The organism is Azospirillum sp. TSH64 (genome assembly GCF_003116035.1).
Taxonomy (GTDB): Bacteria; Pseudomonadota; Alphaproteobacteria; order Azospirillales; family Azospirillaceae; genus Azospirillum.
Map to the genome: position 1 here is coordinate 3,874,768 of NZ_LGQW01000015.1, position 56,369 is coordinate 3,931,136.

At 66.9% G+C, this 56,369-nt stretch carries 50 protein-coding genes (1 of these 50 running past the window's edge); 19 read left to right on the forward strand and 31 right to left on the reverse strand.

The genetic code is table 11. From position 1 onward, the window contains the following. Together TSH64_RS19005 and TSH64_RS19010 are read left to right on the forward strand one after the other, a co-directional pair. A partial coding sequence (locus tag TSH64_RS19005) for a 4Fe-4S dicluster domain-containing protein (RefSeq protein WP_199237603.1) occupies positions 1-569 on the forward strand: 569 nt, incomplete at its 5' end. Between the two features lie 168 nt (positions 570-737). Continuing rightward, entirely contained in the window at positions 738-1,541 is an 804-nt protein-coding gene (locus TSH64_RS19010; RefSeq protein WP_109447317.1) for a zinc-ribbon domain-containing protein, read from the forward strand. 21 nt (positions 1,542-1,562) lie between these two features. On the opposite strand, the gene TSH64_RS19015 is transcribed toward TSH64_RS19010, so the two are convergent. Then, a complete protein-coding gene (locus TSH64_RS19015; RefSeq protein ID WP_109452821.1) occupies positions 1,563-3,092 on the reverse strand; it encodes a sigma 54-interacting transcriptional regulator in 1,530 nt (509 codons plus the stop codon). Between the two features lie 260 nt (positions 3,093-3,352). Between TSH64_RS19015 and TSH64_RS19020 the strand changes: the two genes are divergently transcribed. After that, positions 3,353-4,654 carry a D-amino acid dehydrogenase gene (locus tag TSH64_RS19020; protein ID WP_109447319.1) on the forward strand — a complete coding sequence of 434 codons (1,302 nt, stop codon included), beginning with the start codon at positions 3,353-3,355 and terminating at the stop codon, positions 4,652-4,654. Positions 4,655-4,880: 226 nt separating this feature from the next. Here TSH64_RS19020 and TSH64_RS19025 read toward each other — a convergent pair whose 3' ends face one another. From TSH64_RS19025 to TSH64_RS19045, 5 genes are all read right to left on the reverse strand, one after another. After that, a complete protein-coding gene (locus TSH64_RS19025; RefSeq protein WP_109447321.1) occupies positions 4,881-5,543 on the reverse strand; it encodes a lactate utilization protein in 663 nt (220 codons plus the stop codon). Beyond that, positions 5,536-6,960 carry a LutB/LldF family L-lactate oxidation iron-sulfur protein gene (locus TSH64_RS19030; protein WP_109447323.1) on the reverse strand — a complete coding sequence of 475 codons (1,425 nt, stop codon included), beginning with the start codon at positions 6,958-6,960 and terminating at the stop codon, positions 5,536-5,538. Before TSH64_RS19030 ends, TSH64_RS19025 begins: the two co-directional genes overlap by 8 nt. Beyond that, entirely contained in the window at positions 6,950-7,699 is a 750-nt protein-coding gene (locus TSH64_RS19035) for a (Fe-S)-binding protein (RefSeq protein ID WP_109447325.1), read from the reverse strand. The genes TSH64_RS19030 and TSH64_RS19035 overlap by 11 nt, the downstream gene beginning before the upstream one ends. A gap of 40 nt (positions 7,700-7,739) precedes the next feature. Next, the gene (locus TSH64_RS19040; RefSeq protein WP_109447327.1) at positions 7,740-10,598 is read right to left on the reverse strand and encodes an FAD-binding and (Fe-S)-binding domain-containing protein; all 2,859 of its coding nucleotides are present in this window, start codon (positions 10,596-10,598) and stop codon (positions 7,740-7,742) included. Positions 10,599-10,677: 79 nt separating this feature from the next. Continuing rightward, positions 10,678-12,354: an L-lactate permease gene (locus TSH64_RS19045; protein ID WP_109447329.1), complete on the reverse strand. Its 1,677-nt coding sequence runs from the start codon at positions 12,352-12,354 to the stop codon at positions 10,678-10,680. Positions 12,355-12,834: 480 nt separating this feature from the next. On the opposite strand from TSH64_RS19045, the gene TSH64_RS19050 reads away from it, so the two are divergent. The 3 genes from TSH64_RS19050 to TSH64_RS19060 all read left to right on the forward strand — a co-directional run bounded on the left by TSH64_RS19050 (position 12,835) and on the right by TSH64_RS19060 (position 19,030). Further along, positions 12,835-13,605, forward strand: coding sequence for an FCD domain-containing protein (locus TSH64_RS19050; RefSeq protein WP_109447331.1), 771 nt, complete (start codon positions 12,835-12,837; stop codon positions 13,603-13,605). A gap of 182 nt (positions 13,606-13,787) precedes the next feature. After that, positions 13,788-15,221 (forward strand): sigma-54 dependent transcriptional regulator, encoded by a 1,434-nt coding sequence (locus TSH64_RS19055; RefSeq protein WP_109452822.1) that lies wholly within the window; start codon positions 13,788-13,790, stop codon positions 15,219-15,221. Next, positions 15,218-19,030, forward strand: coding sequence for a response regulator (locus TSH64_RS19060; RefSeq protein ID WP_247873035.1), 3,813 nt, complete (start codon positions 15,218-15,220; stop codon positions 19,028-19,030). The genes TSH64_RS19055 and TSH64_RS19060 overlap by 4 nt, the downstream gene beginning before the upstream one ends. A 46-nt stretch (positions 19,031-19,076) precedes the next feature. Here TSH64_RS19060 and TSH64_RS19065 read toward each other — a convergent pair whose 3' ends face one another. Then, the gene (locus TSH64_RS19065; protein ID WP_109447340.1) at positions 19,077-19,322 is read right to left on the reverse strand and encodes a hypothetical protein; all 246 of its coding nucleotides are present in this window, start codon (positions 19,320-19,322) and stop codon (positions 19,077-19,079) included. A gap of 264 nt (positions 19,323-19,586) precedes the next feature. Here TSH64_RS19065 and gltA point away from each other — a divergent pair, with 264 nt between their 5' ends. Then, on the forward strand, positions 19,587-20,921 hold the full coding sequence (gene gltA, locus TSH64_RS19070; RefSeq protein ID WP_109447342.1) for a citrate synthase: 1,335 nt from the start codon (positions 19,587-19,589) through the stop codon (positions 20,919-20,921). Positions 20,922-20,943: 22 nt separating this feature from the next. Next, complete coding sequence (locus TSH64_RS35670) at positions 20,944-21,117, forward strand: hypothetical protein (protein ID WP_158285394.1); 174 nt, start codon at positions 20,944-20,946, stop codon at positions 21,115-21,117. A gap of 9 nt (positions 21,118-21,126) precedes the next feature. Here TSH64_RS35670 and TSH64_RS19075 read toward each other — a convergent pair whose 3' ends face one another. After that, complete coding sequence (locus tag TSH64_RS19075) at positions 21,127-21,525, reverse strand: rhodanese-like domain-containing protein (protein ID WP_109447344.1); 399 nt, start codon at positions 21,523-21,525, stop codon at positions 21,127-21,129. A 100-nt stretch (positions 21,526-21,625) separates the two neighbouring features. On the opposite strand from TSH64_RS19075, the gene ftrA reads away from it, so the two are divergent. Further along, positions 21,626-22,660 carry a transcriptional regulator FtrA gene (gene ftrA, locus TSH64_RS19080; RefSeq protein WP_109447346.1) on the forward strand — a complete coding sequence of 345 codons (1,035 nt, stop codon included), beginning with the start codon at positions 21,626-21,628 and terminating at the stop codon, positions 22,658-22,660. Between the two features lie 12 nt (positions 22,661-22,672). Here the strand turns inward: ftrA and gloA are convergent, their stop codons facing one another. The 15 genes from gloA to rpsB form a co-directional block, all read right to left on the reverse strand. Then, entirely contained in the window at positions 22,673-23,068 is a 396-nt protein-coding gene (gene gloA / locus TSH64_RS19085) for a lactoylglutathione lyase (protein WP_098739969.1), read from the reverse strand. After that, complete coding sequence (gene lpxB, locus TSH64_RS19090; protein WP_109447348.1) at positions 23,065-24,294, reverse strand: lipid-A-disaccharide synthase; 1,230 nt, start codon at positions 24,292-24,294, stop codon at positions 23,065-23,067. Before lpxB ends, gloA begins: the two co-directional genes overlap by 4 nt. Positions 24,295-24,305: 11 nt before the next feature. Then, a complete protein-coding gene (gene lpxI / locus TSH64_RS19095) occupies positions 24,306-25,163 on the reverse strand; it encodes a UDP-2,3-diacylglucosamine diphosphatase LpxI (protein WP_109447350.1) in 858 nt (285 codons plus the stop codon). A gap of 12 nt (positions 25,164-25,175) precedes the next feature. Next, on the reverse strand, positions 25,176-25,970 hold the full coding sequence (lpxA, locus tag TSH64_RS19100; RefSeq protein ID WP_109447352.1) for an acyl-ACP--UDP-N-acetylglucosamine O-acyltransferase: 795 nt from the start codon (positions 25,968-25,970) through the stop codon (positions 25,176-25,178). After that, entirely contained in the window at positions 25,967-26,449 is a 483-nt protein-coding gene (gene fabZ, locus TSH64_RS19105; protein WP_109447354.1) for a 3-hydroxyacyl-ACP dehydratase FabZ, read from the reverse strand. The genes lpxA and fabZ overlap by 4 nt, the downstream gene beginning before the upstream one ends. 229 nt (positions 26,450-26,678) lie before the next feature. Then, on the reverse strand, positions 26,679-27,323 hold the full coding sequence (locus tag TSH64_RS19110; RefSeq protein WP_109447356.1) for an OmpH family outer membrane protein: 645 nt from the start codon (positions 27,321-27,323) through the stop codon (positions 26,679-26,681). Position 27,324: 1 nt separating this feature from the next. Then, positions 27,325-29,664 (reverse strand): outer membrane protein assembly factor BamA, encoded by a 2,340-nt coding sequence (gene bamA, locus TSH64_RS19115; RefSeq protein ID WP_109447359.1) that lies wholly within the window; start codon positions 29,662-29,664, stop codon positions 27,325-27,327. Positions 29,665-29,691: 27 nt separating this feature from the next. Then, positions 29,692-30,825, reverse strand: coding sequence for an RIP metalloprotease RseP (gene rseP, locus TSH64_RS19120; protein ID WP_109049994.1), 1,134 nt, complete (start codon positions 30,823-30,825; stop codon positions 29,692-29,694). Positions 30,826-30,861: 36 nt separating this feature from the next. After that, positions 30,862-32,058: a 1-deoxy-D-xylulose-5-phosphate reductoisomerase gene (locus tag TSH64_RS19125; protein WP_109447361.1), complete on the reverse strand. Its 1,197-nt coding sequence runs from the start codon at positions 32,056-32,058 to the stop codon at positions 30,862-30,864. Further along, positions 32,049-32,942, reverse strand: coding sequence for a phosphatidate cytidylyltransferase (locus TSH64_RS19130; protein WP_109447363.1), 894 nt, complete (start codon positions 32,940-32,942; stop codon positions 32,049-32,051). The genes TSH64_RS19125 and TSH64_RS19130 overlap by 10 nt, the downstream gene beginning before the upstream one ends. Beyond that, entirely contained in the window at positions 32,884-33,624 is a 741-nt protein-coding gene (locus TSH64_RS19135; protein ID WP_109447365.1) for an isoprenyl transferase, read from the reverse strand. Before TSH64_RS19135 ends, TSH64_RS19130 begins: the two co-directional genes overlap by 59 nt. Before the next feature lie 6 nt (positions 33,625-33,630). Then, on the reverse strand, positions 33,631-34,152 hold the full coding sequence (gene frr, locus TSH64_RS19140) for a ribosome recycling factor (RefSeq protein ID WP_211099175.1): 522 nt from the start codon (positions 34,150-34,152) through the stop codon (positions 33,631-33,633). A gap of 40 nt (positions 34,153-34,192) precedes the next feature. Continuing rightward, complete coding sequence (gene pyrH / locus TSH64_RS19145) at positions 34,193-34,948, reverse strand: UMP kinase (RefSeq protein ID WP_109447368.1); 756 nt, start codon at positions 34,946-34,948, stop codon at positions 34,193-34,195. A gap of 66 nt (positions 34,949-35,014) precedes the next feature. Further along, on the reverse strand, positions 35,015-35,947 hold the full coding sequence (gene tsf / locus TSH64_RS19150; protein ID WP_109447370.1) for a translation elongation factor Ts: 933 nt from the start codon (positions 35,945-35,947) through the stop codon (positions 35,015-35,017). Positions 35,948-36,096: 149 nt separating this feature from the next. Then, positions 36,097-36,879 (reverse strand): 30S ribosomal protein S2, encoded by a 783-nt coding sequence (gene rpsB, locus TSH64_RS19155; RefSeq protein ID WP_098739982.1) that lies wholly within the window; start codon positions 36,877-36,879, stop codon positions 36,097-36,099. A 245-nt stretch (positions 36,880-37,124) separates the two neighbouring features. Here rpsB and TSH64_RS19160 point away from each other — a divergent pair, with 245 nt between their 5' ends. After that, positions 37,125-37,979 (forward strand): EcsC family protein, encoded by an 855-nt coding sequence (locus TSH64_RS19160; protein ID WP_109447372.1) that lies wholly within the window; start codon positions 37,125-37,127, stop codon positions 37,977-37,979. Between the two features lie 58 nt (positions 37,980-38,037). On the opposite strand, the gene aspS is transcribed toward TSH64_RS19160, so the two are convergent. Further along, positions 38,038-39,864, reverse strand: coding sequence for an aspartate--tRNA ligase (aspS, locus tag TSH64_RS19165; RefSeq protein ID WP_109447374.1), 1,827 nt, complete (start codon positions 39,862-39,864; stop codon positions 38,038-38,040). A 356-nt stretch (positions 39,865-40,220) separates the two neighbouring features. Here aspS and rnd point away from each other — a divergent pair, with 356 nt between their 5' ends. Beyond that, positions 40,221-41,411, forward strand: a complete 1,191-nt coding sequence (rnd, locus tag TSH64_RS19170; protein WP_109447376.1) for a ribonuclease D — start codon at positions 40,221-40,223, stop codon at positions 41,409-41,411. A 299-nt stretch (positions 41,412-41,710) separates the two neighbouring features. Further along, entirely contained in the window at positions 41,711-42,997 is a 1,287-nt protein-coding gene (locus tag TSH64_RS19175) for a hypothetical protein (protein WP_109447378.1), read from the forward strand. Between the two features lie 8 nt (positions 42,998-43,005). On the opposite strand, the gene TSH64_RS19180 is transcribed toward TSH64_RS19175, so the two are convergent. Continuing rightward, positions 43,006-43,767, reverse strand: a complete 762-nt coding sequence (locus TSH64_RS19180; protein ID WP_109447380.1) for an SDR family NAD(P)-dependent oxidoreductase — start codon at positions 43,765-43,767, stop codon at positions 43,006-43,008. A 142-nt stretch (positions 43,768-43,909) separates the two neighbouring features. Between TSH64_RS19180 and TSH64_RS19185 the strand changes: the two genes are divergently transcribed. Then, positions 43,910-44,776 carry a YicC/YloC family endoribonuclease gene (locus TSH64_RS19185; RefSeq protein WP_109447382.1) on the forward strand — a complete coding sequence of 289 codons (867 nt, stop codon included), beginning with the start codon at positions 43,910-43,912 and terminating at the stop codon, positions 44,774-44,776. Between the two features lie 39 nt (positions 44,777-44,815). Then, positions 44,816-45,463 carry a guanylate kinase gene (gmk, locus tag TSH64_RS19190; protein ID WP_109447384.1) on the forward strand — a complete coding sequence of 216 codons (648 nt, stop codon included), beginning with the start codon at positions 44,816-44,818 and terminating at the stop codon, positions 45,461-45,463. 15 nt (positions 45,464-45,478) lie between these two features. Here gmk and TSH64_RS19195 read toward each other — a convergent pair whose 3' ends face one another. Continuing rightward, positions 45,479-46,210 carry a DUF6065 family protein gene (locus TSH64_RS19195; RefSeq protein ID WP_109447385.1) on the reverse strand — a complete coding sequence of 244 codons (732 nt, stop codon included), beginning with the start codon at positions 46,208-46,210 and terminating at the stop codon, positions 45,479-45,481. 233 nt (positions 46,211-46,443) lie between these two features. Here TSH64_RS19195 and TSH64_RS19200 point away from each other — a divergent pair, with 233 nt between their 5' ends. The 3 genes from TSH64_RS19200 (at position 46,444) to TSH64_RS19210 (ending at position 49,789) form a co-directional block, all read left to right on the forward strand. Beyond that, positions 46,444-48,132 carry a cache domain-containing protein gene (locus TSH64_RS19200; RefSeq protein ID WP_158285395.1) on the forward strand — a complete coding sequence of 563 codons (1,689 nt, stop codon included), beginning with the start codon at positions 46,444-46,446 and terminating at the stop codon, positions 48,130-48,132. A gap of 92 nt (positions 48,133-48,224) precedes the next feature. Continuing rightward, positions 48,225-49,352: a PLP-dependent cysteine synthase family protein gene (locus tag TSH64_RS19205; RefSeq protein WP_109447387.1), complete on the forward strand. Its 1,128-nt coding sequence runs from the start codon at positions 48,225-48,227 to the stop codon at positions 49,350-49,352. A gap of 17 nt (positions 49,353-49,369) precedes the next feature. Then, the gene (locus TSH64_RS19210; protein WP_109447388.1) at positions 49,370-49,789 is read left to right on the forward strand and encodes a winged helix-turn-helix domain-containing protein; all 420 of its coding nucleotides are present in this window, start codon (positions 49,370-49,372) and stop codon (positions 49,787-49,789) included. Positions 49,790-49,872: 83 nt separating this feature from the next. On the opposite strand, the gene TSH64_RS19215 is transcribed toward TSH64_RS19210, so the two are convergent. Together TSH64_RS19215 and TSH64_RS19220 are read right to left on the reverse strand one after the other, a co-directional pair. Next, positions 49,873-50,115 carry an Lrp/AsnC ligand binding domain-containing protein gene (locus tag TSH64_RS19215; RefSeq protein ID WP_109447389.1) on the reverse strand — a complete coding sequence of 81 codons (243 nt, stop codon included), beginning with the start codon at positions 50,113-50,115 and terminating at the stop codon, positions 49,873-49,875. Between the two features lie 4 nt (positions 50,116-50,119). After that, a complete protein-coding gene (locus tag TSH64_RS19220; RefSeq protein ID WP_109447390.1) occupies positions 50,120-51,688 on the reverse strand; it encodes a DEAD/DEAH box helicase in 1,569 nt (522 codons plus the stop codon). A gap of 257 nt (positions 51,689-51,945) precedes the next feature. Here TSH64_RS19220 and TSH64_RS19225 point away from each other — a divergent pair, with 257 nt between their 5' ends. Both TSH64_RS19225 and TSH64_RS19230 read left to right on the forward strand, forming a co-directional pair. Beyond that, entirely contained in the window at positions 51,946-52,491 is a 546-nt protein-coding gene (locus tag TSH64_RS19225) for a hydrolase (RefSeq protein WP_109447391.1), read from the forward strand. A gap of 16 nt (positions 52,492-52,507) precedes the next feature. Beyond that, positions 52,508-53,239 carry an alpha/beta fold hydrolase gene (locus tag TSH64_RS19230; protein ID WP_109447393.1) on the forward strand — a complete coding sequence of 244 codons (732 nt, stop codon included), beginning with the start codon at positions 52,508-52,510 and terminating at the stop codon, positions 53,237-53,239. Positions 53,240-53,272: 33 nt separating this feature from the next. Here TSH64_RS19230 and TSH64_RS19235 read toward each other — a convergent pair whose 3' ends face one another. The 3 genes from TSH64_RS19235 to parE form a co-directional block, all read right to left on the reverse strand. Beyond that, positions 53,273-53,827, reverse strand: a complete 555-nt coding sequence (locus tag TSH64_RS19235) for a hypothetical protein (protein ID WP_109447395.1) — start codon at positions 53,825-53,827, stop codon at positions 53,273-53,275. A 104-nt stretch (positions 53,828-53,931) separates the two neighbouring features. Beyond that, positions 53,932-54,792, reverse strand: coding sequence for a hypothetical protein (locus TSH64_RS19240; RefSeq protein ID WP_247873037.1), 861 nt, complete (start codon positions 54,790-54,792; stop codon positions 53,932-53,934). A gap of 138 nt (positions 54,793-54,930) precedes the next feature. Beyond that, positions 54,931-56,369, reverse strand: the 3' portion of a protein-coding gene (parE, locus tag TSH64_RS19245) for a DNA topoisomerase IV subunit B (protein ID WP_109447397.1). It continues 550 nt past the right edge of the window; 1,439 of the gene's 1,989 nt are visible here — the last part of the coding sequence; its start codon lies beyond the right edge, outside the window; it ends in the stop codon at positions 54,931-54,933.

Sequence of the window (56,369 nt, forward strand, 5' to 3'; positions counted from 1 at the left end):
CCGACAACGGCCCCGAGGTCATCGCCTATCCGGAGCGTCTGAAGCAGTCCTGGGTCTGGCCGGAGCTGTACGCCGTCCGCAACATCCGCCCGGGCTTCCAGAAGGGCCTGTGGGCCGGTCTGGCGAATGCCGCCTACGAGACGGGGCTGAAGGGCAAGTCGCCCTGGACGCTGAAGCACCACGCCGACCACACCACCCTGGTGAAGGCCAGCGAGGCGCCGAAGATCGCCTACCCCAAGCCGGACGGCAAGGTCAGCTTCGACCGGCTGTCCTCGGTCTACCTCTCCAACACCAACCATGAGGAAGACCAGCCGCCGCACCTGACGTTGAAGGACAAGTCGGTCCCGATCAGCGTCAATCTGGCGCTCTACGATGCGCCGGAGCAGCGCTACTGCCCGGCCGGCGTGTACGAGATCGTCCGCAACGACGACGGTAGCGATCCGCGTCTCCAGATCAACGCGCAGAACTGCGTCCACTGCAAGACCTGCGACATCAAGGACCCCACCCAGAACATCAACTGGGTCGTGCCGGAAGGCGGCGGGGGGCCGAACTATCCGGGCGGCATGTAAGAGGCTTTCGCCCTCCTCCCTCCCACGGCTTCGCCGCAGGTCGGAGGGGGCAGGTGCATGCGCCGAAGCCACATGCAGATGGATGACCGGCACCACCCCGCGGGTGCCGGTTGCGCCGCGCGCCACTCCTATCTATAAGGCAAGTGGTAACCTCTCTGCGACGGCGCGATGATCGTTTCCTGTCCGACCTGTTCGACGCGCTACACCCTGTCCGACGAATCGATCGGGCAGGATGGCCGGAAGGTTCGTTGTGCCCGCTGCGGCCACACTTGGTGGCAGATGCCCGACCGGGCGGAGCTTGAGCCGGTCATTCCCGATGCCCTGACAGAACTCCGGCCCGCAAAGCCTGCAAAAGCGGCCAATGCCGCTGGAAAAGCCAAGATCAAGTCACCCAAGGCCCCGCGTGCCAAGCCGTCCCGCAGCACCGTGGTTGGTTTCGCGGTGTTGGGACTGCTGGTCGCCGGTTCCGCCGCCGGCGCCTACTTCGCCCGCGATGCCATCGTCCGCAGCTGGCCGCCCGCAGCATTGCTCTATGACGCCATCGGCATGCCGGCCGAACAGCCGGGTTTCGGGCTGGAACTGCGCAACATCCGCTCGGAACAGAAGCTCGAAGGCGGGAAGACCGTCCTGCTTTTGGAGGGGGAGGTCGCCAACACGACCGACACCGAGCGCGCGCTGCCGCCGCTGCGCGTCAACACCTTCGGTCCGGAGCACAAGCTGCTGCAAAGCTGGGCCATCGAGCAGTCGGCCGAAACGCTCGGCCCCGGCGCCGCGGCTGGATTTCGCCACACCCAGCCCGATCCCGGCCCGGTGACCGAAGTGACGATCACCTTCGGCGGTCCGCCTCCCGGTCTGGAGCCGCCCGCTGCCGAGAAACCTGCCGAGAAAGCCCCGGAAAAACCGGCTGTTGCGAAGCCGGCTCCCGAAAAGCACGCCCCCGAAAAGCATGCGGCCCCGGCCAAGGGCCACTGAACCGGATCGGGGCGGCACTCTTCACCGCTCCGGAATGCCGTATTTCCGCAGCTTGTTGGCGATCATGGTGTGCGAGGTGTTCAGCCGCGCCGCCAGCTTACGGCTGGATGGGAAGCGGGGGTAGAGCCGCCGCAGCAGCGTCCGCTCGAACCCGTCCACCGCATCCTCCCAACTGCCGGCATCCTCTGCCGGCAGTTCGGCCGCTTGCATGCCGGCGCCGGCCAGTTCCAGATCGGCGGCATCCAGCGTGCCGCCGTCGCTCATCGTCACGGCACGGAAGATGACGTTCTCCAACTGCCGAACATTGCCGGGCCAGCGGTTGGCGAGCAGCGCCGCCGCCGCCGCCGGGGTCAGCCGGCCGGGCGGGCGTCGGGCCTGCGCCGCGGCGCGCGCAATGAAATGGCGGGCCAGCAGCAGGATGTCCTGTCCGCGGTCGCGCAGGGGCGGGACGTCCAGCGTCAGCACGTTGAGGCGGTAGAACAGATCCTCGCGGAAACTGTGGTCGGCGACCATTGCCTCCAGCGAGCGGTGGGTGGCGCTGATGACGCGGACATCCACCTTCTGCTCGCGCTCGCCGCCCACCCGGCGGAAGCTGCCGTCATTGAGGAAGCGCAGCAGCTTGGCCTGAAGATAGGCCGACATCTCGCCGATCTCGTCGAGGAAGACGGTGCCGCCATGGGCCAGTTCCAGCAGGCCGGGCTTGCCGCCGCGCTGCGCCCCGGTGAAGGAGCCGGGGGCGTAGCCGAACAGCTCGCTCTCCGCCAGATTCTCCGGCACGGCGGCACAGTTCAGTGCCAGGAAGGGCTTGTCCCGGCGCGGGCTGGCGCGGTGGCAGGCGTGGGCGATCAGCTCCTTGCCGGTGCCGGTCTCGCCCAGGATCAGCAGCGGCGCCTCCATCGCGGCGACGCGTGCGGCGCGTGCCTTCAGCGCCCTGACCGGCGGCGATTCACCGAGGATGCGGTCGAAGCCGCCCTCGTCGAAATTCTGGATGGCGTCCAACCGCTCGCCGAGGCGCGACGGGGTGAACAGGGTGATGACGGCGCCTGCCGCCTCGACATCGACGATGGGCGTCACCTCCAGCAGGAAGGGCTGGCCGTTCAACGTGACCTCGCGCCCCGACATGCGGAAGCCGCCTGCGGTCAGTTCGTCCGTCAGCCCCGGTTCGCCAAACAGTTCGCCGAGATCGAGGCCGGCGAGGCGCGACTCCGGCAGTCCGGCGACCTGGGCGGCGGCGGCACTCGCCACCACGACACGGGCCGCACGGTCGACCGCCAGCACCGGGTCGGGCAGGGCGGCGAGCAGCGCATCCAGATGCAGCCGCCGCCGCGTGCCCGGCAGCATGTCGATGGCCGCCACCGACCGTACCCCTGCAATGCCCTGCAGCGCGTCGGACAGGGCGGGCAGGGCCGCCGGATCGAGGCCGGGGGCGTCGATGTGGATCAGCGGCGGGTCGACCTCGACCCCGACCACATTGAGCCGGCGCAACGCCAGCACGGCGAGGATCTCATGGGCGATGCCGACGCGGTCGGTGAAGGTGACTTCGATGCGCATGGGCTTGCCGGTGGCAATGGGGACGACCGGCACTCACTGTACACATATCGTTACGCCGTATCAAAATCTTTACACCGCTTCAAACCGTTGATCTTCAACATCTCAGACCGGATAGACCGCCTCCCTGTAAACATATCCATACACCCCATCACCCGCTGGTCCGGCTGCATTGCAGCAAATCCGCCATTTCCAGGATTGGCATGGTGTTTGCGATCCATTCATCCAAGCGAAGTCATCCATCCCTAGGGGGAGCCAGTCTCATGCGCGTGATCGTTCTGGGCAGCGGCGTCATCGGTGTCACCACCGCCTATTATCTGGCGCGCGCCGGGCATGAGGTGACCGTGATCGACCGTCAGGCCGGTCCGGCGCTGGAGACCAGCTACGCCAACGCGGGCGAGGTGTCGCCGGGCTATTCCGCTCCCTGGGCGTCGCCGGGGTTGATGCTGAAGGCCGCCAAGTGGATGATGATGAAGCACTCGCCGCTGGTGATCCGGCCGAAGCTGGATCCGGCGATGTGGTCCTGGTGCCTGAAGCTGCTGGCCAACGCCAACGAGGCGAGCTACCAGCTGAACAAGAGCCGCATGGTCCGCGTCGCCGAATACAGCCGCGACTGCCTGAAGGCGCTCCGCGCCGAGACCGGCATCACTTATGACGAGCGCACACAGGGCACGCTGCAGGTCTTCCGCACCCAGAAGCAGATGGACGCCGCCGGCTACGACATGGCGGTGCTGGAGCGCTACGGCGTTCCCTACAGCCTGTTCGACCGCGACGGCCTGACCTCGGTCGAGCCGGCTCTGGCCCATGTGAAGGACAAGCTGGTCGGCGCGCTGCACCTGCCGGGCGACGAGACCGGCGATTGCTTCCAGTTCACCAACAAGCTGGCCGCCTATGCCGCCAAGCGCGGGGTGGAGTTCCGCTACGGCGTCTCCATCCGCGGGTTGGAGAGCGACGGCCGCAAGATCACCGGGGTGCTGACCGACCAGGGCACTCTGACCGCCGACAGCTACATCGTCGCCATGGGCAGCTATTCGCCCAAGCTGGTGAAGCCGCTGGGCATCGACCTGCCGGTCTATCCGGTGAAGGGCTATTCGCTGACCCTGCCGATCACCGACGCCGCCCATGCCCCGGAATCGACGGTGATGGACGAGACGCACAAGATCGCCGTTACCCGGCTGGGCGACCGCATCCGCGTCGGTGGCACGGCGGAACTGTCGGGCTTCGACCTCAGCCTGCGCGCGAGCCGCCGCGGTCCGCTGGACCATGTGGTCAGCGACCTGTTCCCGAAGGGCGGCGACCTGTCGAAGGCGGAGTTCTGGACCGGCCTGCGCCCGAACACCCCGGACGGCACGCCGATCCTGGGGACGACCAATGTCCGCAACCTCTACCTCAACACCGGTCACGGCACGCTGGGCTGGACGATGTCCGCCGGTTCCGCCCGCGTGCTGGCCGACGTGGTCAGTGGCCGCCAGACCGAGATCGACATGGAAGGCCTCGGCGTCGACCGCTATGGCCGCAAGCCGTCGGTGGCGGTGTCGCGCCCGGCGGCGGTGCGTCCGGCCTGACCTGGGCTGGCCTGACCCTGGCCTGCCTGATTTGAATATGTGACCCGCGCCGCACGGCGGACGCGGGTCATCGCCAGCTCGAGAAGGGCGGCGTCGGTGATCTCGGCCCCATCCAGCCGATGTCGCCCACGCCGCCCTTCGCATTTCTCCACCCGGTGGCCGAGGCGCCTGAGATGCAGGATCGCCTCGTAGAGGCGGGTTGGCGGTTCCGCTGTGGGACGGGCCGTCACGGATGGACCACCAGGACGACCAGCCTCTTCGGCCCGTGGACGCCATAGGCCAGGGTCTGCTCGATGTCGGCGGTCTTGCTGGGACCGGACACCAGCAGCACGTTGGTCGGCATCGCCTGCGCCCATCCCTGCTCGCGCATGGCTTGCAGGAAGGTGTCGTAGAGGGCATCCGCACGCAGCAGCGCGATGTGGATGTGCGGCACCAGCGACAGGGTGCGCGGTTCCTCGACCGTCGGCCACAGGATCAGGCTGCCCGTCTCGGCGATGGCGCCGCGGGTGGTGGTCAGGCCGGCTTCGATTGTGTCGAACAACTGGGGTTTGAGGTCATCCAGCGGGCGGTCGTAGGGGATCAGGGCGGTGGAACCCGTGCCCCACCCCTCGACCAGCCGCGTCCCCGCCTCCGTCGCCGGCGCATAGACCAGCGACCCCACCCCTTCGCGCGCCAGGAACTCGCGCAGCACCGCCGGCCAATCGGCCTCGGTCGCGTCGAGAAACTCGGTATGCACCGCCTCCATCAGGCGGCGGATGCGGGGCAGCCGCTCCTCCTCCGCCCAGCGCTTCGCCTCGATCGGCGCGAAGTCCGATACGGGCGGGGTCAGCGGGTGGGAGTCGCGCGTCCTGCGCAGCTTCGTCAGGATCGAATTGCGGGCGTCAGACATCGGGAACCCCCTTGGCGCGGGTAAGGTCGTGCAGGGTGCGACCGGCAAAGCGCGGCTTTGTGCGGACATTCGTCCACTCCCTCAGCATGGGCAGCGACGACGGCGCCGCATTGCCGAGCTTGCTCATCGCCAGCGTGGCGACGCGGTAGGCGGTGGGGGAGGCGTTCATCGCCGCCCAGCCGCTCCACACCATCGCTTCCGTCCGGCTGGCCTTGGCGCCGCCGTCCTTCACCGCACCGCTGGGCTTCACCGCCTCGACCCGCAGCCGTCCCATGATCTCGACGATGGGAATCTTCACCGGGCAGATCTCGACACAGGCGTTGCACATGGTGCAGGCGTGGGGCATGGCGCCGCGCTTCTCCAGCCCCTCGATCTGCGGCACCAGGATCTTGCCGATGGGGCCGGGATAGGGGGCCTCATAGGCGTGGCCGCCGACCTTGGTGTAGACCGGGCAATGGTTCATACAGGCGCCGCAGCGGATGCAGCGCAGCGTGTCGCGCAGTTCCGGGTCGGCGTAGATGCTGGAGCGGCCATTGTCGAGGATGACCAGATGCACCTCGCGCGGGCCGTCCTTCTCGCCTGGCCGGCGCGGACCGGAGATCATGTTGACGTAGGTGGTGATCGGCTGGCCGGTGGCGGAGCGCGGAAGCAGGCTGATGACCGGCGGTACGTCCTCCAGCTTTTCCACCACCTTCTCCAGCCCCATGAAGGCGATGTGGACCGGCGGCACCGTGGTGCACATGCGGCCGTTGCCTTCATTCTCGATCAGGCAGAGGGTGCCGGTTTCCGCCACCGCGGCGTTGACGCCGGACATGCCGACATCGGCGGCCTGGAACTTGGCGCGCAGAACCCGGCGGGCAAGGTCGGTCAGGTAGGCTGCGTCCTCGCGGCTCTCAGCGTCCTTGATCTTGCGCTTGAACAGATGGGCGATCTGCTTGGTGTTCAGGTGGATCGCCGGCATGATGATGTGCGACGGCATGGTGCCGTCAAGCTGCACGATGTATTCGCCGAGGTCGCTTTCCAGCACCTCGATACCGTCCTTTTCGAGAACGGCGTTCAGGTGCATCTCCTCCGTAACCATCGACTTGCCCTTGACCACCAGCTTGGCGTCGACCCGGTGCAGGATGTCGAGGGCGATGGCGTTGGCCTCCGCAGTCGTGGCCGCCCAATGGACGGTGATGCCGTTGCGGGTGCAGTTTTCCTCCAGCGTCTCCAGCAGTTCCGGCAGCTTCGACAGGGCGCGCAGCCGGACCGAGGCGGCCAGCGCCCGCACACCGGTCCATTCGCCGGCATCGGCGAACTGCGCGGCGCGCTTGCTCATCAAGCCATCCATCGCGCGGCGGAAATTGCCGCGCAGCTGCGGGTCGGCCAGCGCCGTGCGCGAGGCGGCGGCGAAATCCGGTGCGTTACCGTCCATGGATGCGCTCCTTCAGGAACTGGGCGATGTGCTGGCCGCGTGCGGCCTTGGCGCCGGCCTCCAGCGCGCCGGTGATGTTCAGCAGGCAGCCGCAGTCACCCGACACCACCCGGGCGGCGCCGGTGCCCTCGATGTCCGCCACCTTGTCGCCGACCATCGCGGCCGAGATCTCCGGATGGCGCACGGCGAAGGTGCCGCCGAAGCCGCAGCATTCCTTCTCCCGCTTCAGCTCGACCAGCTCGACATTGGCGAGCTGGCGCAGCAGCGTCTTCGGCTCCTCGACCACGCCCATCTCGCGCTGGGCATGGCAGGAGGCGTGCCAGGTGACGCGCACCGGCTCCCCCTTGTCTGCCAGCCGGACATCCAGCACATGGACCAGGAACTGGGTCAGTTCCCAGACGCGGGCCGCCACCTGCACCGCCTTGGCCTCGTCCGGCTCGCCGTGGAACAGGTCGGGCCAATGCTTCTTCATCATGCCGGCGCAGGAGCCCGACGGGACGACGATGGGATCGTCGCCGGGGAACAGGTCCAACTGGGCGCGGGCGACCTTCAGCGCGTCGGCGCGGTAGCCGGAATTGTAAGCGGGCTGGCCGCAGCAGCTCTGCCCCTGCGGGAAGACGACGGTCAGGCCCTGCGACTGCAACAGCTCGATCCCCGCCATCCCGGCATCGGGAAAGAACAGGTCGACGAGACAGGTGCCGAAGTAATAGACGCGGGCGGGCTTGGGGATCGCGGACATCGGGCGCTTCCTCAGGAATAATCTTGTCGGCGGGCGTCGTTCAGAAGGCCGGTTCGGCTACCCTCGCCTTCTCCTCCACCTTCGCCGTCGCGCAGGCGTCGACCAGATAGACGATGGAGCGGTAGGGCACGCCCGCCTTGTCGGACAGGCCGATCTCGCAAGTGCGGCTGGTGGAGTAGCCGGACGCGCAACCCTCCGGCACCGTGGCCGGCAGGTGGCGGAGCGCATGGGCGTTCAGTTCCGGCGTGGTGAAGCCCTTGTCGCCGGCGAAGCCGCAGCAGCCGACATCGGGCGGCACCATCACCGTCTCGGCGCAGGCCTTCGCCACCGCGGTCAAGGCGCCGTCCAGGCCCATCCGGCGGGTGGAGCAGGTCAGGTGCAGCATCACCGGCTCGGCCGTCTTCGCGATGTCCAGGCGGGGCAGGGCGAACTCGCCGAGGAACTCCGCCACGTCGAGGATGCGCAGCCCCGCGTCGGTCAGCCGCTTCTTCAGCCGCAGGGCGCAGGGGCTGGTGTCCATCACCACCGGGTAGAGGCCGCCCCGGCTCGCCTTCGACAGCGCCGCCAGCATGGCGTCGGCCTTGGCGTCGGCGGCCTCGATCAGCCCCTTGCTTTCCAGCGGCATGCCGCAGCACTGGCCGTCAGCCGCTTCCGGATAGAGGATGCGGAAGCCGGCCTTGCGCATCACCGATTCGACGACCTCGGGCAGCGGGCGCTGCTGCGGATCGCCGACGGCCGGGCCCATGGTCCGGCTGACGCAGCTGGGAGCATAGACCACCGTCGGCACGTCATCGTCGGTGATCGCCTCCGCCTTTGGCGAGAAGGTCGCGGCGGTCGGCAGGCTGCGCGGCAGCGAGGGCAGTCCCCCGCCGGTCAGCACGCGGGCCGCGGCTTCGGCCACGCCATGCCCGAGCGTGCGGCGGGCAAGATCGGCCAGACGCAGGCCGGTGCGGGCGAGGCCCAGCGTCCCTTCCATATGGTCGGCGACCAGCGCGCCCGCCTTGCGGGCCACGGCGCCACGGCGCTCGCCGCGCATGGACTTGATCAGAAGCCCGGTCTCGATCCCCACCGGGCAGGCGGTGGCGCACAGGCCGCAGGCGGCGCAGGTGTCGATGCCCTGGTAATCGTAGGCGGCGCCGATTTCGGCCAGACGCCCGGCATCGTCACCGGCGGCCTCCAGCCGCGCCATCTCGCGCCGGCCGACGATGCGCTGGCGCGGCGACAGGGTGAGGCGGTGGGACGGGCAGGTCGGTTCGCAGAACCCGCACTCGATGCAGGTGTCGACCAGCGGGTCGGCCGGCGGCAGCGGCTTGAGGTTTTTCAGGTGGGCCTGCGGGTCGCCGTTCAGGATGACGCCCGGATTCAGCAGCCCGTCGGGGTCGAAGAGATCCTTGATCTCCTTCATCAGCCCATAGGCCTGCGGACCCCATTCCATCTCGACGAAGGGAGCCATGTTGCGGCCGGTGCCGTGCTCCGCCTTCAGCGAGCCGTCGTAACGGGTCACCACCAGTTCCGCGACATCGTCCATGAAGCGGCGGTAGCGGTCGATCTCCGCCTGGGTGTCGAAGGCCTGGGTGAAGACGAAGTGCAGGTTTCCTTCCAGCGCGTGGCCGAAGATGATCGCCTCGCGGTAGCCGTGGCGCTCGAACAGCGCCTGCAGCTCGCGCGTCGCCTCGGCCAGCCGGGGCAGGGGGAAGGCGACGTCCTCGATGATGACGGTGGTGCCGGTCTGGCGGATGGCGCCGACCGCCGGGAACAGGCCCTTGCGGATCTTCCAGAAGCCTTCGCAGGCCTTGGCGTCGGTGGTGAAGCTCGTATCGCCGATGATGACGCAGCCGGCCAGCACCGCGGCGATCTCCGCCACGTTGGAGTCCAGCGCCGCGGCGCTCTCGGCGCGGGTCTCCACCAGCACGGCCGCCACCTCGGGGCCGAAGCCGCGGATCTGCGGCGGCATGCCCGGCTTGTCCTGGATGGAGCGGAGCGAGGCGCGGTCCATCAGCTCGGCGGCGTCGACCGGGGCGGCCTTCAGCAGGGCCACCGCGCGGCAGGCCTCGGCGATGTCGGGGAAGAACAGCAGCGCGCTGGCCTTGTGCGGATGCTCCGGCACGGTGCGCAGCGTGATGGTGGAGATGAAGCCCAGCGTGCCTTCCGACCCGATCATCAGGTGCTGGAGGATGTCGACCGGGTCCTCGTAGTCCACCAGGGCGTTCAGGCTGTAGCCGGTTGTGTTCTTGATGCGGAACTTGTCGCGGATGCGGGTCGCCAGCGCCTCGTCGGCGCGGGTGCGGGATCCCAGCGCCGCCAGCCGGTCGAGCAACCCGCCATTGCTTCGCTGGAAGTCACGGCGGCTGGCCGCATCCGCGGTGTCCAGCACCGTGCCGTCGGCCAGCACCAGCCGCATCGACTCCAACGTGCGGTAGCTGTTCTGCGCGGTGCCGCAGCACATGCCGCTGGCGTTGTTGGCGGCGATGCCGCCGATCTTCGCCGTGGCGATGGAAGCCGGATCGGGGCCGATCTTGCGGCCCAGCGGGGCGAGGCGGCGGTTCGCCTCCGCCCCGATCACGCCGGGTTGCAGGGTGACGGTGGCTGCGGCCGGGCCGATGGTGCAGCCCCGCCAGCCATCCCCCAGCACCACCAGCACGCTGTCGCTGACCGCTTGGCCCGACAGGCTGGTGCCGGCGGCGCGGAAGGTCACCGGCACGCCGTGCCCGCGGGTGATGCGCAGCAGCCGCACCACCTCCTCCTCAGTTTCCACCAGCGCCACGATCTTCGGGATCAGCCGGTAGAAGCTGGCGTCGGTGCCGTAGGCCAGCGTGCGCAGCGGATCGGTGACCAGCCTTGCCTGCGGGATGATGGGCTGAAGCTCGGCCAGTACACGGTCGTAAGGGGCGGGCAGCATTGGCGGCGGCTCCTGCTTGGGGGAGGAGGACGTGGAAGTGGAGGGATCGGCCGCTGAGCGGCCGATCACCACAGGCCGCTTAGCGGCCGATGACCATGGCGGTGAAGGGCCAGAGATAGGCCTGCGCCATCACCAGCAGGCCGACCAGCGCGGTCAGCGCCAGCGAGTGCCAGATGACGAAGCGCAGGATCTTGCCCTCATGTCCATGCCACTTGGTGGCGACGGCGGCGACGACGATGCTCTGGGCATCGATCATCTTGCCCATCACGCCGCCGGAGCTGTTGGCGGCGGCCATCAGCGTCGGCGGCAGGCCGAGCTGTTCCGACGACACCTTCTGCAGGCTGCCGAACAGAACGTTGGATGCCGTGTCCGACCCGGTCAGCGCCACGCCGAGCCAGCCCAGGAAGGTGCCGAAGAACGGGTAGAGGAAGCCGGAGTTGGCGAAGGCGAGGCCCAGCGTGGTGTCGAGGCCCGAGTAGCGGGTGGTGTAGCCGAGCGCCAGCATCGCCGAGATGGTCAGCAGCGAGTTGCGGATGGCGTAGAGGGTGCGGCCATAGGTCTTCACCATCTCGACCGGCGAATAGCCCATCAGGAAGCCGGAGATGACGGCGGCGATGAAGATGCCGGTGCCGGTGGCCGACAGCCAGTTCAGCGTGAAGACGGCGGCCTCCGGATGGGCCTTGGCCACCACCGGGGGGACGCGCATCACCATGTTGTGCAGGCCGTCGATCGGGAACTTGAAGATCGACACGCCGTCGAGGAACGCCTTGACCTCCGGGATGCCCCACAGGAAGACCAGCACGCTGAGGATCGCCCAGGGCATCCAGGCGCGGCGGACTTCGGCGGCGCTGTAGCCGTGGCTGCGGCGCGCCTCGCCCTGGACCACGGCGGCGCCGACACCCTGCGTGAGCGCGGACGCCCCGCCGGCGGTGTGCCAGATCGCCTTCGGGTGCCAGACCTTCAGGAACAGGGTGACCGAGACCAGAGAGACGATGGCGGCGGCGACGTCCACCAGCCAGGGGCCGTGGTAGTTCGACACCAGATATTGCGGCACGGCGAAGGACACGCCGGCGACCAGGATGGCGGGCCAGATCTGGATCATGCCGCGCCAGCCGGCGAAGGCGACGATCAGCCAGAAGGGCACCAGGACCGAGAAGAAGGGCAGCTGCCGACCGATCATCGCCGACAGGTCCAGCAGCGGCAGGCCGGTGACCGCCGCCAGCGCCAGCACCGGCGTGCCGAGCGCGCCGTAGGCGACCGGGGCGGTGTTGGCGATCAGCGACAGGCCCGAGGCTGCCAGCGGGGTGAAGCCCAGACCGATCAGCATGGCGCCGGTCACGGCGACCGGGGTGCCGAAGCCGGCGGCACCCTCGAAGAAGGCGCCGAAGCAGAAGGCGATCAGCAGGAGCTGGAGCCGGCGGTCGTTGGTGATGCCGGTGATGCTTTCCTGCAGGATCTTGAACTGACCGCGCTGCTCGGTCAGGTGATAGAGGAAGATGATGTTGACGACGATCCAGCCGATCGGCAGCAGACCGTAAGCCGCACCCAGCAGCGCGGTCTTTCCCGCCATCGCCACCGGCATGCCGAACACGGCGACGGCCACCGCCAGCGCGGTCGCCAAGCCAGCCAAGGCCGCGCGGTGCGCCTTCATGTGGAAGATGCCGAGGCCGCCCAGCATCACCAGGACCGGCAGCGACGCGAACAGCGTCGACAGCCAGATGTTGTTCATCGGGTCGTAGACTTGCGACCAGCTCATCGTCAGGGGTCTCCTTCTCGGGGAGTGATGTCGGTCCGAACGGTGTCCCGAGAGAGGGTTGGCCTTGTTTTGGCCGCACTCGACCCTGCCCGCGCCTGGAGGACGGCGCGGGAGGAAGGCCAGATGTTCGGCAAAGCTGAGGCGTTCACCGCCGCCGGGGTCTTGCGGCCCCGATGCTCGCGGTGCGGATGCGCCCTTGCGGGTGCTGGTCCGTCCTGTCCCGGTACGTTGTGGATGCACTTTCCGCCCCGGCCGGTTTGGGGAAAACCCCTTGCCATTCCGGCGGCGATGGACATCTCTTATCCATACGGTGCGTGTTGGATAAAATATTTTACCAGACTGTGCAATGGCTGAATCGTTTGTCAGCCGACCAACTTTGGTAGGGGGGTGCGACCCTGCCGTTCGCCGCCGCTCTGGACGCCTGTTCCGTCCATCGCTATTGAAGAGGGTCGGGACGTACAGGGAGAGGCCGCTCACCCAATGCAGGGGACGATCAAACCGGCCAAGCTGGCCGACGCCATTGCCGAGCATCTGGAACGGCTGATCCTGGAAGGCGCACTGCGTCCGGGGGAGAAGCTGCTTGCCGAACGCGAACTGGCGGTGAAGCTGGACGTGTCGCGCCCGTCGCTGCGCGACGCCATCGCCAAGCTGGAGGAACGTGGTCTGCTGGTCAGCGGGCGCGGCGGCACCCATGTCGCCAGCTTCCTGTCGCAGATCGCCGATCCGCTGATGACGCTGATGCGCAACAAGCCGGACGCGTCCTTCGACTATCTGGAGTTCCGCCGTTCCATCGAGGCGGCGGCGGCCGGCTTGGCGGCCCAGCGGGCGACCGACCTCGACCGCGACGGCATCCGCGAGATCGTCGCCCGCATGCAGGCCGCCCATGGCAAGGACGACAGCTCCGAAGAGGCGGATTCGGACGCCGACCTGCATCTGGCGATCTACGAGGCGGCGCACAACGTCGTCATGTTGCACATCATGCGGACGCTGTCGGACCTGCTGCGCAACGACGTGTTCTACAACCGCACCGACCTCTATTCCCGGCCGGGCGTGCGCGAGTTGCTGCTGCAACAGCATCTGGCCATCGCCAATGCGGTGCTGGACGGCGACGCGGCGGCGGCGAGCGCGGCGGCGGAGGCCCATGTGGAATTCACCTTGCAGACCCTGCGCGAGATCCGCGAGCACAATGCCCGCGTCCAGGTCTCGCTGCGGCGGATCGGGCGGACCGACCTGATCGACAGCGGGGTGTAGAGGAGCCGGACCGCTCCGGATCTCTGCCCGGCGGGGCGTCATGGCGAAGGTACTGTGTCTGTGGGATTGCCCTGACTGGCGGCAAGCCCTTGGCCGGGTTACACTGTGGCTTCGCTCAGTGTCGCCGCCTGCCCGACTGGACTTGCCTTATCCACTCTGCCCGAGTGCCGCCCTTGTCTTCCTTGTCCACTTCCTCGTCCTCTTCCAAGAAGCGCCGGATCCTGCTGATCGAGGATACGGTCCCGCTCGCCAAGCTCTACATCGAGTTCCTGCGCGCCGATGCGCACGAGGTCGTGCATTGCACCCGCGGGGGCGAAGCGCTGGACGCGGCGGCGGCCTCCCCGCCCGATGCGGTGATCCTCGACCTGAAGCTGCCGGACATGGACGGGCTGGAGGTGTTGCAGGCGCTGCATGCCCGCGACGCAAGCGTGTCGGTGGTCATCATCACCGCCCATGGCTCCATCGATCTGGCGGTGGAGGCGATGAAGCTCGGCGCCTTCGATTTCATCGTGAAGCCCTTCAACGCCGACCGGCTGAACCTGACCCTGCGCAACGCGCTGGAGCGCCGGACCCTGGCCCGCATGGTGGAAGGATACCGCAAGGATCTGGACCGCGGGCGCTTCCATGGCTTCATCGGCAGCTCGCCCGAGATGCAGGCGGTCTACCGCACGATCGAGAGCGTGGCCGCCAGCCGGGCCAACGTCTTCATCACCGGCGAAAGCGGAACCGGCAAGGAGGTGGCGGCCCAGGCCATCCACCGCGCCAGCCCCAGGCGCGACGGCGCCTTTGTCGCGCTGAACTGTGCCGCGATTCCCAAGGACCTGTTGGAATCGGAGATCTTCGGCCATGTGAAGGGCGCCTTCACCGGTGCGTCCGGCGACCGGCCGGGTGCGGCGCTGCTGGCCGACGGCGGCACGCTGTTCCTGGACGAGATCTGCGAGATGCCATTCGACTTGCAGAGCAAGCTTTTGCGCTTCGTCCAGACCGGCACGGTCAACCCCGTCGGCAGCGGCCGGGAGGAGCGGGTGGACGTGCGCTTCGTCGCCGCCACCAACCGCGATCCGCTGGCGGAGGTGCAGGCCGCCCGTTTCCGGGAGGATCTCTACTACCGCCTGCACGTCATCCCGCTGGCCCTGCCGCCGCTGCGCGACCGCGGCGACGACGTGATCGAGATCGCCCGCTCCTTCCTGTCCGACTATGCGCGGGAGGAGGGGAAGGCGCTGGCGGCCTTCACGCCGGAGGTGGAGGCGAGGCTGCGCGCCCATGACTGGCCAGGCAATGTGCGGCAATTGCAGAACGTCATCCGCAACGTCGTGGTCCTGAACGACGGGCCGCAGGTCACCCTGGACATGCTGCCGCCGATGGCCGGCCCGGATGGCTCCGCGGCCGCCTGCGCCGCCTGCGGTTCGCCGTCCGCCGACCTGCCGGATGGGGACGATGCCGTGCAGCCGTTGTGGCAGGTCGAGAAGGAGATGATCCGGAAGGCACTGCGGCTGACCGGCGACGATGTGCCGCGCGCCGCGCTGATACTGGAGATCAGCCCCTCCACCATCTACCGCAAGCTCCAGCAGTGGCGTATCGCCGACGGCCGCAGCGCCGGGGAGACGGCTGCGTGAGTGCGGATCCGGTCGAGGGGCCGGTGCCGGCGGCCCTGCCGCCCGATGAGGGCGGCCGGCTGGCGGTTCTGCACTCCTACTGCATCCTCAATACGCCGCCCGAGCCGGGGTTCGACAACATCACCCGGCTGGCCCAACATTTCTTCCGGACCCGCATCGCGCTGGTGTCGCTGATCGACCGCGACCGCCAGTGGTTCAAGAGCCGCGCCGGGCTGGAGGCGACGGAAACCCACCGCGACTTCGCCTTCTGCGCCCATGCCATTCTGGACGACGGCGTGCTGGTGGTGCCCGACGCGACCAAGGACCGGCGGTTCGCTGGAAATCCGCTGGTCACCGGCGACCCCCACATCCGCTTCTATGCCGGTGCGCCATTGGTGGCGGACGGGCGGAAGCTGGGGACGCTGTGCGTCATCGACGACAGGCCCCGTGACAGCTTCGATGCCCGCGAGGCGGAGACGCTGGCCCAACTCGCCCGGCTGGTGGTGGACGAGATGACGCTGCGCCGCGAGGTTGCTCGGCGCGAGCGGGCGGAAGCGGAGCTGCGCGACCGGTCGCGCCTGCTGAATCTCGCCGAGGAGATCGGCCAGTTCGGCCACTGGTACATCGACTTCGTCACCGATGCCCGCCGCTGGTCCGACGAGGTCTATCGCATCCTGGGCCTGCCGCCGCAGCAGCAACAGCCGACCGTCGAGCTGTCGCGCGCCTGCCACCACCCCGACGACCGCAAGCCTCTGGCCGATCTGGTCGAGCGCGCACGGAAGACCGGCGAGGGGTTTTCGATTGAGGCGCGCGTCATCCGGCCCGACGGTTCGCTGCGCCATGTCTTCGTCCGCGGCATGGCCGAATGCGGCGACGATGGCCGGCCGGTCGGCCTGCTCGGTGTCGTCCAGGACATCACCGAGGCCAAGCGGGAGGAGGCGGAACTGCGGTCGAACCGCGAGCTTCTCGACCTCACCGTCCAGGCGACGCGGGACGGCATCTGGGATTGGAATCTGGAAAGCGGCGGGATCTGGTTCTCCCCCACCTGGAAGGAACAGCTCGGCTACCGCGACTGCGAACTGGCAAACAGCCTGGACATGTGGGCCGGCCTGATCTTCGAGGAGGACCGGATCGCCGCGCTGGAGATGGTCCGCGCCTACAATGCCGGGCAGATCCCGAAATTCGAGGCGGTGCAGCGCTTCCGCCACAAGCAGGGCCACACCGTCTACATCCTCAGCCGCGCCATCCACATCCGCGACGCCGAGGGGCGCGTCGTGCGCATGGTCGGCGCCCATACTGACATCTCGCGCGACAAGCTGACGGAAGAGGAGCTGAGGCTCGCCAAGCAGACGCTGGACGATGCGATCGAAGCGGTGCCGGAGGGGCTGGCCTATTTCGATGCCGACGACCGGCTGATCCTGTGCAACGAGCGCTATCGCGAAGCCCATCCGCTGACGGCGCCGCTGATGGTTCCCGGCCGCCCGTTCGAAGATATTCTGCGCGCCGCCGTGGCGAACGGCGAGTTCGCCGGCAATCCGGACGGGCCGAACGATGAAACCTGGATTCAGGCCGAACTGGCCCAGCACCGCAACCCCAGTGCGCCGTTCGAGCGGGAACTGCCCGACGGCCGCTGGATCGTGGTGGCGGAGAACCGGACCAGCAACGGCTCGCTGGTCTGCACCCGCACCGACATCACCGAGCGCAAGCGCTTTGAGGCGGAGTTGCAGCGCCAGGCCGCCGACATGTGCGCGCTGGCCGAAGGGCTCGACGCCGCCCGCGAGGAGGCCGACGCCCTGCGCGCCCGTGCCGAGGCGGCGACACAGGCGAAGTCGGAATTCCTGGCGGCGATGAGCCACGAGATCCGCACGCCGATGAACGGCATCCAGGGCATGACGGAGCTGCTGTTCGACACCCCGTTGACCGACGAGCAGCGCCAGTTCGCCCAGGCCATCCGCAGCTCGTCCAATGCGCTGCTGACCATCATCAACGACATCCTCGACATCTCCAAGCTGGAGGCCGGCCGCGTCACCATCGAAACGCTGCCCTTCGACGCCGCCGATCTGGTGGAAGGGGTGGTGGAACTGCTGACGCCTCGCGCGCACGAGAAGGGGATCGAGATCGGCTTCTACATCGATCCGCTGCTGCGCCGTACCCTGCTGGGCGATCCGACCCGCATCCGGCAAATTCTGGTCAATCTGGTCGGCAATGCGGTGAAATTCACCGATCAAGGCTCCGTCGCGGTGGAATTGGAAGTGCTGGACGTCACCGACGCCCATCTGGTGATGCGCATCACCGTGACGGATACCGGCATCGGCATCCCCGCCGAGGCGATGCCGACCCTGTTCAACAAGTTCCAGCAGGTGGACGGCTCGATCACCCGCAAGTTCGGCGGCACCGGCCTTGGGCTGGCAATCTGCCGCCAGTTGTCGGAACTGATGGGCGGCAGCATCGCGGTGGAAAGCAGCCTTGGCATCGGCAGCCGTTTCCTTGTCGACCTGCCGCTGGCCCTGTCGGAAGAGGCGTTGCCGCCGGCCGAACAGCTGCTGGCCGGTCGCAGCGTGCTGGTGGTGGACGATCTGGCGGTGAACCGCAGGGTGCTGGCGTCGATGCTCGACAGCCTGGGCGCCCGGCCGACCTGTGTGGAAAACGGGGCCGACGCGCTGGAGGCGGTGCGGCGCCGGGCGGCCGGCGGCCATCCCTTCGACGTGGTGCTGGCCGACCAGACCATGCCCGGCATGGGCGGCGACGTGCTGCTGGCGACGGTTGCCGGCGACCCGGCACTGATCGGGACGCGGCGCGTGCTGATCGTCACGCTGGGGCCGGCGGTGCGCGGCGAAAGCGGGCCGGCGCCCGGTCTGGCCCATGCGACCCTGAACCGTCCGCTGCGCCAGAGTTCGCTGGCCGCCTGCCTGACCGGGCTGTTGGCCGCCGCGTCTCCCGCCGCATCTGCCGCTCCTTCGGCCGAAGCGAAGGTGGAGGCCCCCCCCCGCCGCGGCCGTATCCTGCTGGCGGAGGACAACCGCACCAACCAGCTGTTCGCCACCACCCTGCTGCGCCGGCTGGGCTACACGGTGGAGGTGGCGGAGGACGGCGGGCAGGCGGTGGCGGCGGCCTGCCGCGGCGGCATCGATCTGGTGCTGATGGATGTGCAGATGCCGGGAATGGACGGGCTGGAAGCCGCCCAGGCGATCCGCGCACGCGGCGGCGCGCTGGCCGGCCTGCCCATCATCGCCCTGACCGCCGATGCCATGCCCGGAACGCGCGAACTGTGTCTGCGTGCAGGCATGAGCGACTATCTGACCAAGCCGATCAGCCGCGCCGGCCTGCTGTCCGCGCTGGATCGCTGGATCGGCACGGCGGAGCCGCCGGCCGTTGCGGTGGAGGCGGGCACGAAGAGCGATCGGGGCAGCGCCGCCGGGAATGATGATGGCAGCGGCGGGGATGGCAGCGGCCAGGATGGCGAGGCGCTGGATGGGGAGGTGCTGGACGATCTGGTGGAAACGGTGGGCGCCGACAGTCTGGCGCTGATCGTCGACAGCTTCCTTGAGGATGTCTCGCACCGGCTGGAGCGGCTGTCGGCGATGGATGATGCCATGTCGGCCGGCACCGTCGATCTGCGCGCGCTGGCCCAGGAGGCGCACGACCTGTCCAGTCTCGCCGGCAGCTTCGGCGGCATGGCGGTCATGCACATCGCCTGGCGCATGGAGGTTCTCTGCCGCAACGACGACAGGGATCAGGCGGCCCGGCTTCTGCCGGTCCTGTTGCGCGAGGCCGCCCGGTTGGAGCGGAGCTTGCGCGAGCGCACCGGCGTGCCGCGGCCAGTGGCGTGAGGCCGCCGGGCTGAAGCCGGTGCGCCGGGACCGTCCGTGGCCGGCGTCAGCCGGTGCCGGGCTGGGTCGAGCCGTCGGTGTCCTCCGCCCGCTCCCGCAGTTCCTTCGACGACAATCCGGCCGGGGTGGCGTCCTGCAGCGTGCCGTCGCCCGGCGTCTTCGTCATGTCCTCGCGCGGGGAGCGCTCGCCGGCCGGGGTCTGGTCATGGGTGTCCGCGCCGGATTTCGCATCGGATTTCTTCGGCTGGGGCATTCCTTCGGAGGGGGTGCGCGTTTGAGGCGTGTCGGTCATGATGTCCTCTGCTATCTTCTGCCTCTACAATCTTCCGGAGGAGTCAACGACCAGGACGGGTGCGTGTTCCGCGTCCGGCCTATCCTTCGGAGGGTTGAAGGAAGACGTCCCCGTCCAAGGGGACCGGGAGAAGACGGCGTGGCACCCCGCAGGGTGTCGAAGCGCGCAGTCCCAATGCGTGCCAAAGTCGGGCCAACCACCAAGGTCCGGCAGCGGAGGCCGCGAGCCGCCGCCCAGCCGGCCAGCAAGGAGTGTGAAAAGGTCATGGAAGCGAGCAAGCACACGCCGCATGGCGATGTGACCCAGGTCGGCACCGTCACGCTGACCGACGACGCCACCGGCAAGACTCTGAAGCTGCCGCTGCTCGGCGGGTCCACCGGTCCCAACGTGATCGACATTCGCAAGCTCTACGCCGAAACCGGCTATTTCACGTACGATCCCGGCTTCACCTCCACTGCCGCCTGCGATTCGGCCATCACCTACATCGACGGCGACGAGGGCATCCTGCTGCACCGCGGCTATGCCATCGCCGACCTTGCCGAGAATTGCGATTTTCTTGAGGTCTGCCACCTGCTGCTGAACGGCGAACTGCCCGACCCGCAGCAGAAGGCCGATTTCGAGCGCACCATCACCTACCACACGATGGTGCACGAGCAGTTGGCCAAGTTCTACAGCGGCTTCCGCCGCGACGCCCACCCGATGGCGATCATGTGCGGCGTCGTCGGCGCCCTGTCGGCCTTCTATCACGACTCCACCGACATCTTCGATCCGGTGCAGCGCAAGATCGCCGCGCACCGCCTGATCGCCAAGATGCCGACCATGGCCGCGATGGCGCACAAATACACGGTCGGCGAGCCGTTCATGTATCCGCGCAACGACCTGTCCTACGCGGAGAACTTCCTCTACATGACGTTCGGCACGCCGTGCGAGGAATGGAAGGTCGATCCGGTCCTGTCGGAAGCGATGGACAAGATCTTCATCCTGCATGCCGACCACGAGCAGAACGCTTCGACCTCCACTGTCCGCCTGGCCGGCTCGTCGCACGCCAACCCGTTCGCCTGCATCGCGTCGGGCATCGCGGCCCTGTGGGGTCCGGCCCATGGCGGCGCCAACGAGGCCGTGCTGAAGATGCTGGAGCAGATCGGCTCGGTGGAGAACATCCCCGAGTTCGTCCGCCGCGCCAAGGACAAGAACGACAGCTTCCGCCTGATGGGCTTCGGTCACCGCGTCTACAAGAACTACGATCCGCGCGCCAAGATCATGCGCGAGACCTGCTATCAGGTTCTTGACCGGCTGGGCATCAAGGACGAGCCGCATCTGGCCATCGCGATGGAGCTGGAGAGGATCGCCCTGTCGGACGAATACTTCATCGAGAAGAAGCTCTATCCGAACGTCGATTTCTACTCGGGCATCATCCTGAAGGCGATGGGCTTCCCGACCAGCATGTTCACCGTGCTGTTCGCGCTGGCCCGCACCGTCGGCTGGATCAGCCAGTGGAAGGAGATGATCGAGGACCCGGTGCAGAAGATCGGCCGTCCGCGTCAGCTCTACACCGGCGACGTGAAGCGGCCCTTCGTGCCGCTGGCCGAGCGTGGCTAACCGGCCCACAGCCCATATCGGAATGGGCGGCTCCAACGGAGCCGCCCAGGACCCGACTGCGTACATCGTTCCGGCCCGGCGGGTGCGTCTGCGCCCGCCGGCCAACGACAATCGGGCGCCGCTTGGCTGGCGCGTCCGCCGGTTGATCGTCTATCTGCTGATCCTGGCGCTGATCGCCGGGATCGTCTTCGTCTGAGGCAGTCCCTCAGCCGTCGCTTTCCAACGCGAAGCCTTCGTCGATCCAGCCGGTCACGCCGCCGATCATCAGTTTGACCGGCCGCCCGATCCGTGCCAGACGCAATGCCGCACGATCCGCCCCGTTGCAATGGGGGCCGGCGCAATACACCACGAACAGCGTCCCATCAGGCCACTCGGCCATCCGCCGCTCCGTGATCTTGCCATGTGGCAGGTTCAAGGCACCCGGCACATGGCCACGCGCGTAAGCTGCCGGCCCGCGGACATCGAGCAGGACGAAATCCGGCGCCCCGGACTTCGATGAGTCGTGAACATCCCAGCAATCGGTTTCCAGCGACAGGCGCCCGGAAAAGTGGGCCTCCGCCCGTTGGGAAGGAGCCGCAGGAATTTCGGTGACGAGACTGGCCATGCTGTCCTCTTCGCAATCGCCCGATGAATGATGAGGATCCAATCTTCCCTGGGGCGGCATCGGCTGGAAAGTGGCGCGGTTGCCAGCTATCGTGCAGTTCATGCCAAAAGCCATTTCCCCGCTGGCGGTCGCACTCGCCTATGACGGTCTGTGCACCTTCGAGTTCGGTGTCGCCGTCGAGGTGTTCGGCCTTCCCCGTCCGGAGTTGGGACCGGATTGGTATCGCTTCGCCGTTGCGGCACTCGACGACGGCCCGTTGCGTGCGATGGGAGGCATCCGCGTCGAGGCGGATGGCGGTCTCGACCTGCTCGACCAAGCCGACATCATCGTCATTCCCGGATGGCGCGGCGCACTGGAGCCGGTTCCCGTTGCATTGACTGCCGCCCTTCGGCAGGCCGACGCCAGGGGCGCCCGCATCCTGTCGATCTGCTCCGGGGCTTTCGTTCTCGCCGCATCCGGTCTGCTCAACGGCCGCCGGGCGACCACTCACTGGCGATATGCCGCAACGCTTGCGGACCTCTATCCCGACATCCGGGTGGTGCCCGATGTGCTGTATGTGGACGAAGGCAACATTCTGACCTCGGCCGGCAGCGCGGCCGGCATCGACCTCTGCCTGCATCTTGTTCGTCGCGATTTCGGCCCGGAGGCTGCGAACAGCGTCGCCCGCCGCTTGGTGGTGCAGCCCCACCGCGAAGGCGGTCAGGCGCAGTTCATCGATACGCCCGTGCCGATTGCCCGCGAGGGTGCGCGCCTGGCCCCCCTGCTCGACCATCTGCGGGAAACGCTGGCAGAAGACCATAGCCTGTCCAGCATGGCATCGCGGGCGGGCATGAGCCTGCGGACCTTTCTGCGCCGCTTTCAGGCGATGACCGGCACCACCCCCGGCGACTGGCTGCTGACCGAACGTCTCGCCCGCGCCCGCGAGGTGCTGGAATGCAGCAGCCTGCCGGTGGAGGAGGTCGCGACCGTGACCGGCTTCGGTTCCGCCGCCACCCTGCGCCATCATTTCCGGCAAAGGCTGGGCCTCAGCCCGGCAAGTTACCGGACGCGCTTCCGCCGGCTTCCTGTCGATGAGCCGACCGCATCGAAAAAGGGCGCGGCCGTCACCGACCACGCCCTTTCCCGAAAGCGGTAATGTCGCGAACGGTCACTTCCGCTCGATCAGCTCGACCTTATAGCCGTCCGGATCCTCGATGAAGGCGATCACCGTGGTTCCGTGCTTCATCGGGCCGGGCGGACGCGGGATTTTCACGCCTTCGGCCGCCAGCTTCTCGCAGGTGCCGTAGATGTCCGGCACGCCCAGCGCGATGTGGCCATAGGCGGTGCCGATCTCGTACGGCTCCTTCTGATCCCAGTTGTGGGTCAGTTCCAGGACGGCGGTGTCGGACTCTTCGCCATAGCCGACGAAGGCGAGGGTGAAACGGCCGCCCTCAAAGTCGTTTCGGCGCAGCAATTTCATACCCAGCAGCCGGGTGTAGAAGTCCAGCGACTTCTCCAGATCCAACACACGCAGCATCGTATGCAACAGACGGAATTCGCTCATGGTCTCTGTTCTCCCGTTCGGGTTTTGCCCTCTAGGGGCCTGATCGAGCGGTGCTCTGCGACAACGTCCAGAATGGCGCGCGCGGCCCGTTCGCTCGGCGGGATATCTCCCTGCCCCAGCCAGCGGGCAACCTCGGCGACGCCGTCGACCTGCACTTGGCGCGCCTTCGGATCGTCCAGCAGGCGCCCCACTTCGGCCGCCAGCTTATCGGGGCGGCAGTCCTGTTGCAGCAGTTCCGGAACCAGCATGCGGTCGAGCATCAGGTTGACGAGGTTCACATACTTGACCCGGATCAGCCGCCGATAGAGCGCGACCGTCACCGGGTTGAGGCGATAGGCGATGACCGTCGGCAGCCGGGCAAGCGCCAACTCCAACGCCACCGTCCCGGAAGCGGCAAGCGCCACCTCCGCCGCGGCGAAGGCGTCGTATTTCTCCGTGTCCCCCTCGACAAGAAGGGTTCGGACCGGCCAGTCAGCAATGGCGGCAGCAACACGGTCGCGCACCGTCGCCACAGTCGGCACCACCGCCACCAGATCGGGATGGGACGGGCGCAGCAGCTCCAACGTCGCTCGGAAATCCGGCAGCAGGCGCGACACCTCGCCCTTGCGGCTGCCTGGAAGCACGGCCACGACACGGTCGGTCGCGGCAATCCCATGGCGTTGCCGGAATCCCGGACCGTCTCCCCTGCCCGCCCGACCCTCGACAACCGAATGGCCAACGAAGGTGCAGGCAAGCCCCTCCTTCTCGAAATAGGGCGGCTCGAACGGAAGCACCGCAAGAAGGTGATCGTAGATGGCCGCATACTTCGCCGCGCGTTTGGGCTTCCATGCCCAGACCGTCGGAGCCACGTAATGGACCAACGGAATTGCCGGATCGGCCGCACGGACCTTCTTCGCAACGCGCACCGTGAATCCGGGCGAGTCGATACCGACCACCGCGTCGGGACGCATGCGCAGGATTTCAGCCACCGTCTGGTCGATGCGACGGATCAGGTTCGGCAAATGGGGCAGCAGTTCGAAAATGCCGAACAGCGTCAGCTCCGCCATCGGAAAGAGGCTGACCAGCCCTTCCGCCGTCATCCGCTCGCCGCCGATGCCGACGAAGCGCACCTTGCCGCCGGTCAGCCGCTTCGCCGCCGCCATCAGCCGGGCGCCAAGCGCATCCCCGGACGGCTCGCCCGCAATCAGGAACAGCGTCGGTGCATCGCCAACAACATCGTCATCCATGTCACGGGCAGTCATTGCGGAATCTCGATCCCGACGACGAACAGGCCAAGACGGTCTGCCGCCTCGGCCACCGCGGCACGGTCGACCAGCAGGCTGCCGCCGGCTTCGACCGCGATGCCACGCAGCCCCGAGGCCGCAGCACGCTCCACGGTGGTGACCCCCATGGTGGGCAGGTCGATGCGGCGGTCCTGCCGGGGCTTCTTCACCTTGACCAACACCCCGCCAAGGCCCGGCCGGATCACTCCGGCGCAGCGGCCAAGCATCGCATCGGTCCCCTCAATCGCCTCGACCGCGAGGACGATGCCTTGCTGAACCACCGCTCCCTGCCCCACGTCGAGCGCGCCAAGGGCACGGGCAACCTCGATCCCGCGGGCAATGTCGCGTTCCGCGTCGGCATCGGGCATCAGCCGGCCGACCGGTCCCGCAACGGTCAGCAGATCCTTCAGCAGTTCGTGCAAACCGACCACACGGAACCCGTCCTCTTCGACCTCGCGCACGACGGCGCGCAGCAGGCCGTCGTCGCCCAAAGCGCGTGTCCCGACGCGGGCGAGAAAGCGCGCGGTGCGCCAATCCGGCATCAGTTCGGTAAAGGACGGTCGCCTGACGGGACCGGCGAGCACGACCTCGCCGACACCTTCCTCGTGAAGGCGGCGCAGGATCGTGCCGGCAGCGCCGAAACGGCTCCAGAGATGCGGAAGCCCCGCGACCGTCTGCGGATCGGTATGACCGTCGAAGGCGATGATGAAGACTTCACGGCCCTGCCCACGCACCGCTTCGGCGATGCGGGCGGGCAGCGTGCCGCCGCCGGCGAGGATCGCCAGCTTGGGTCCAGCCGCCGGCGATCCTGTGCTTTGCGCGGTATCGGCCATCGGCCGGCTGCCTCAGCTCTCGCGCGGCTGGCAAAGAGACCGGGCTTCCTTGGCCCGGATGAAAGACAGAACATCCGAAATCAGCGCCCGCTCGCCAAAATCGCGCCCGACCCCGTCGACCCGCTCGGCGAAGGTGCCTTCCGGACCGAACAGCATGCGATAGGCTGCACGCAGGGCGTGGATGTCGTCCTTCTTGAAGCCGCGACGCTCCAGCCCCACAAGGTTCAGGCCGGCAAGCCGCGCCCGGTCGCCCATCACGAGACCGAAGGGAATCACGTCGTTCTCAACGCCCGACATGCCGCCGATCATGGCGTGGGAGCCGATGCGCACGAACTGGCGCACCGCCGACAACCCGCCGATGATGACATAGTCGCCCAGCGTCACATGGCCGCCCAGGGTGGCGTTGTTGGCCATGATGACATGATCGCCGACGACGCAGTCATGGGCCACATGCGAGCCCATCATGAACAGCCCGTCGTCCCCGACGCGGGTGATCATGCCGCCGCCCTCGGTGCCCGGGTTCATCGTCACATGCTCGCGAATCTGGTTGCGGGCACCGATGACAAGCTCCGACGGCTCGCCATGGAACTTCAGATCCTGCGGGCGATGGCCGATGGACGCAAAGGGGTAGATGACGGTGTCCGCACCGATGCTGGTGCGCCCATCGACCGCCACATGCGAAACCAGCCGAACGCCATCGCCCAGCGTGACGTCGGGACCAACGACGCAGAAGGGGCCGACGCTGACCCCTTCCCCCAGCTTGGCCGCGGGATCGACGATGGCGGACGGATGGATGGTAACGGTCATTTTTCGTCCAGAATCATGGCGGAATAGACGGCTTCGGCGACGAGGACGCCGTTGACCTTGGCCTCGCCCTTGAACTTCCACACGTTGGCGCGCTGGCGCTGCTTGGTGACGTGGATGTGGATGGTGTCGCCGGGGGTGACGGGACGGCGGAAACGCGCCTCGTCGACGGTCATGAAATAGACCAGCTTGCCTTCGGCATCCGGACCCAGCGTGGCAACCACCAGAACGGCGGAGGTCTGGGCCATCGCCTCGATGATCAGCACGCCCGGCATCACGGGACGCGACGGGAAATGCCCCTGGAAGAAGGGTTCGTTGATCGTGACGTTTTTCACGCCGGTGGCGCCTTCGCCCAGCGTGACATCGATCACCCGGTCGATCATCAGGATCGGGTAGCGATGCGGAATCATCTTCATGATCCGCAGGATGTCGATGTCGTCGATCTTGTTGCTTTGTGCGCTGTTGTCCGCCGTCACGTCCATTGCCCGGCCGCCCGCCTTTCCACCAACCGATAGAGTTCAGTTTTCCCCGTTTCAGGGAATGGGCACCGCCGCCCCGATGGGGGCCACCGGCACCTTCTTGTTTGCTCCGCCTTCTTGCCCCATTTCCGCGGCGACCGCAACGCCGAACCCGGAAGAGCACCGAGACCGGAAACAGAACGGGGCCGCCGCCGTCCCACACGGGATGGCAGCGGCCCCGGTCAGAGTTGCATTACTGCTTCGGAACGTTCAGTGCAACCTGCGGCAGCTTCTTGTTCACCCGCTCCATCACCATGTCGGTAACGTCGAGTTGAGTGTCGACCAGAACGAACTGCTGGCGGGCCAGGACGAGATTGGCACCCCGCTCACGGGAAATGTCCGCGACCACTTCGACCATCGTCTTGTGAACGACGGCCATCGCCTCGTTCAGGCTGGTTTCCAGGGCGCGCTTGCGGGTCTGCACCGTCTTCTGGACGTCGGCGACCTGCTTTTCAAAGTCGCGGCGCTTGGTAGCGAGCGCTTCCGGCGAAAGAACGGTCTGCTGCTTGCGCAGTTCGTCCTCGTTCTTGCGGAGCTTGTCCTCCAGCGCGGAGATTTCCTTCTGGTAGGAGTCGCGCAGCGATTCGAAGGACTTGGTGATGCCCTTCGACGCGTTCGATTCCTGCATGATCTTCTGCACGTCGATCACGGCAATGACCGGAGCCTTCAGCTCCGCACCCGGCGCCGGCACATCGGTCTTGGGAGCTTCCGCCTTGGGAGCCTCGGCCTTGGGCGCCGACTGGGCCTGAGCAGCACCTGCGGTAAGAACGAGACCGGCAGCCGTGACGGCCGACAGAAGGGCGACGCGAAGCCGCGTCTTGGACAGCGTGGATTGCATCTTAGAACCTGGTTCCGAAGCTGAAGCGGACGAGCTCTTTCTTGTCGTAGCCTTCCTTGCGGATCGGCAGCGCAACGTCGAGCCGGATGGGGCCGAACGGCGACTTCCACGACACACCGGTGCCGATGGAAACGCGGATGCTCTCGTCATCCTTCACGTTCGGATCTTTGATGTCGACCTTGCCGAGGGTGCCGACGTCGGTGAAGGCATGCCCGAGCAGGCCGAATTCCTCCGGCAGGCCGAACGGGAAGCTCATCTCCACCGACGCACGGGCATAGCGCGTACCACCCAGCGCGTCGCCGGTCGAAACGTCGCGGGGGCCGATGCCCGCGGTGTTGAAGCCGCGCAGGGTATCGCCGCCGATGAAGAAGCGGTCGCCGAGATCCACCTTCTTGCCGAGACCGTGGATGTAGCCGATCTCACCGGTCGTGCTGAGCACCCACTGGTCATCGCCGAGCGGCAGATAGTATCCACCGGCCAGCTTGTTCCGCAGGAAGCGCACCGAGCCGCCGAGGCCGGCAATGTCGTTGGTCAGGCGGATGAAATAACCTTCCGTCGGCGTCAGCTTGCTGTTGCGGACATCGTAGGTCAGCTCCTGGCCGATCAGCGAGGTCAGCCGTTCGCCGCGCTGCTCCTGGATGTACTTCGACGCGGTCGTCGGCACTTCCTCGATCAGCGTGTCCTGCAACTGGTAGTAGACGCGCTGGCGCAGGCGCTCGGTCAGCGGATAGCCGAGGCGCAGGGCGAAGCCGGTGTTCTTCTCGTTGAACGAGCTTTCGTCCTGGTAGTTGTAGCGGGTCCGGAACACGTCGACGCCGGCCGACAGGTCGCGGTCCATGAAGTACGGCTCCGTGAAGGAGATATCGTACAGCTGGCGCCGGCCCGACAGGGTCGCACCCAGACGCAGATCCTGACCGCGGCCGAGCAGGTTGCGCTCGCGGATCGAGAAGTCACCCAGCGGACCGTCGGAGGTCGAGAAGCCGGCACCGATGGAGATTTCACCGGTGGACTGCTCTGCGACATCGACATTGACCACGGTGCGGTCGGGCGCGCTGCTCTCTGCGGTCGTGATGTTCACGCGCTCGAAGAATCCAAGATCCTTGATGCGCTGTTCCGAGCGCTTCAACTTCGAAGAGTTGAAGGGGTCGCCTTCGGACAGCAGCATCTCGCGACGGATCACCTTGTCGAGCGTCCTGACGTTGCCCGAGATGTCGATGCGGTCGACGAAGGTGCGCGGCCCTTCGTTGATCTCGTAGGTGATGTCGATCGTGTGGGTTTCGCGGTTGCGCGTGATCCGCGGCCGGACATCGACGAAAGCGTATTGCAGATCGCCGACGGCGTTCGTCAGCTTCGTGATGGTGTCTTCCACCTTCTGGGCGTTGTACCAATCGCCCTCGGTGGTGAGCACGCTGTTCTGCAGAACGGCCGGATCGAGCTGCTTCAGCGAGGTGTTGATGTCGACCTTGCCGAATTTGTAACGCTCACCTTCCTCGATGGTGAAGGTGATGAAAAAGTCCGACTTGTCCGGCGTCAGCTCGGCGACCGCAGACACCACGCGGAAGTCGGCATAGCCTTCCTTCAGATAGAATCGGCGCAGCAGGTCGCGGTCATAGCTCAACCGGTCGGGATCGTAATTGTCATCCGACGTCAGGAAGCGCCACCAGGCCGATTCCTTCGTCTGGACGTTCTCGCGCAGGGTGCCGTCCGAGAAATGTTCGTTGCCGATGAAGGTGATGCCGCGCACACCGGTGCGCACGCCCTCGTTGATCTCGAACACCAGATCGACGCGGTTCTGGTCGAGCTGGATGATCTTCGGCTCGACCGTCGCGCCGAAGCGGCCCTGGCGGCGATAGATGTCCTGGATGCGCTGGACGTCGGACTGGACACGGGTGCGCGTGTAGACGACGCGGGGACGCAGCTGGATTTCCTTATCCAGCGTCTCCTTGTCGATGCGCCGGTTCCCCTCGAACGCGATGCGATTGATGATCGGGTTTTCGGCGACCGTCACGACCAGTGCATCGCCCTCGCGCTTCAGTACGACGTCGGCGAACAGGCCGGTGTTGAACAGCGACTTCAACGACTGATCGATCCGGTCGGGATCGAACGGGTCGCCCGGCTGGATCGTCAGATAGGAGCGGACCGTGGAGGGCTCGATTCGCTGGGTGCCTTCGACCCGGATGTCGCGCACCGTACCGCCACTGAACACCTGGGCGACCATGGACCCCGAGGCACCCGTCGCCCGTCCGGGCGAGGATGCGGTTTGGGCGTGGGCGACAGACACCGTCGTCATGGCGCAGCCGGCCAGCAGGCCCGCCACCAGAACTTTGCTCGACACCGGCAAATCACGCTCCCTGGCAAGGGGCTGGCTTTAGGAAACCAGTCCCCGGAAGAAATCGACCACGCGCAGCTGAACCAGGTCGTTCCACGTGGCGAAGACCATGAGCGTTAATACCAAGGCCAATCCAATTCGGAAACCGTATTCTTGCGCTCGCGCTCCCAACGGCCGGCCGAGCAGCTTTTCGATCCCGTAAAAAAGCAGGTGTCCGCCATCGAGCATCGGGACCGGGAACAGGTTGATCAGCCCCAGATTGACCGACAGGAAGGTCATGAACCAAACCAGCGGGTACCAGCCGGACTGGGCCACCTCGCCCGACATCTGGGCGATGCGGAGCGGCCCGCCCAGTTCCTCCGTCCCGCGCGATCCCTGGACCATCTGGCCCAGCGCGGTGAAGGTGCCGGTGATCATGCCTGCGACTTCTCGTCCCGCCTGCCAGACGGCGGTCAGGGGATCGTGGCGCATCATACCGACGCTGCCGCGGCTGATCCCGAGCAGCCCGATCTGATGGGCGTTGCCGAGTCGGTCGGTGACGGTCTGCGAATCCGGCGTCGCGGTCAGGGTCATCACCCGGCCATCGCGCTTCAACTCGACCGCCAGCGGCTGGCCGGGACGGATCGAAACGATCTGGCGGATTTCCTCGAAACGCTGGACGCCGGTGCCGTCGACCGACAGGATCAGGTCGCCCGGCTGGATGCCGGCCCGCTCCGCGGCACTGCCTGGCTGGATGCCGCCGACGTCAGGCGGGGTGAAGGACTGGCCGGCCGTCATGAACAGCAGGGCCAGCACGACGATGGAAAAGACGAAATTGGCAATCGGACCGGCAGCGACGATGGCCGCGCGCTGCCCCACCCGCTTGTGGTGGAAGGAGACCGCACGCTCCTCCGCTGACATCGCCGTCAGATGCGCGCCCGGCGTGCTGGCCGGATCGGCGTCGCCGAACATCTTGACGTAGCCGCCGAGCGGCAGAGCGCTGAACTTCCAGCGCGTGCCGGCACGGTCGGTAAAGCCGAAGATCTCCGGCCCGAAGCCGATGGAGAAGGTCTCGATCCGCACGCCATTGCGCCGCGCGACCAGATAGTGACCAAGCTCGTGCACGAACACGAGCACGGTGAGGACCAGAAGGAAGGCCAACACCGAGGTCCAGAAACCGCCGATAACGTCCATTTCAACCCTTGCGCCTTCCAGCGCCTCGAACACGGATCATCGGCTGCCAACCGCCGTCGCACCGATGGCCGCAACACGGCCGGCGGCATCCCGCCTCGCATCCGCGTCGGCCTCCCGCACGGCGGCGAGATCGCGCAGCGGGCGGTGGGGCAACGCCGTCAACGTCTCCTCGACGATCCGTTCGATGTCGAGAAAGCCGATCCGGCGGTCGAGAAACGCCTGGACGGCCACCTCGTTGGCGGCACTGAGTATAGTAGGAGCGCCCCCACCGCTTTGCAAGGCAGCCCGGGCCAGCCGAAGTGCCGGGAATCGCACGGGATCCGGCGCCTCGAAGGTCAGCGTCGCGGCCTTGACCAGATCCAGCCGCTCCGCCGGGGTGGCGATGCGGGCGGGCCAGCCGAGGGCATAGGCGATGGGCGTGCGCATGTCGGGCGTGCCGAGCTGCGCCAGCACCGAGCCGTCGACATACTCCACCAGGGAATGGATGACCGACTGCGGGTGGACCAGCACATCGATGCGCTCTTCGGGAATGCCGAACAGGAAATGGGCCTCGATCAGCTCCAGCCCCTTGTTCATCATCGTGGCGCTGTCGACCGAGATCTTGGCGCCCATGTCCCAGGTGGGATGGGCCACCGCCTGCTCGCGCGTCGCCGCCGCCATGAAGGCGCGGTCCTTGGCGCGGAAGGGACCGCCGGATGCGGTCAGGATCAGGCGGGAAACACTTTCGGTGCGCTCGAAATCGAAGACCTGGTAGATCGCCGAGTGCTCGCTGTCGACCGGCAGAAGCGTGGCGCCGTGCGCCTTGACCTCCTCCATCATCAGGGCGCCGGCGCAGACCAGCACCTCCTTGTTGGCGAAGGCGACGATGGCGCCGCGCCGGATGGCGGCGAGCGTCGGCTCCAGTCCGGCGGCGCCGACGATGGCGGCCATCACCCAGTCGGCCGGCCGTTCCGCCGCGGCGGCGACCGCTTCGGAGCCGGCGGCGACCTCGATACCGGTACCGGACAGAAGCCGCTTCAACTCGGCATAGGCGGCCGGGTCGGCGACCACGGCCATGCGGACATTCAACTGCCGCGCCTGCTGCGCCAGAAGGGTGACGTTGCGGTTGGCGGTCAGCGCCTCCACCGGAAAGCGCTCCGGGTCGCGGGAGACGAGGTCGACGGTCTGCGTGCCGACCGAGCCGGTCGACCCGAGAATCGTCACGCTGCGCGGCGCGTCCGCTTTCACCACCATGACAGAACCGATCCAACGGCCGCGTGGAACAAGGCCAGCACCGGGGCAGCGGCCAGAAGCCCGTCGATGCGGTCGAGGATGCCGCCATGCCCGGGAATGAGCTGGCCGCTGTCCTTCACATTGTAGCGCCGCTTGACCGCCGATTCGAACAGGTCGCCGGCCTGCCCGACCACGGCAGTGGCGGCGCCGACCGCCAGAGCGATGTCCGGACGTGCCGCCCCGAAGGCGAGCGCCACCAGCCAGCCGAACAGGGCGGACGCAGCCATGCCGCCGATCAGGCCGGCCCAGGTCTTCTTGGGGCTGATGCGCGGCGCCAGCTTCGGGCCGCCGATGCTGCGCCCGGCGGCGTAGGCGCCGATATCGGTTGCCCAGATGGCAATGAGGACGAAGAGGAACAGGGAGAGCCCGCTGTCGGGCAGATCGCGCAGCCACATCAGGCCGGCCATCCCGACTGCGACATACAGCACACCGAAGCCGAGCAGGCCGCGGTCGGAGCCGCCGCCGACGATGGCGGTCAAAACCGCGAAGGCAGCCGCCGCTCCCACCCCGGCAGCCGGACCGGCGACGATCTGCACCATCAGCGCAACCAGGATTCCGATGCTCGCCATCAGGCGTGCGGGAAGCCGGCGGGAACTGGGAACGATGCTGGTCCATTCGGAAACGGCAATCACCGATCCGAAGGCGATCAGGGCATGGAATACCCAGCCGCCGGCCCAGACGGCGCCAAGAACGACCGGCGCCATGACCAGCGCCGACAGGACACGGACCTTGAGGTCGCCTGTCTTGGATGGCTTGACCGGAGCCGCGGCGGCGGGCGCCGCGCTGTCAGCGGGACCCGGCGGTGGTGGCGCCGAAGCGGCGTTCCCGTCGGTGGAACTCTTCAATCGCCGCCTCCAGATCGCGCTTGGTGAAATCGGGCCAGAGCGTATCGACGAAGACCAACTCGGCATAGGCCGCCTGCCAGAGCAGGAAATTGCTGATCCGTTTCTCGCCGCTGGTGCGGATGATCAGGTCGGGGTCGGGAATGTCGGACGTGTAGAGCCGGGCCGACAGCGCGTCCTCGTCGATGGACTCCGGCGAGAGGCGGCCGGCAGCGACCTCTTCCGCAAGCCGGCGCGCCGCATGGACGATCTCCAGGCGCGAGCCATAGCTGAGAGCCACGACGAGGGTCATGGTCCGGTTGTCGCGGGTCAATGCCTCGGCATTGTCGATCAGCCGGTTGATGTCCTCGGACAGGCGGGTCCGGTCGCCGATCACCCGCAGGCGGACACCGCCGCGGTGCAGTTCGGCAACCTCGCTGCGCAGATAGAAGCGCAGCAGGCCCATCAGGTCGCTGATCTCCTCTTCCGGCCTGCGCCAGTTCTCCGAGGAGAAGCTGAAGATGGTCAGAGTGCCGATGCCAAGTTCGCGCGCCGCTTCCACGGTGCGGCGGACGGCGTCCACGCCCTTCTTGTGCCCGGCGGTGCGCGGCAAGCCGCGCGCCTTGGCCCAGCGCCCATTGCCATCCATGATGATGGCGACGTGCCCAGGAGCCGTGTTGGACCGGTTGTCGTCCGCGTCGCGCATTCCGGATCAGACCTGCATGATTTCCTTTTCTTTTTGCGCAAGCGAATCGTCGACCAGCTTGATGTGCTGGTCGGTCAGAACCTGCACCTTGTCCGATTGGACCTTGTGCTCGTCCTGGGTGATTTCGCTCGCCTTCTCCGCCTTCTTCAAGCCGTCCATGCCGTCGCGACGGATGTTGCGGATGGCGACCCGGCACTGCTCGGCATACTTGTGGGCGACCTTCGCCAGTTCGGCGCGGCGCTCCTGCGTCAGGTCGGGCAGCGGCACGCGGATGACCTGGCCTTCGGCCTGCGGGTTCAGGCCCAGTCCACTGTCGCGGATGGCCTTCTCGACCGCCTTGGTCATGCCGCGGTCCCAGACCTGGACCGAGATCAGGCGAGGCTCCGGAACGGAGACCGTCGCGACCTCGCGCAGGTGCATGCGGCTGCCATAGGCCTCCACCATCACCGGTTCCAGCAGGTTGGAAGAGGCGCGGCCGGTACGGAGGCCGCCCAGTTCCTTGCGAAACGAGTCAAGCGCGCCTTCCATGCGGCGCTTCAGATCCGATAGGTCGGGCGCAGCCACGGGCCTACTCCCTTTCTTCCGTTATGATGGTGTGCTTGCCACGGCCCTGCATCACTTCGGCGAAGGCGCCGGGCGTGTGGATCGAGAAGACCAGAATGGGAATGTGGTTCTCGCGCGACAGCGCGATCGCCGAAGCGTCCATCACCTGGAGTTCCTTGGTCAGGACATCCATGTAGGTGAGGCGTTCGTAATGCTCGGCCGTCGGATCCTTCTTCGGATCGGCGGTATAGACGCCATCGACCTGCGTCCCCTTCAGCAGACCATCACAGCCCATTTCCGAGGCGCGCAGCGCCGCGGCGGTGTCGGTGGTGAAGAAGGGATTGCCGGTGCCGGCGGCGAAGATCACCACCCGGCCTTTTTCCATGTGGCGGACGGCGCGGCGCCGGATGTAGGGCTCGCAGACCGTCGACATGGGGATGGCCGACTGCACCCGCGTGCTGACGCCCATCCGCTCGAGCGCGCTCTGCATCGAGAGCGCGTTCATCACGGTGGCGAGCATGCCGATATAGTCGGCCGAGGCACGCTCCATGCCGCTCGCCGCACCCTTCACACCCCGGAAGATGTTCCCCCCGCCGATGACCAGACAGACCTGGACGCCGAGCCCGATCACCGCCTTCACCTCGTTGGCGATGCGGTTGACCATCTCCGGGTCCAGGCCATAGTCGCGCTGACCCATCAGCGCTTCGCCCGACACCTTGAGGAGAACGCGCTTGTAGCGGGCGCTCCCGGCCGGCGTGGTGGTCCCGGTGGTATCGACCATGGGGGGAACGCTCCCTTGCTGTTTCAGAATACGGCTTGCGGATCTAAGCGTTCGACCTTGCCGGTCTCAGCCCTGACCGCCGGCGGCGGCGGCAACTTCGGCGGCGAAGTCCGACTGGGCCTTCTCGATGCCTTCGCCCAGCGCGAAGCGGGTGAAGCCGGTGACCTTGACCGGGGCGCCGATGTCCTTGGCGGCGTTCTCAACCACCTTGCGGAGCTTGGTCTCGCCGTCGATCACATAGGTCTGCTCCAGCAGGCAGACTTCCTCGTAGTACTTGCGGACGCGGCCTTCCACCATCTTCTCGATGATGGCTTCCGGCTTGCCCGAAGCACGGGCCTGCTCGGCCAGCACGCTGCGCTCACGCTCCAGCGACGAGCTGTCGACGTCGGCGATGTCCAGCGCGTCCGGACGGGCGGCGGCGATGTGCATGGCGATCTGCTTGCCGAGGTCGGCCAGCTTGCCGGCATCGCCGGTCGACTCCAGGGCGACCAGAACGCCGATCTTGCCCAGGCCCGGCGCGATGGCCGAGTGGACGTAGCTGACGACGACACCGGCCGAAACCGACAGCGTGACGGCGCGGCGCAGGTTCATGTTCTCGCCGACCGTGGCGATCAGGCTGGTCAGCTCGTCCTGGGCGGTGTGCGAGGTGCCCGGATAGGCGGCGGCCTTCAGGGCCTCGACATCGCCACCGGTGGCCAGGGCCAGCTCGGCGGACTTGGCGGCGAAAGCCTGGAACTTGTCGTTGCGGGCGACGAAGTCGGTCTCGGCGTTCACCTCGACGACGGCACCCTTGGTGCCGGCGGTGGCGACGGCGACCAGACCTTCGGCGGCGACGCGGCCCGACTTCTTGGCGGCGGCGGCGAGGCCCTTCTTGCGCAGCCAGTCGACGGCGCCCTCGAGGTCGCCCTGCGTCTCGTTCAGCGCCTTCTTGCAGTCCATCATGCCCGCGCCGGTCTTCTCGCGCAGTTCCTTGACGAGCGAGGCGGTAATCTCGGCCATGTTGCGCCCTCTTCCTTCCAAGCGATCCGGCAGGCGGATCGGATTGAGTCACAAAGTCAAAACGGGTGGCAACCCATCAAAAAGGCAGCCCATAAAAAAGGCAGCCGGGCCATAGGTCATAAGGCCCGGCTGCCCTTCAACCGTCAGGGTCAGGCCTGGGCGGCAGTCTCGGCGGTCTCTTCTTCCGGCAGCTGCTCGGCCGGGGCGTCCTCGGCGGCGCCGACGTCGATGCCGGCGGCGCTCATCTCGGCCTGCAGGCCGTCAAGCACGGCGCCGACCGTCAGGTCGCAGTACATCTCGATGGCGCGCAGCGCGTCGTCGTTGCCCGGGATCGGGAAGGCCACGCCGTCCGGATCGGAGTTGCTGTCGAGGACCGCGATGACCGGGATGCCGAGCTTGTTGGCTTCCTTGACCGCAATCGACTCCTTGTTGGTGTCGATGATGAAGATGACGTCCGGCAGGCCGCCCATCTCCTTGATGCCGCCCAGCGCACGCTCCAGCTTGTCGCGCTCGCGGGTCAGCTCCAGGATCTCGCGCTTGGTCAGGCCCGAGGTGTCGCCGCCCAGACGCTCTTCCATCTCGCGCAGGCGCTTGATCGACTGGGAGATCGTCTTCCAGTTGGTCAGCATGCCGCCGAGCCAGCGGTGGTTGACGTAGTACTGGCCGCACTTGGCGGCGGCCTCGGCGATGCGCTCCTGGGCTTGGCGCTTGGTGCCGACGAACAGGACGCGGCCGCCGCCGGCGACGACGTCACGCACGGCCTGCAGGGCGCGGTGCAGCATCGGGACGGTCTGCTCGAGATCGATGATGTGCACGCCATTGCGCACGCCGAAGATGTACTGGTTCATCTTCGGGTTCCAGCGGCGGGTGTGGTGGCCGAAGTGGACACCGGCTTCCAGCAGCTGGCGCATGGTGAAGGTGGGCATGGTCATGTGGAAAAAATCCCTTTTTCCGGTTGCTCCGCCGCGGGCATTGTCGACAGCGCATGGAAACCATGGCTGAAGACACCGGATCGGGCCATCGGGGTAAAACCGAGGGTCCGCCAGCCCGCGTGAGGTTTTGACGACGGCGCTTACATAGCTCTCTTGCATCACTTTGGCAACAGCCACGCAGGTACGGAGAGTCTTTTTGTCGTTGTGATCCTCTCTCCGCATTCTCATCGTTATAGGGGCGCCAGATGCTCAGCCTCGGCCGCTCCCGTCAGACCGGCGGCGCAGCGTATCGCGGTCTATTTCAGTGGATGAACCAGATGACTTTGGACTCGAAAGCCTTGTCCGCGGTGGAGGGCGCCGCAGAGCAATATATGGCGGCGCAGGGCATCCTGATGTCCGCGGTTGCCAAGCTGGGCAGCACCGTCGACGGCACGTTGAACCTGCTGCCCGAGGGCATTCGCAGTTCCCTGCACGATACGCTTCGATCGGCGCTCGACCAGGCGTTCAAGGTCGCGATCCTGAACATGGATGGCGAGACGGGCAAGGAGGCGTCGAAAGGCCTCTACAAGTTGCTGGGTGCCGCGACCGGTGCGGCGGGTGGCTTTTTCGGGGCGCCGGGGATTCTGGCGGAATTGCCCGTGACCACCACAGCGATCCTTCGGTCCATCGCCGACGTGGCCCGCTCCATGGGTGCGGATTTGAAGGACCCGGCGGTACAGCTCGCCTGTCTCCAGGTCTTCGCGCTTGGCGGTCCCCTGGACGATGACGACGAGGCGGACGCCCTCTTCGTTGCCTCGCGAGTCGGAGCGAACATTGCCGCGCCGAAGCTGGCTGAAATGATCACGAAGATCGCCAGCCGCTTCGCGATAACGCTGTCGCCGAAAATCGTGGCGCAATCGGTACCGATCGCCGGGGCCGTGGCCGGCGCCGGGCTGAACCTGACCTACATGTCCTTCTACCAATCGATGGCGGCCGTCATGTTCACTCTGAAGCCCATCGAGGCCGAATTCGGTCAGGAAGCAACGCGGCAGAGCTTTATCGATGCCATCGATAGCATCAAAGCCAGGAAAATCGCCGGAAAGTCGAGGATGTTTCCGTAACTGAAAAAGGCCGCGCCTCAATGGCGCGGCCTCTCCAATTCTCGGGAATACTCGTCCTTTACGCCTGAGGCGCCGTCGGAGCGGCCACCTTCGGCTTCGGCAGGTCGAGCTTGAGGTGAAGCTCGCGCAGACGCGCAGTGTCGACCGGAGCCGGGGCCTGCATCAGCAGATCTTCGGCCCGCTGGTTCAGCGGGAAGGCGATGACCTCGCGGATGTTCGGCTCGTCGGCCAGCAGCATGACGATGCGGTCGATGCCCGGGGCCGAACCGCCGTGCGGCGGGGCGCCCAGCTTGAAGGCGCTCAGCATGCCGCCGAATCGGGCTTCCAGTTCCTCCGGCGGGTAGCCGGCGATGTCGAAGGCCTTGTACATCACTTCGGGCAGATGGTTGCGGATCGCGCCCGAGGACAGTTCCACGCCGTTGCAGACGATGTCGTACTGGTAGGCGTTGATCTCCAGCGGGTTCTTCTCCTGCAACGCCTTCAGGCCGCCCTGGGGCATGGAGAACGGGTTGTGGCTGAAGATGACCTTGTTGGTCTCCTCGTCCAGCTCGTACATCGGGAAGTCGACGATCCAGCAGAAGCGGAAGGCGTTCTTCTCGATCAGGTCCAGCTCCTCGCCGATGCGGGTGCGGGCGAAGCCGGCCAGCTTGGCCGCCGGGCCGGGCTGGTCGCAGACGAAGAAGATCGCGTCGCCGTCCTCGAGGCCGGCCAGCTCGCGCAGGGCGGCCTGGGCGGCTTCCGGCACGAACTTGGCGATCGGACCCTTGCCGCCGCCGGCCTCCATGACGATGTAGCCGAGGCCGGGAGCACCGAGCCCGCGGGCCCAGTCGTTCAGCTTGTCGAAGAAGCTGCGCGGACGGTCGGAGACCTTCGGCGCGCGGATGGCGCGGACGACGCCGCCTTTCTCCAGCGTCTGCTTGAAGGCGCGGAATTCCACGTCGTCGCGCTTGAACACCTCGGTCACGTCGGTGATGACCAGCGGGTTGCGCAGGTCCGGCTTGTCGTTGCCGTACTTCAGCATCGATTCAGCGTAGGAGATGCGGCGGAACGGCAGGCCGTCGATGGTCGGCTTCGAGTCGCGGCGGAAGCTGCCGAACTCGTCGAAGATGCCGTGCAGAACCGGCTCGATGGCGGCGAAGACGTCTTCCTGGGTGACGAAGGACATCTCGAAATCGAGCTGGTAGAACTCGCCCGGGCTGCGGTCGGCGCGGGCGTCCTCGTCGCGGAAGCAGGGGGCGATCTGGAAGTAGCGGTCGAAGCCGGCGACCATCAGCAGCTGCTTGAACTGCTGCGGCGCCTGCGGCAGTGCGTAGAACTTGCCGGGATGGTTGCGGCTGGGCACCAGATAGTCACGCGCGCCTTCCGGAGAGGAGGCGGTGAGGATCGGCGTCTGGAATTCGGTGAAGCCCTGGTCGATCATGCGGCGGCGCGCCGAGGCGATCACGCGCGAGCGCAGCATGATGTTCTCATGGATGCGCTCGCGGCGCAGGTCGAGGAAGCGGTAGCGCAGGCGGACGTCCTCGCCGGCATCGGTGTCCTGGTTGACCTGCAGCGGGATCTGCTCCGCCTCGCCTTCCACGGTCAGCTCGGCGATCTGCAGCTCGATGCGGCCGGTGGGCAGCTTGTCGTTGATCGTCTCGGCCGTGCGCTTCACCACCTTGCCGGTGACGGTGATGACCGATTCCAGCTTCAGCCGGTTCGCGACCTCGAAGGCCGGGTTGGAGGTATCGACCACGCACTGCGTCAGGCCGTAATGGTCGCGCAGGTCGATGAACAGCAGCTGTCCATGGTCGCGCTTCCGGTTCATCCAGCCCGACAGGCGGACGGTTTCACCGGCATTCTCTTCACGAAGCTGGCCGCAGGTGTGCGTGCGGTAGGGGTGCATGGGTCGAAACACCTTGAAAAGGGCGGATTCCGGCGGAAAAAGCGGTCCGACACACCACACCGGACGCGGGCGAAAGTCAAGCCGCGATAGGACGGAGCCTGCAGCCGGCAGGGCCCGAACGCGACATTTGGAACGCTGTGAAACACTCTGCGCGCCCCTGTTCACCTGTTCCATCCGCCGGAGCTCGGGCCGTCGACCGCCAGTTTAACACCCTGGCGGCTGCGGGGTAAGCGGACCGGGAAAATCCGGCCGGAGCCATCCGCCCCCTGCCCGCCCGGCCGGCCGTCCCGGAAAAGGCATCGCCTTCGCGCTTCGCCGGACTTTCATGCACCCGTTCGGTCGTGTATGAAGCAACCATGACGCTCATCACGACAACCGACGCCCTCCAGGCCTTCTGTCAGTCGCTGGCAGGGACCGAATACATCACGGTCGATACCGAGTTCCTGCGGGAAAAGACCTATTGGCCGCAACTGTGTCTCGTCCAGGTCGGCGGGCCCGACGGCGCGGTCGCCATCGACCCGCTGGCCGAGGGCATCGACCTGGCGCCGCTGTTCGCGCTGATGAGCGACCCGTCGGTCCTGAAGGTGTTCCACGCCGCCCGGCAGGATGTGGAGATCTTCTGGCATCTGTCCGGCCAGATCCCGCATCCGCTGTTCGATACCCAGGTCGCGGCGATGGTCTGCGGCTTCGGCGAGAGCGTGGGCTACGAAACGCTGGTGACCAAGCTGGCCGGCGCACGCATCGACAAGTCCAGCCGCTTCACCGACTGGTCGCACCGCCCGCTGACCGAGCGGCAGCTGACCTACGCCCTGTCCGACGTCATCCATCTGCGCCCGGCCTATGAGAAGCTGAAGCGCCGCCTCGCCCGCTCCGGCCGGTCGCACTGGCTGGAGGAGGAGATGGCGATCCTCACCGATCCGGCCACATATCAGGTCGATCCGGAAAGCTCCTACCTGCGGCTGAAGGTGCGCACCAACAAGCCGCGCTTCATGGCGATCCTGAAGGAGCTGGCGGCATGGCGCGAACGCGAGGCCCAGCGCCGCGACCAGCCGCGGTCCCGCATTCTGCGCGACGAGGCCCTGCTGGAAATCGCCGCCCATGCGCCGACCACCGTCGATGACCTCGCCCGCACCCGCGGGCTGGGACGGGGCTTCGCCGAGGGGCGCCAGGGCGCCGACGTGCTGGCCGCGGTGAAGGGCGGGCTGGACCTGCCGGACAGCGCCCTGCCCCGCGTCGAACCGCGCGAGGAGCCGCCGCCCGGCCTGCAACCGATCGTCGAGCTTCTGCGCGTCCTGCTGAAGATGAAGTGCGACGAGAACAATGTCGCGGCGAAGCTGGTGGCGTCGTCCGCCGATCTGGAGGCCCTGGCGGCCGACGATGGCGCAGACATTGCGGCGATGCAGGGATGGCGGCGCGAACTCTTCGGCAATGATGCACTTGCCTTGAAGCATGGAAAGATCGGACTTGCGGTCATAGATCGTCGCGTCCGCATCGTTCCTGCTGGCGAACCACGCCCGTCGGCGGTTCCGCCGGAACCGGAAACTTGACCTTTTCGGATGGCGTCGCTTCGATGACTGTGACGCCTTTTGCTGCGGTCCGGGTACCTCCTGCGCCCGGACTTCAGCCTTAAGGGCTTTTTAAAGAAAGTTACCGTTAAGATCGGTTCGGCTTCGCAGCATCGAGCGGACCGGGGTATGCCGACCGGGGCATGCCCGGCCTGGCGGCCTGCCGACAACGCCACCCGGGCAGATGGGCCCGGATGGAAAGCAAAAGGCCGCCGAACAACGAGCGGCCGTAGATACGGGTGGTTGGCAGGCGTGACGCTTGTTGTGGGAGTGAGCAAGGTATGAGCAAGTTTGGCGGCAGACCACCCATTGGACGGGACCGTGTCCGGCTTTCCACCACGGAGAAGCAGGCCGCCGTCGCAGCCGCCAAGGATCAGAAGCCGGACTTCGACAACGACAAACTGCTGAATCTGCTGCGGTCGGCGAAGAACGAGCTGCAGGGCATGCGTCTGATCCACATGCACCTGTCGCTTTTGAAGGACCGCGACCCCAGCAGCCAGATGATGGTGCGCTCCATCATCCAGGAGCTGGCGAGCAAGGCGTCCTACCTGCAGTCCTTCAACATTTCCAACGGCGACGTCATCATCCTCTACAAGGGGCTGAAGCTCACCGGCGTGACCGACGTCTGCCAGACGGTCGAACAGGTCTTCCTGTCGAAGACGACGCTGACCGGCCCCAACCCCTACAAGGAATATTCGCTCTATTCGATCATGGAACTGGCGTTGAATTTCATCAACGTCATCCGTTTCATCGAAGAATTGCAGGCGAACGAAACCGGCAGCCACGTCACCGAGACCAAGCCGCCGATCACGCTGGAAGAACTCGGCAAGCTCGAACGCTCGATGCAGATGTTCGACCTGTCGCCCTTCCTGTTCAACCAGGGCATCGCCAACATCGGCAGCGGCGAAGCCGAGATGGAGTATTTCGAGCTCTACATCTCGATCAAGCTTCTTCAGGAACGGCTCTGCCCGGATTACGACATCACCGCCAACAAGTGGCTGTTCAACTATTTCACCGCCAATCTCGACCAGTCGGTGCTGCGGGCCCTGAACCATGGGCTCAGCTTCATGCGGGGGCGGCGGATCGGCATCAACATCAACCTGTCCACCGTCATTTCGACCGGATTCGTGAAGTTCGACGAGCGGCTGCCGATCGACTTCCGCGGGCAGGTGGTGCTTGAGGTGTCGAAGGGCGACCTGATCGAAAACCTGTCGCTGTTCAACGAGGTGGTGGAGTTCGCCCAGGACCGCCGCTACCAGATCGCGGTCGACGGGCTGAACCCGTTCTGGGTGACGAATTTCGACCTGGAATATCTGAACGCCGACTACGCCAAGATCTTCTGGTCGAACGACATGCTGGAGATGGACCCGTCGTTCGAGAAGTATTTCCGCGACCGCATCGCCGAACAGGACCGCTGCAAATTCATCCTGGCCCGCTGCGACAGCGTCACCAGCCTGGTCTATGCCCACAAGATGGGGATCAACCTGGTCCAGGGCCGTGCGGTCGACAACATCATGCGCAAGGGCGTCAGCGTCCGCGAAGCCATCGCCCACGCCAAGGTGGACTGAGCGCGCGTTCAGGTCTTGCGCGGGGCCTGCCGCAGCGGACCGTCGGTCCAGGCTGGGGGAAGAAGGGCAAGCAGCCAGACCACGGCCATCATCGGCCAGGGGAAGGCGATTCGCGCCCGGTTGCGCTCCAGCCCGCGGCGGATGACCCTGGCCGCGGCATCGGTCTCCATCAGGAACGGCATGGGGAAGCGGTTCACTGCCGTCATCCGGCTTTTGACGAAGCCCGGGCAGATGACCGAGACACCGATCCCCTCCCCGGCCAGATCGCCGCGCAGCGCCTCGCCATAGACCCGGACCATCGCCTTGCTGGCGCAATAGGCGGGCGCACCGGGAAGACCGCGGAAGCCGGCCAGCGAGGCCATGATGGCGATCTGTCCGCTCCGCCGCTCCCGCATCGCCGGAAGCAGCGGGTGGATGCTGTTCAGAACGCCGTCGATGTTCACCGCCAGGATGCGCCGCGCCTGCTCCTCCGTCTCACCGCCATCGCCGGTGCCAGCCGACATGCCGGCATTGGCGATCAGCAGGTCGACCGGGGTGTCCGCATCGACCCGCGCCAACCAGTCGGCCATCGCCTTGCGGTCGGACACATCGATCACCGTCGTCTCGACCAGGGCACCGGCGGCGCGGCAGCGTTGCGCCACACCCTCCAGCCTTGCGGAGTCGCGGCCGCTCAGGGCAAGTCGGACCCCGGGGGCGGCGTAGAGGACAGCCAGGGCTTCGCCGATGCCACTGGAGGCTCCGGTGATGACGATGGACCACGGCTGCTTCATGGGATTTCCGCCCTGACCGTCGGCTGCCCTATGGCGCCGACGCTTGTTGTGGGGTGATGTCGCGTTTATAAGCACGACATCATTCGACACCGCTTTTCAAGTGAGGCCGCCGTTGCCAGCCCATCGCCCCGTCATTGCCAGCATGACCGGTTTCGCACGCGTCGACGGGCACGGCGACGGCTATTCCTGGACCTTCGAGGCCAAGAGCGTCAATGGCCGCAGCCTGGATCTGCGGTGCCGCCTGCCGTCCGGCTTCGACAGCGTCGAGGCGGCGGCCCGAGCCGATGTGCCGAAGCGGCTGGCCCGCGGCAACGTCAACCTGACGCTGACCGTCAACCGCGCCCAGGCGGTGTCGCAGCTGCGCATCAACCGCGAGCTTCTGGCCCAGGTTCTGGAGATCGCGCGGGAGATCGAGGGTGCCGGGGCCGCCGCGCCGCGGCTGGATTCGCTGCTGGCCGTCCGCGGCATCATCGAGCCGGTCGAAGAGGATGAAACCGAGGCGCGCGAGCGCGTCGAGTCGGCGTTGAAGGGCGACCTGTCCAGGCTGATCGACCAGTTGTCGGTCAACCGCCTCGCCGAGGGTGCCCGCATCGCCGAGGTGCTGAACGGCCATCTCGACGAGATCGCCCGGCTGGTCGACGCGGCGTCGGCCTGCGCCTCGACCCAGCCGGACGCGCTGCGCGAGAAGCTGCGCACCCAGGTCGCGGCGATCCTCGGCTCCTTCCCCGCCCTGTCGGAGGAGCGGCTGGCCCAGGAGGCTGCGATCCTGATCGGCAAGGCCGACGTGCGCGAGGAGCTGGACCGCCTGCGCGCCCACATCCAGGCCGCGCGCGACATGATGGCGGAAGGCGGCGCCATCGGCCGCCGGTTCGACTTCCTGTGCCAGGAGTTCAACCGCGAGGCCAACACGCTCTGCTCCAAATCGGCGGACGTCGAACTGACCCGCATCGGCCTGTCGCTGAAAGCCTCCATCGAGCAGCTTCGCGAGCAGGTGCAGAACATCGAATGACCATCGTTCCCGAATGACTGGCAACTGCGAGTGACCGCCATGGCTGCGTCCAACACATCCCCGATCCACCGCCGCGGCCTGATGCTGGTGCTGTCCTCCCCGTCGGGGGCCGGCAAGACCACCATCGCCCGCGGGCTGCTGGACCGCGATGCCGGCATCACCATGTCGGTGTCGGTGACCACCCGCGCGATGCGTCCGGGCGAGGTCGAAGGGCTGGATTACTACTTCATCGATCAGCCGCGCTTCGACCGCATGGCGGAGACCGGCGACCTGCTGGAACATGCCCGCGTCTTCGGCAACTGCTATGGCACGCCGCGCGTGGCGGTGGAGGACGCGCTGGGCGCCGGCCGCGACGTGCTGTTCGCCATCGACTGGCAGGGCGCGCAGCAGTTGGCGCAGAACGCCCGCGACGATCTGGTCAGCGTCTTCGTCCTGCCGCCGTCGGTCAGCGAACTGGAACGCCGCCTGCGCGGCCGCGGCCAGGATTCCGAGGAGGTCATCGCCAACCGGATGGCGAAGGCGTCCAACGAGATCAGCCACTGGCCGGAATACGACTATGTCATCGTCAACAGCGACGTGACCGAGAGCATCGCCGCGGTTGAGTCCATCCTGCATGCCGAACGGCTGCGCCGCCGCCGTCAGGTCGGCCTGCCGGAGTTCGTGCGCAGCATTCAGGACACGCTGTAACTGTTTGTTTGATATCTATTTGTTTGGAAACGGCTTCGCCCGCACCTTGATTTCATGGTCGGGCGGGCCGTCGCTTCCGTCCGGTTTCCTGCCGCGGTAATAGCCCTTCTGCCAGCGTTCCTGCGCGGCGGTGCTGCCCGGCGTCTGCAGGTCGCTGTTGAACTGGCTGCGCGAGGTCGCCCAGGCACGGTACTGAGCCGCGGTCTCCGGATCGCTGTCCAGGTCGCGAACCTCCGGCGTCAGGCTTTCCACCAGACCGCGCTGGATCGGCATGAGATGGGCGAAGGGCTCGCCCTTTTCCCAGGTCACCGGAACGCCGGCAGCGGTGAACTTCCAGTTCATGGTGAAGGGATAGGGCGACCAGTCGGTCTCGATGATTCCCGACAGACCCAGGATCCCGTGTTTCGGATGGTTCAGCGGGCCGGTGACCATCAGGTTGATGCCCGGCGGCGTGCGGAACAGCGCCGCGACATGGAAGGTCAGGACGCCGCTGCCGAAATGGCTGGCCGGCAGCAGGGGATGCTGCTCGTCGGCGGTGACGGTGATGGCATCCAGCCCCGTTCCGCCGTTCCACACGGCGGTGGCCCGCACAGGGCAGCAAACCTCCCATCCATGCATGCTGGCGATGTTCAGCGGCAGGCAGCGGTAGCCATACTGTTCCGGCAGGGCGTCGATCCAGTCGCGGGTCGGGCGGGCCGGGCGGATGTCGGGCATCGCGCCCGAGAGGGGATAAGCGATCAGCGTCATGGCGTCGCATCCTGACAGACTTCTTTATCCGGTGTAACCCTGATGCTCCAATGATCACAACCGGTGTCACGACCATCCGGATTACCCCTGGCTCGACGTCGGGCATTGCGTCAACGGACAGTACTCCAGTATGACCGACCCGTTGTATTAGAGTTCTTTTGATTAGCGGACCGCACCGTCACGCGCCATCGGGCGGCGGATGCGGCACTGCGCGCATGGGGTGGAACAGGGCGATGATCGGCAAACTTCACAGCATCAAGGCAAAGCTCCTGATCCTCCAGGGGCTGTTCCTCGTCGCCATTCTGGTGGGCGGCATCTGGTCGGCGACCTCGAAGCGCGAAACCATGGTGGAGGGCTACCGCAACTCCATCCAGGCGGTGGTGCAGACCTCGCTGTCGATCATGAAGTCCTATGACGCCCGTGCCGCCAAGGGCGAGTTCAGCCGGGAGGAGGCACAGACCCTTGCCAAGGGTGCGCTGCGGGCCCTGCGCTTCTTCGGCAACGAATACATGTTCGGGTACGAATTCGACGGCACCAACGTGTTCCACGGCGTCCGCGCCGACCTGGAAAGCACCCGCAAGCTCGCCGACTTCAAGGACAGCAACGGCGTGCTGGTGATCCGCGGCCTGATCGATGCGGCCCGCAGCGGCGACGGCACCCTGATCTACAATTTCCCCAAGGCCGGCGGGACCGAGCCGATGCCGAAGCTGGCCTACGCCGCGATCTACGAGCCGTGGGGCTGGATGATCGGCACCGGCGTCTACATCGACGATGTCGACGCCGCCTTCCGTGCCACGCTGATCAAGACGCTGCTGGTGACGCTGGCGGCGGCCCTGCTGCTCGGGCTGTTCGGTTTCCGTCTGGTGTCGCGCATCGGCAAGGGGCTGGACGGCATCGCCCACGCCACCGACCGCATCGCCAAGGGCGATCTGGCCGCCGAGGTTGCCGGCGCCGACCGGGCCGACGAGGTTGGGGCCCTGGCCCGCTCGGTCGAGACCCTGCGGCTCAGCGCCATCGAAGCCGAGGATTTGCGCCGCCGCCATGCCGCGCTGGAACGGGAAGCCGAGGAAGGCCGCCGCGCCACCATGCGGCGGCTGGCCGACGAGTTCGAGAGCACGGTCGGTGCGCTGGTCCATTCCGTCGCCGAGTCGGCCGGGCAGCTGACCCACACCTCGGGCGCGATGAGCAGCGGGGCGGAGCAGACCACCCGGTTGATGGACGGCGCCGCCCGCGCCGCCGGGACCACCTCCGGCAACGTCCAGGCGGTGGCGGGCGCCACCGAGGAGCTGGCCGCCTCCATCCGCGAGATCGCGCAGCAGATCGCCGAGTCGACGACCGGCTCCGCCCGCGCCGTCGAGGACGTACGCCGCACCTATGCCCTGATCGAACAGCTGGACGGTGTCGCCCGCCGCACGGTGGAGGTGGTGGACCTGATCCGCTCCATCGCCGAGCAGACCAACCTGCTGGCGCTGAATGCGACAATCGAGGCGGCCCGTGCCGGAGAGGCCGGCAAGGGCTTCGCGGTGGTCGCCAGCGAGGTGAAGAATCTCGCCAACCAGACCGCCAAGGCGACCGACGACGTGCAGGCGCAGATCGCCGCGATGACAGACGCCACGTCGTCCGTTGTCGAGGCGATGCGCGGCGTCGGCGGCGCCATCGAGACGGTGAACAACGTCGCCTCCAGCATCTCCGCCGCCATCGAGGAGCAGGGAGCGGCGACCCGCGACATCAGCCAGAACGTCAACGAGGCCGCCCAGGGCGTCAGCTCGGTGTCCGACAGCCTGAACCTGGTGTGCAGCCACGCGACCGCCACCGGCCAGGCCTCCGCCGAAGTGGCCGCCGCGGCCCGCGCGGTGGGCGAGCGTGCCGACCGCATGCTGGGCGAGGTGTCGGCCTTCGTTGCCCGCATCCGGCAGGGCTGACTTTCCACCCTGGCGGGGAGGGTTATTCTACCGGATGCATTCGGTAAAATTCCGCGCTATGGATGGGGCAGCCAATCGCCGGATATGACGCCATGACCATCCCCTCCCCCGCCGCAGCCGCTCCCACCGTCGCCCGCCGGGGCTGGCTCGACGAGGCTCTGCGCCGGATCGAGGCGGACGTGAACCGCTCCGCCGACACCCACCTGCTGCGGATGCCGATCCCGGCGGCGCAGGGGATCACGCTGTATCTGAAGGACGAGTCGACCCATCCCACCGGCAGTCTGAAGCACCGGCTGGCGCGGTCGTTGTTTCTCTATGCGATCTGCAATGGATGGGTGCGCGCCGGCACGACGGTGATCGAGGCCTCGTCCGGCTCCACCGCGGTGTCGGAAGCCTATTTCGCCCAGCTGCTGGAACTGCCCTTCGTCGCCGTGGTGCCGCGCAACACCTCGCCGGCCAAGATCGCGCAGATCGAGTTCTATGGCGGCCGCTGCCATATGGTGGAGCGTGCGTCCGAGGTCTGTGCCGAGGCGCAGCGGTTGGCCCGCGACTGCGACGGCCATTTCATGGACCAGTTCACCTATGCAGAGCGGGCCACCGACTGGCGCGGCAACAACAACATCGCCCAGTCGATCTTCGAACAGCTGGCACAGGAGCCGCATCCGGTGCCGGACTGGATCGTCTGCGGCGCCGGCACCGGCGGCACCTCGGCCACCTTCGGGCGCTATGTGCGCTATCGCCGGCTGCCGACGCGGGTCTGCGTCGCCGATCCAGAGCATTCCGCCTTCTTCGCCGGCTTCCGTGACAACGATCCGAAGGCCGGCGTCGGCCGTGGCTCCGGCATCGAGGGCATCGGGCGCCCGACGGTGGAGCCGTCCTTTCAGCCGACGGTGATCGACCGGATGATCCGCGTGCCCGATGCCGCCAGCATCGCCGCCGTCTGGGTGCTGCGCGACCGGCTGGGCCGCGCCTGCGGCGGTTCCACCGGCACCAATCTGGTGGGCGCCATCGAGCTGATCGCCGGAATGATGCGCGAGGGCCGGCAGGGCAGCGTCGCCACGCTGATCTGCGACCCGGGCGACCGCTATATGGGGACCTACTTCAACCGCGACTGGCTGGAGGCCGCCGGGCTGGACATCGATCCCTGGTGCGAGCGGATCGACGCCTTCTTCCGCACCGGCGCCTGGAGCGGCGACGGTCTGGACTCGGCCGAGCGTTGAGGGGGAAGCCGACAGCCATGACCCGCATGAGAATCCGCATCGATTTCGAGAGCGGCGGCTCGATCGGGCCGGGCAAGATCGCGCTGCTGGAGCAGATTCGCGACACCGGCTCCATCTCCGCCGCCGGACGGGCGCTGGGCATGTCCTACCGGCGGGCGTGGCTGCTGGTGGACGACCTGAACCGCATCTTCAGCGAACCGGTGGTGAGCGCCGCGGTCGGCGGCAAGCATGGCGGCGGCACGGTGCTGACCGCCTTCGGCGAACAGGTGATCGACCATTACCGTGCGGTCGAACGCGAAGCGCATGTGGCGACCGCCCACCGGCTGGCGGCGCTGGCGGCAGGGACCAATCCCGATTATGGGACGGACAGCCGGGTCGATGACGGCAGCTTCGCGAACGATCCCGCCGTCGGGCCTGGATGTGGTCCGGACAAATGACCGGGCTTCACGACAACGAAAAAGGCCGGGCAACCGCCCGGCCTTGTCATATCCGCACACAGGAACAGGCTGTGCGAAAGCGTCTATGCGAACGCCTTGTACGCAATCAGCGTGAAGGTGTCCCGCACGCCGGGCAGTGTCTGCACATGCTCCGTCACGAAGCGGCCGATATCGTCGTCCTGCTTCAGGTAGCACTTCATCAGCAGATCGTACTGGCCGGAGATGGAATGCACCTCCGACACCTGTTCGATCAGCTGCACAGTCTGATCGGCGACCTCATAGGCGCGTCCGAGATCGCATTTGACCATGACGAAGATGGTCTGCACGGGCTCAGCCCTCCTGCGACGGATCGGTCGAGGTCTCGCTGGATGGACGCGGACGGGCCGAACGCAACATGAAGGCCGGCATATGGTCGCCGAAACCGATCACCGGCACGTCGTCTTCGTCGTCGTCACGGCGACGGCGGCGATCACGGTCACGGTCGCGATCACGGCGCGGGTCGTTGCTGCGGCGGGATTCGGCGGCAGCCAGCGATTCGCGGGGCTGACGCTCCTCACGAACCGGACGCTCTTCACGCATCGGGCGCTCCTCACGGACGGGACGCTCCTCACGGGCGGCGCGCTCTTCGCGGGGAGCGGCTTCCTCGCGCGGGGCGCGCTCTTCACGGGCACCACGGGGCGGACGGGCTTCCGAACGGGAGTCGGTCTTGGCTCCACGACCGCCACGGCCACGGCCACGGCCACGGGAGCTGCTGTCTTCCTCGCCGAACTCGGCCGTTTCCAGGCCGTCGATGGCGATCATGGGGATCTCCCGCTTGATGAGGCGCGTGATCGCGCCGACCAGTTTCGTGTCGTCGGGCGTCGCCAGCATGAAGGCGCGGCCCTGCTTGCCGGCGCGGCCGGTGCGGCCGATCCGGTGGACATAGTCGTCGGGGGTCAGCGGCACGTCGAAATTGAAGACATGGCTCAGACCCTGGACGTCGATGCCGCGGGCGGCGACGTCGGAACAGACCAGCAGCGTGATCTCGCCCTGCTTGAAGCGTTCCAGCGTCTCGGTCCGCTTGGACTGCACCATGTCGCCATGCAGCGCGCCGACATTGAAGCCGTGGCGCTCCAGCGACTTCTGCAGCACGGCAATGTCGCGCTTGCGGTTGCAGAAGATGAAGGCGTTCTTGACGTCCTCGGTCTGCAGCAGATGGCGCAGCGCCTTGCGCTTGTCCATCTCATGCACGAGGGTCAGTGCCTGGGTCACCGTTTCCGCCGGAGAGGCGGGCGGAGCAACGGAGATCTCAAGCGGCTGGGTCAGGAAGGCATCGGCCAGACGGCGGATTTCCGGCGGCATGGTCGCCGAGAAGAACAGGGTCTGGCGGTTCTTCGGCAGCTTGCTGACGATGCGCTCGATGTCCGGGATGAACCCCATGTCGAGCATGCGGTCGGCCTCGTCGATGACGAAGACCTTGATGTCGTTCAGCATGATGTTGCCGCGCTCGAACAGGTCGATGAGACGACCCGGAGTCGCGATCAGAACATCCACGCCACGGTCGAGCTTCTTCACCTGTTCGGTGAAGGTCTCGCCGCCGATCAGCAGCGCCATGCTGAGCTTGTGGTACTTGCCGTAGGTCTCGAAGCTTTCCGACACCTGGGCGGCCAACTCGCGCGTCGGCTCCAGGATCAGCGACCGCGGCATCCGCGCGCGGGCACGGCCCGACGCCAAGATGTCGATCATGGGCAAGGTGAAGCTCGCCGTCTTGCCAGTGCCCGTCTGCGCGCAGCCCAGCACGTCGCGGCGTTGCAGGACACAGGGAATTGCCTGTTCCTGAATGGGCGTCGGTTGGGTGTAACCCTTGTCCTCGATGGCGCGCAGGACGTCAGGGCCAAGCCCAAGTTCCGAAAAAAGCATCCAACCTGTTTCTGTTCTGGAGTGCGCAAATCGAGCGTTCGACGCCCGATGCCTGGATGAGGCCGAAGAATAGGAAGTCAAAGCTACATGTCAATAGATCCGATGTTCGGAGGCCGAAAATTGACGCGAAAATACGCCGCGTTGGCGAAATCGCTCCCCTGCGCTAGGTTGTCGTCCGGCAATCCCGCGAGTCGCGGCGCTTGCCGGCACCCTGAACCGGGGTGGCCCGCTTCAAATGGAACGGTCGAGAGCATTTGATGATTCTTCGTGCCCAGGACTCGGTGCTGGTGGTGGTGGATGTGCAGGAACGGCTGTTGCCGGCCATCCACGACGCCGTCCGCGTCGTCCGCAATACCGGAATGCTGCTGAAGGGCGCTGCCGCCCTGTCGGTGCCGGTGCTGGTGACCGAGCAATATTCCCGCGGCCTGGGGCCGACGGTGGAAGCGGTGCGCGCCGACCTGCCGCCCGGAACCCCGGTGATCGAGAAGATCACCTTCGGCTCCACCGGCGAGCCGGCCTTCAACGCCGCGCTGGCGGAATTGAAGCGCCCGCAGATCGTGCTGTGCGGGACGGAAGCCCATGTGTGCGTGATGCAGACGGCGCTCGGACTGCGCCAGCAGGGCCATGCGGTCTATCTGGTGGCCGACGCCGTATCGTCGCGCACGCCCGACAACCGCGCCATGGCGCTGGAACGGATGCGCACCGCCGGCGTGACCATCGTCACCACCGAAATGGTGCTGTTCGAGTGGATGGAGCGCGCCGGCACCCCCGTCTTCAAGCTCGTCAGCGCGCTGGTGAAGTGAGCGCAGGAGAAATCCCATGTCCCCGACCTCCACTTCTGCGAACTCCGGCCGTCGCCCCGCGCTGATGCTGTTGCCCGGCATGCCGCTGGACGCCGCATTGTGGGAGCATCAAGTCCGGCATCTCGGCGAGCTGGCGGATCCACAGGTGGTCGAGCTGGCCGACTGCGACGGCATCGCGGCGATGGCCGGCAAGGTGCTGGCCCAGGCGCCGGACCGCTTCGCCGTCGCCGGCCTGTCGATGGGCGGCTATGTGGCGCTGGAGATCCTGCGCCGGGCGCCGGAGCGGGTGGAGCGGCTCGCCCTGCTCGACACCAACGCCCGCCCCGACACGGCGGAGGCGACGGCCACGCGGCGGGAGGCGGTGGCGCTCGCCCGCCAGGGCCGCTACGGGCAGGTCATCCGCGCCGCCCTGCCCCGCCTGATCCATCCCGAACGGCTTGCCGACGAGCGCTTCGTCCGCTCCGTCCTGGCGCAGATGGAACGGGTGGGCGTCGACGGCTATGCGCGGGAACAGGAGGCGATCATCAACCGGGCGGACAGCCGGCCGGGCTTGGCCGCCATCCGCTGCCCGACGCTGGTCGTCTGCGGCCGCCAGGACATCCTGACGCCGCCGGCCCTGCACGAGGAGATGGCGGCGGCCATTCCCGGCGCGCGGCTGGTGGTGATCGAGGACTGCGGCCACCTGTCGGCGATGGAGCAGCCGCAAGCGGTCACCGCCCTGATGCGCGACTGGCTGCTGCGCGATTGACCCGCCTGAAAAGCGGAACCCGGCAGTCCGGGATCAGCAGTCCGGCCTGCCGCAGAGCAGATCCGAGCGCTGGCTCGGGAACAGAGAGAAGGTCATGTCGCTGATCAGGCTGCGGAAATCCGGATCGTCCGGGCCCTGCGGCCGGTCGAGCCAGCCGGTGGCGGAGGTCAGCGCGCCACCCGACCGGCAGAACGCCCCCTGGACGATAATCGGTCCGCCCGGCGGTGCGGTCGGGATCGGCCCTTCGGTGCAGAGGGCCGAGTTCAGCATGTTTTCCGATACGTTGAAGGCCAGCACCACCTTGTACTCGCGCCGCGCCGTGTCGTTGGGCGTGGTGGTGAGGTTGGTCCTCACGCCGAACACCCGGTCCTGCATGTGGGGCAGAACCTTCTCGGCAAAGCGGTCGGGCGTCAGGCCGAAGGGGTTGCCGTGCAGGACCACCCGAAGATCGCGGTCGCTCGCCGCATAAGCCACCTCGCTGCGCGTATAGGCCGGCGTCGGCTCGCTCGCCACCACCCGCTCGTTGGTACAGGCGGCGAGGGCGGAGACGCCCAGCAGAAGGGCGGCGAGCGGCGGGAGCGTGCGCATGATCGGGGTGTCCGTTGATGTGGCTGGCATCGGTATCGTTTGGCCGGATATGGGGTGCAGTTGCCACAAGGGCGAGTGCTCCCCTGCTCCGCCGACAGGCGCCGTCACACGTCTCTCAACCACTTTTCGGCGGCGCGGGCGATCAGGCCCGGATAGTCGGGACGTTCCGGACCTACAAGGGAAAGATCGAACTCCGCAACGATGCGCGCCACCGTCACGTCCGTCAATTCCAGCCCCAGCACGCGGGCGCGGCGGGCGATGGCGAGTTCCTGCCCCCAAACATAGACCTGGCGCGCGTCGGTGTTGCGCGCCATCACCCGGGATTGCTCCATCCGCTCGTCGCCGTTGATTGGCAGCCAGATGTCGGTCATCAGCATGTCGGCCGGGGTGCCGGAGCGATATTCCATCGCGTCGGCATTGACCACGTCGATCTTCGCCACGATGTCGGCCGAAAGCTGGTCGAACAGACCGATGAGCCGGTTCATCTCGATGACGTCGGGGTCCAGTTCGACAACGGTGACCCTCGTCACCTCCGGCTTCAGCGCCGCGTTCACCGCCGCCCAGCCCATGCCCATCCCCATCACCACCGTGTGGCCGGTGGCGGCGCGCACACCGATCTCCTGGCTTTCGATTTCCATCGGCGTCATCGACATCCAGGTTCGATAGTCCTGACCGACCTCGCGCCGGCTGAGAATCGCGGTATTCCTGGTCAGCCGGGCCGGATTCCAGTAGCCGGGACTCAGCAGGAGAGGAACCACCTGAAGCCGCCAGCGTCCAACCTCGCAGGATTGGTAATGCGGTATGAACAAGTCGGTGACGAAGGGAGTCAGCGGAGCCAGCGCATCCGCCAGAATTTCGGGAGGGATGGCGTCAACCGGAATATGTGTTCCGTCAGTTTCCGAGGGATACATGCGCCTCCTGGAGGAATTGGCTAAGTGACGAGAGAAAGTCTCGGGAATAGCCATTTCCAGAAAGATATATCGGTGGCACCTCGCTGAAACCGGGAATTTTTCACCGAATTTACCACCGGAAACCCGTGCCGCGATTCGGGTTGGAACGCTTGAAAGACGGCTTTTGGGCGGAGGGAGTTAACCCTTCCCCCGTCACACGTCGATGTCGTCAGCCTTCACGAACTTGGCGTTGTCCTGGATGAACTTGAAGCGCAGCTCCGGACGCTTGCCCATCAGATCCTCGACCAGCGACCGCGTGCGCTCGCATTCCGGCTTTTCCTCCGGGTCGGCGGCGTTGGGCACGACCACGCGCAGCAGCGAACGCTTGGACGGGTCCATCGTCGTGTCGCGCAGCTGGGCCGGCATCATCTCGCCCAGGCCCTTGAACCGGCTGATGTCGGGCTTCTTGCCCTTGAACATCTTCGACAGCAGCTCGTCCTTGTGGGCGTCGTCGCGGGCATAGACCTGCTTGTTGCCGTGGCTGAGACGGTAGAGCGGCGGCAGGGCAAGGTAGAGGTGGCCCTCCTGGATCAGCCCCGGCATCTCGCGGTAGAAGAAGGTCATCAGCAGCGAGGCGATGTGGGCGCCGTCGACGTCGGCGTCCGTCATGATGATGACCCGCTCGTAGCGCAGCTTGTCGGTCGAAAAATCCTTGCCGATGCCGCAGCCGAGCGCCTGGGTCAGGTCGTTCAGCTCCTGGTTGGCCTTCATCTTGTCGACCGACGCGCTGGCGACGTTCAGGATCTTGCCGCGGAGCGGCAGGATCGCCTGGGTCTCGCGCTGGCGGGCCTGCTTGGCGGAACCGCCGGCCGAATCGCCCTCCACCAGGAACAGCTCGGTGCCCTCGGGCGAGTTGCGCGAGCAGTCGGCCAGCTTGCCGGGCAGGCGCAGGCGGCGGGTCGCCGACTTGCGCGTCATCTCCTTGGACTGCTTGCGCCGCGCCCGCTCCTCGGCCTTTTCGATCAGCCGTTCCAGCAGGCCGTTGGCGCTCTGCGGGTCGCCGGACAGCCAATGGTCGAAATGGTCCTTCACCGCGGTCTCGACGAGGCGCTGCGCCTCCGCCGTCACCAGCTTTTCCTTGGTCTGGCCCTGGAAATGCGGCTCGCGGATGAAGACGGACAGCAGGACGCAGGCGTCGCCCATCACGTCGTCGGCGGTGACCTGTCCGGCCCGCTTGTTATTGGTCAGCTCGCCATAGGCCTTCAGGCCGCGGGTCAGCGCGGTGCGCAGGCCGGCCTCGTGCGTGCCGCCCTGCGGGGTCGGCACGGTGTTGCAGTAGGTGTGCGAGAAGCCTTCGTCATCGTCGGGCCACGCCACCGCCCATTCCACCCGGCCCTGGCCGTTGGGGAAGTCGAGCGCTCCGGAGAAGGGCAAGCGCGTCAGCGTCTTGCGGTCCTTCAGCGCGGCGGTCAGGTAATCCTGAAGGCCGCCGGGGAAATGCAGCGTTTCCGAGGCCGGGGTGGTGGCGTCGACCGACAGCAGGGCCGGATCGCAGCTCCACCGGATCTCCACGCCGCGGTAGAGATAGGCCTTGGAGCGCGCCAGCCGGTACAGCCGGTGCGGTTCGAAATGAGCGGTCTCGCCGAAGATTT

What these genes read in the sequence shown, in the direction of transcription:
- TSH64_RS19010 (WP_109447317.1), top strand. Translation starts at nt 738, where the DNA reads ATGATCGTTTCCTGTCCGACCTGTTCGACGCGCTACACCCTGTCCGAC.
- TSH64_RS19015 (WP_109452821.1), bottom strand. Translation starts at nt 3,092, where the DNA reads ATGCGCATCGAAGTCACCTTCACCGACCGCGTCGGCATCGCCCATGAG.
- TSH64_RS19020 (WP_109447319.1), top strand. Translation starts at nt 3,353, where the DNA reads ATGCGCGTGATCGTTCTGGGCAGCGGCGTCATCGGTGTCACCACCGCC.
- TSH64_RS19025 (WP_109447321.1), bottom strand. Translation starts at nt 5,543, where the DNA reads ATGTCTGACGCCCGCAATTCGATCCTGACGAAGCTGCGCAGGACGCGC.
- TSH64_RS19030 (WP_109447323.1), bottom strand. Translation starts at nt 6,960, where the DNA reads ATGGACGGTAACGCACCGGATTTCGCCGCCGCCTCGCGCACGGCGCTG.
- TSH64_RS19035 (WP_109447325.1), bottom strand. Translation starts at nt 7,699, where the DNA reads ATGTCCGCGATCCCCAAGCCCGCCCGCGTCTATTACTTCGGCACCTGT.
- TSH64_RS19040 (WP_109447327.1), bottom strand. Translation starts at nt 10,598, where the DNA reads ATGCTGCCCGCCCCTTACGACCGTGTACTGGCCGAGCTTCAGCCCATC.
- TSH64_RS19045 (WP_109447329.1), bottom strand. Translation starts at nt 12,354, where the DNA reads ATGAGCTGGTCGCAAGTCTACGACCCGATGAACAACATCTGGCTGTCG.
- TSH64_RS19050 (WP_109447331.1), top strand. Translation starts at nt 12,835, where the DNA reads ATGCAGGGGACGATCAAACCGGCCAAGCTGGCCGACGCCATTGCCGAG.
- TSH64_RS19065 (WP_109447340.1), bottom strand. Translation starts at nt 19,322, where the DNA reads ATGACCGACACGCCTCAAACGCGCACCCCCTCCGAAGGAATGCCCCAG.
- gltA (WP_109447342.1), top strand. Translation starts at nt 19,587, where the DNA reads ATGGAAGCGAGCAAGCACACGCCGCATGGCGATGTGACCCAGGTCGGC.
- TSH64_RS35670 (WP_158285394.1), top strand. Translation starts at nt 20,944, where the DNA reads ATGGGCGGCTCCAACGGAGCCGCCCAGGACCCGACTGCGTACATCGTT.
- TSH64_RS19075 (WP_109447344.1), bottom strand. Translation starts at nt 21,525, where the DNA reads ATGGCCAGTCTCGTCACCGAAATTCCTGCGGCTCCTTCCCAACGGGCG.
- ftrA (WP_109447346.1), top strand. Translation starts at nt 21,626, where the DNA reads ATGCCAAAAGCCATTTCCCCGCTGGCGGTCGCACTCGCCTATGACGGT.
- gloA (WP_098739969.1), bottom strand. Translation starts at nt 23,068, where the DNA reads ATGAGCGAATTCCGTCTGTTGCATACGATGCTGCGTGTGTTGGATCTG.
- lpxB (WP_109447348.1), bottom strand. Translation starts at nt 24,294, where the DNA reads ATGGATGACGATGTTGTTGGCGATGCACCGACGCTGTTCCTGATTGCG.
- lpxI (WP_109447350.1), bottom strand. Translation starts at nt 25,163, where the DNA reads ATGGCCGATACCGCGCAAAGCACAGGATCGCCGGCGGCTGGACCCAAG.
- lpxA (WP_109447352.1), bottom strand. Translation starts at nt 25,970, where the DNA reads ATGACCGTTACCATCCATCCGTCCGCCATCGTCGATCCCGCGGCCAAG.
- fabZ (WP_109447354.1), bottom strand. Translation starts at nt 26,449, where the DNA reads ATGGACGTGACGGCGGACAACAGCGCACAAAGCAACAAGATCGACGAC.
- TSH64_RS19110 (WP_109447356.1), bottom strand. Translation starts at nt 27,323, where the DNA reads ATGCAATCCACGCTGTCCAAGACGCGGCTTCGCGTCGCCCTTCTGTCG.
- rseP (WP_109049994.1), bottom strand. Translation starts at nt 30,825, where the DNA reads ATGGACGTTATCGGCGGTTTCTGGACCTCGGTGTTGGCCTTCCTTCTG.
- TSH64_RS19125 (WP_109447361.1), bottom strand. Translation starts at nt 32,058, where the DNA reads ATGGTGGTGAAAGCGGACGCGCCGCGCAGCGTGACGATTCTCGGGTCG.
- TSH64_RS19135 (WP_109447365.1), bottom strand. Translation starts at nt 33,624, where the DNA reads ATGCGCGACGCGGACGACAACCGGTCCAACACGGCTCCTGGGCACGTC.
- frr (WP_211099175.1), bottom strand. Translation starts at nt 34,152, where the DNA reads ATGGAAGGCGCGCTTGACTCGTTTCGCAAGGAACTGGGCGGCCTCCGT.
- pyrH (WP_109447368.1), bottom strand. Translation starts at nt 34,948, where the DNA reads ATGGTCGATACCACCGGGACCACCACGCCGGCCGGGAGCGCCCGCTAC.
- tsf (WP_109447370.1), bottom strand. Translation starts at nt 35,947, where the DNA reads ATGGCCGAGATTACCGCCTCGCTCGTCAAGGAACTGCGCGAGAAGACC.
- rpsB (WP_098739982.1), bottom strand. Translation starts at nt 36,879, where the DNA reads ATGACCATGCCCACCTTCACCATGCGCCAGCTGCTGGAAGCCGGTGTC.
- TSH64_RS19160 (WP_109447372.1), top strand. Translation starts at nt 37,125, where the DNA reads ATGCTCAGCCTCGGCCGCTCCCGTCAGACCGGCGGCGCAGCGTATCGC.
- aspS (WP_109447374.1), bottom strand. Translation starts at nt 39,864, where the DNA reads ATGCACCCCTACCGCACGCACACCTGCGGCCAGCTTCGTGAAGAGAAT.
- rnd (WP_109447376.1), top strand. Translation starts at nt 40,221, where the DNA reads ATGACGCTCATCACGACAACCGACGCCCTCCAGGCCTTCTGTCAGTCG.
- TSH64_RS19175 (WP_109447378.1), top strand. Translation starts at nt 41,711, where the DNA reads ATGAGCAAGTTTGGCGGCAGACCACCCATTGGACGGGACCGTGTCCGG.
- TSH64_RS19180 (WP_109447380.1), bottom strand. Translation starts at nt 43,767, where the DNA reads ATGAAGCAGCCGTGGTCCATCGTCATCACCGGAGCCTCCAGTGGCATC.
- TSH64_RS19185 (WP_109447382.1), top strand. Translation starts at nt 43,910, where the DNA reads ATGACCGGTTTCGCACGCGTCGACGGGCACGGCGACGGCTATTCCTGG.
- gmk (WP_109447384.1), top strand. Translation starts at nt 44,816, where the DNA reads ATGGCTGCGTCCAACACATCCCCGATCCACCGCCGCGGCCTGATGCTG.
- TSH64_RS19195 (WP_109447385.1), bottom strand. Translation starts at nt 46,210, where the DNA reads ATGACGCTGATCGCTTATCCCCTCTCGGGCGCGATGCCCGACATCCGC.
- TSH64_RS19200 (WP_158285395.1), top strand. Translation starts at nt 46,444, where the DNA reads ATGATCGGCAAACTTCACAGCATCAAGGCAAAGCTCCTGATCCTCCAG.
- TSH64_RS19205 (WP_109447387.1), top strand. Translation starts at nt 48,225, where the DNA reads ATGACCATCCCCTCCCCCGCCGCAGCCGCTCCCACCGTCGCCCGCCGG.
- TSH64_RS19210 (WP_109447388.1), top strand. Translation starts at nt 49,370, where the DNA reads ATGACCCGCATGAGAATCCGCATCGATTTCGAGAGCGGCGGCTCGATC.
- TSH64_RS19220 (WP_109447390.1), bottom strand. Translation starts at nt 51,688, where the DNA reads ATGCTTTTTTCGGAACTTGGGCTTGGCCCTGACGTCCTGCGCGCCATC.
- TSH64_RS19225 (WP_109447391.1), top strand. Translation starts at nt 51,946, where the DNA reads ATGATTCTTCGTGCCCAGGACTCGGTGCTGGTGGTGGTGGATGTGCAG.
- TSH64_RS19230 (WP_109447393.1), top strand. Translation starts at nt 52,508, where the DNA reads ATGTCCCCGACCTCCACTTCTGCGAACTCCGGCCGTCGCCCCGCGCTG.
- TSH64_RS19235 (WP_109447395.1), bottom strand. Translation starts at nt 53,827, where the DNA reads ATGCGCACGCTCCCGCCGCTCGCCGCCCTTCTGCTGGGCGTCTCCGCC.
- TSH64_RS19240 (WP_247873037.1), bottom strand. Translation starts at nt 54,792, where the DNA reads ATGGCTATTCCCGAGACTTTCTCTCGTCACTTAGCCAATTCCTCCAGG.